Origin of the sequence: Acinetobacter sp. AG1 (assembly GCF_001005525.1) — a bacterium.
Lineage (GTDB): Bacteria > Pseudomonadota > Gammaproteobacteria > Pseudomonadales > Moraxellaceae > Acinetobacter > Acinetobacter modestus.
This window is the reverse complement of record NZ_LBMZ01000111.1, coordinates 1-57671: the sequence shown is the minus strand read 5'-3', so window position 1 is coordinate 57671 and position 57671 is coordinate 1. Positions and strand designations below refer to the sequence as shown.

Genomic DNA, 57671 nt, shown 5'->3' with positions numbered 1-57671 from the left:
ACCCAAGAAATGTATGTACCGCCAAAGCAATTGGAACACAAGAAAAAAAGCCATGCACCAGTGTCTAATGATGAAGCTGTACAGCGCCTTAACGCATTGAAGCAGAAGCTAAATATTACTAATCGTACAGTTCAACAACCGGCAAAACTTGAACCAAAACAAAACTTGGCAAGTCCAGCAGTTAAAGAACCGTGGCCTGATCCATTTGATCAACCCGACGAATATTTAGAAGCATGTGAGCGTGATGGTCTGAATGTCCCTAAAACCGTTATTAAGCATATTGGTGGTACAGCATGAATCAGACAATAGCTCAAGCAAAAGAGCCAACAGCAGCGAAAACAACGCAATTTAAAAAGGGTACAAGAGTACACATAGATTTCATTAGCGATTCACGTACTGAGTTTTCATGTAAACATATCAAAGGTGATGCGATTGTAGATCGCCATGAAGATGGTTATGTCTACGGTCAATTGGAACTAGGCACCCCGTTTATGTGCCCTGAAAACTTTGTTCAACTCACTTCACTGGAACTAATTAAGCAAATTCGTGAAGAATTCGAAACATGGTTAAAACAGCAAAAGCAATATTCAGTTTTGATTAATCAATATGGAGTTGATGTATTTACCTACGATTCAATTGATGGCTATCAAAAATTAGCTGTTGCATTGGCATTTGAGCTTTGGAAAGAACTTCGCTTAAGCCATGCTGAAAATAAAGCTTTACTTCATAAACTCAATACGTTGAACACTGCTTCAAAGGGTGATCATCATGGGTAAAAGTCGTAATTTATGGGAACAGTGGGCGAAAAACGGCAAAACTGAATTCTTTGCAATGCATCCTCTGATTGAAACCAAAACGAATCGCCAAGCACGCGCACGTCGAGCTTTAGATAAAAAAGTTATATTGCCATGTGCTGTGACTAGCGAAACAGTAAACGGTGATCAACTGCATCAATGCAGTACAGGCGGATTAGTGATTACAGGGAAAGGCTTTATCACTGTAAAACTCCCTTATGGCATTAGTGCGAATGATATTTGGCGTGCAACGATTGACGAGAGCACAGGCAAACAACGTAATAGTTTATCTGTTGGTGCTAAGAAATTTAAACGTCGTGTTTTTGAAATCTATGCACCTATTTTTAAAGCGCTTAAATGGAAAGCAACTTCACAACAATGTGAAATTCGATTGCTTGTTCAGCCACCACGAAAAACTCGTAGTTACAGTGCAAGCACATATCCGCGTTTTGATATTGATAACTATCCAAAACTGCTAATCGACTCTTTGAAAGGTACAGAGCTACTTTTTAAAGATGACAACATTTTTGTGAAAGAAAAAATCGAATTTGCAGAACCTACTGAAGATGGTTGTGTATGGCTTTCATGTGTATTTATCAACGAAACAAATTGGCTTGATAAGAAAGTGAACTTCGACTGGCTTGCTGGGAGAGTTGCGTAATGGCTAAAAGAACTGATTTAGAAAAACGAGTCTTGATCGGTCGTAAACTTGCACTTGCAAGAGAACGCCGTGGAATGCTTCAACACGAAGTTGCTATTGAATTGTTTGGTGTTGAGCAAAAGAACCGTATTAGTGAAATGGAGAATGGTAAGACATTACCAGATGCTGAGTTACTGCAAGTCATGTGCAGTATGTATCGGGTATCTGTCGATTGGGTATTAGGTTTTACGATTAATCCTGAACTAAACGAAACTGAATCCGTTGCAGGTGTTCTGTTTAATAGTGTTGGCGATATTTTGGCAGATAACCTAAATGCGATTACAGCACAGATTTCTTTGTTATGTGCAAGACATATCAGCTCGTTTCCCAAGGCGCTACAGGTACAGCTATTAGAGCAATCAAAAATAGTCGCAAAACAATTTTTGCAACTTGACCGCCCTCAACAAGAGAAATTACAACCTGTAATGATGGATTTAATCCAAACAATTCAGGAATGTGAAAAAGAGCGTGCAGTTCAATTCAATCATATTGCCAAAGGTTTGGAAGATATTTCAGATCGTGATGAGGGTGAAATTCAAGAGAAAATACTTCAAGACTTAAAGAGTCAACGTAAAACACGTTTCACTCAAACAACTTTACTTACTGATGAGAAAGATGAAGCTCAGTTCGATTTCTTTTCAGGTGATGCACTGAGTAATTAACTATGGCAGTGCAATCATATTCACAAGAAATATGGGATCGACTCAAATTAGTTTATGAGTCATCCCCTAAGATCACCTGGCAAAAACTAGTTGATCAAGTCGGTGAGGAGTTAGGCTGCGAAATGCCTTCTCCCTCAGTAGTACGCCGTAAAGCAATCGCTGAAAAATGGAAAAAGTGCACGAAAAATCTAGTCAAAAAGACTGCCCGTGAACTCAATAATGAAATTAAAAAATTGACTAGTAAAAAGACTAGTCAAGAAAGCACCCAAGATAATGAAAATGAAGGAGAAAATGCTAGTCAAAAATCTGTCAAAAAGCCGTCAAATATTGCTGAGTTTTGGGGTCAAAAATCAAAGTCAGATAATGGATTTAGTGCAGCTGATCTGAATAGACTGACTTCAGCACAAATCATTCAACAGAATCGGCTACGACTGGCTGATTTGGGCCAATTAGCTGGTGACACAATTACCAGTGTTATTCATATCAGAGATGAAGTTTTACAGCTCGATGTAGGAAATTTAGATCCTGAAGATAAAGAGGCTATAAAAATTATTAATGGCTTAAAGTTCAAAATGGGTTTGATCAGTCAAATCGTAGAGCTGAATGTTAAGCAAAGTATCACATTAGCGAATATCGCAAAGTCCGAAGCTTTATTTTGGGGCTTTGAGATTGAAGAACTCAAAGATCAGTCTGAAATACAGTCGAAACGCTCTGCGGTTGTGGCTGGAGCTGAAGAACGAATGAGACTTGCCAAAGAGAAAATGGCCACTGATAAAAAAGCAGCCTTTGCACGTAAGTTAGCAATGATTGAGGCAGGTGATCCTGATGATGTGGAGCTGGTAAATGACTGATGTAAAAAAACGACTTGAAGATCAGAAAATGAACTTTCTAAATACAAAACATTTGGATTGGTATGCTGATACATACATAAGAAATTATGTGGAGTTTCTTGAGTTTGACTATCAAGAAGCCTTGGCACTTGCTAAAGATAACTTTCAGAATGATTTAAGTTATTTGACTACATATATTGCTGAACTTAATAGTGCTTACGCTAGTGCGAAAGAATATTTAGAGATTTCATACGAGGAACACATCTATGAAAATTAAAACAAATTTAACTCATAGAGAGTTGTGTGAAGTCGGCGCTGCGTTGTTGAGAAAACCTGAATCTGCTAATGGACATGGTTGCCATTTTTCAATCGTTGAGCCGTCGTGCTATGGAGAGAATCCCGATGTATTCGGTGTTCGCCACGGCAATGGATACGATGTGGGCACAATTTTATTAGAAGCTAAAACTAGCCGTTCTGATTTCTTGGCTGATAAGAAAAAACCACATCGTATTGATCCAGCCATAGGCATTGGTAAATGGCGCTATTTCATTTGCCCGACAGACCTAATTCAACCTGAAGAATTACCAGAGAGATGGGGATTGATCTATGTTTCTAATGGTAAACGCTGCAAATACATTAAAGGCGCAATGGCTGTACCTAAAGAGAGGTATGACAATGAATGGAGTCAAAATTCTCAATATTGGCGCAATGGTAAAGCATTAGAACAAAGCTTTATCGATTTTGCTTTTAATGATCGAAACGTACAGAACGAGTTCAATTTATTGACGATGGCTTTAGCTCGATTAAGAGATCCTGAAAAGATTCTATACATGCAAAGAAATTTCACCCGGTTAGAAATGGAATGCCAAAGACAAGCGCATGAAATTCAGAAGCTACAACAAGATGCAAATCTCAATAATTGCTTACAGAACATAGAAAAAATTAAGGTGCAAAGTTTATGAAAACCAACGGAATAAATGAATACAAAGTAGGTGATTTTGTTTTACCTGTTTCACTTAAATATACAAATCAGGTTTGTGAACTAACTGAAGATTTGGGTTATGACTTTAAATATAAAACTAAGTCTGGTGGGTGGGGCTTTATTGTTAAATCCTATTTACCCACTAGATGGAGACATGCTACAGGTGATGAAATTACAAGTGGAATAGCATCTCAAATTCAGATAGTGAAAAGTTTTATTGCTGAATATGGTCTATTAAAGGCTATGGAAGTATTAAAGAATGCACCCGAAGGTTCAACACATCATGATTTAGTTACAGCAGAGAATATAGACTTATATTTTAATTCTAAAGATCACCTAGAGTGGTGCGAGTTAGAGCTTAGATGGTGTTTGCCAAGATTTAATTTTACCAATGAAATGATTATGGGAATGATTGATCTTGCTGAGTTAAAGCGTCTTTTAGAAAATATAGATTTAGTAAATAAAGTAGGTGGACCGAAAGCTGCTAAAGCTCAAGTAAAACAAGCCAAGGAGCATGGATATTCAACATTTTCTATTCCAATTGAATTGAATGGATCAATTGTTATGGGATGTTTAAATATTGATAAGTTAGAACAAGCTCTTTCTGACCACGATCAACTATTCGGAAATATCGAAACGTTGGGAGGTGAGCATGTTTAAGGACGGGGATTTTCTTGTCTATAAAGACCAAAATAAATACAAAAATTGCCTGTTCAAAATTATTGATGATGTGGATGCAGTTGCAATAGCTGTGGAAGATGGGAAGGAGTGCTTTGTTTACTTTGCCGATATGCGATTAGCAACAGAAGATGAAATCGCAGCAGGTCATAGAATAGACCATATCGGTGAGCCTAACGGAATGGATGAGAAATAAAATGTTAGAAAAATTTATTCAATATTGCCATTCAAAACATGAAGGTTTGAGTGATTACTACATCACTCAGATATATAACAACATGCAAGAATTGTTATATGTTCAGTTTTTAGAAGTAGAATTGCAGACTCAATTAAAACTAAATGAAAGCTTGGAGCAAAAGCTGAGTCAAGATAGTCAAATACTTCACAACATTATTGATATGGAAACCAGAAAAACTCAGAAATTGCAGAATCGAATCAATCATGTAATGAGTTTATTTGGTTGCCAGCAGGTAGTTAATCCAAACGATATTATTGAAGCTTTAACAGGTGATATAGACCAATCACTTTGCGATGATGAGGTTTGCCATGAATCAGTTTGAAATAGGAGAAAAAATTTTATATTTAGGTATTTATGGCAATGAGTTCAATTTAGTTGATGAGGTCATCGGTATTGAGGATGATGAATATCTTAATAGAAAGAAATACATGATCAAAAATACTGAGTCTGGTGAAGTTATAAGTCAGTATGGTACCAACTATAGGAAAGCGACTAAAGAAGAAGTCGCAGTAGGGCATAGGTTAGAATCAAACAATGGTCAAGCAATAAGGGTTTGTAATTTAAATAACAATTCTCGAAAGTCTTTCACTATGGATAGACAAATCAAGCAATCAAAAAATGAATCTTTGTTAGAGTATTTAAACAGATGTGAGGAACAAGTAAAGCGTTGGCCAAAGTGGAAAATCGAGAGCATTCGAGATGCTTTTGGTCTCAACACAATTAAAGGAAAACAAGCTGGAACCATATAAAATATTAGAGCTAGGTATGGCGCAAAATCACTCTATGTAAAAATAGGGTGATTTTTTATGTCTACGAATGATCAAAATAAAACCATTCTCCAATACGACGCACAAGGCTTTATCCTAAGCCTAAAAAATGCAAGAGAAGACGTATCCAAAATTGATAAAAACGTGGAAGTAATCCGCGATATTTTAATGGGTTTACACAAAGAAATTGAGAACCAATATTCACGACAAGAGAACCAATCGAAACTAAAATTAAGCGCATTAGAACAAGCACTCATTGATGCCCAGATTAAACCAGCTGAATTTTCTGATCTAATCCGCGAACAGGCAAATCCTTTAGTTCAATCTTCACTAGCTTTAGATCGAGTTGCTAAGTCTATTGAGGACTTAATAGCTGAATCAACTAAAACAGAAGATAGCAAACCACAGCCTAAAGCAAAGCCTAAACGCCGTGCGATTGAAATAAATAGCACTGAGGACGTTATAAGAGAATTTGGCAATACTGGTGAACGTCGACGTGATGCTAATGGGCGTTTCATAGGAGCTAATTCAGAACAATCAACATTGGGTAAAGTTGCTCAAACGATTGGTACAGCGATTAAAGGTGTAATGCCTTCGAATCCCCAAGGTGTTGACCCTACACTTGACGCAATTAATGAAGTTGCGACGGTACTATCACCAGTAAAGCGAGCAGCTGGATTTATGTTACGTCCGCTTACTGGTTGGATGAAGTCACGCAAACGCAATGAGCCCTTGCCTAAAGAACAAAGTGACCATAACCGTAAACAAGTAAAACTACTTCAGCGAATTGCTGATAATTTGCAATCTAGGGGCGGTTTGCTTGGTGGATTAGGAAAGCTACTTGGTGCTGGTGGTGGTCTACTAGGTGGCCTTTTGGGTGGTCTACTTGGCAAGGGTAAAGGTTTAGGTAAAGGTCTAGCTAAAATCCTCAAATTTGGTAAAGGTTTACCTGTAATTGGTGCATTACTCACTGCTATGTCATTTAGTGATTGGGGTACTAAATCAACCAAGGAAAAAGGCGGTACTGTAGGTTCGGCTGTCGGTGGAGTTGCTGGTGGTGCGATAGGAAGTATCTTTGGTCCCGTTGGTACAATTGCAGGGGCTGCAATAGGTTCATGGGTTGGTGAGAAGCTAGGTGGTATCGTTGCGCCGTATGTAAAAGAATGGACGGATTCTTTAATTGAGGCTGATATACCGTCAATGATTTCAAAGCTTGTCAGTGCTGCTTTGAAACTTACACCTGCTGGAATGGCTAAGTCACTGTATGACTGGGGTAAAGAAAAATGGAATGAAAAATTTAACGGGCAACCTAATCCAAGTTACTTGTTGCGAAGCCAATATGGTGGGAAAGGGGAAAATGGAGGGGAACCAGTTAAGTTTGGAGCTGCTTATAACTCGAATAAGCCTTTGGAAGAATCAGGAAAAAGAAATGAGGCTTTAGATTTTTTCATGGCAAAAGGGTGGAGTAAAGCTCAAGCTTCAGGGATCGTAGCTAATTTAGAAGCAGAAAGTGGTCTTGAGCATAACATTTATAATCGTGATGGCAGCGGAATGTATGGCCTAGCTCAGTGGTCTAAGACGAGACAGAAACAATTTAAAAAGAAATATGGTAAAAGTATTCAGCAAGCGACTTTTCAAGAACAGCTTGAGTTTATTAATTATGAAATGACACAAGGAGAAGAAATACCCGCAGGAACAAAATTAAAAAAAGCTAAAACGGCAAGTGAAGCAGGTCGTGTAGTATCAGAGTCTTATGAACGTCATGATGAAGGAGAAAGAGAGCATATAAAAAGGGCAAATTTAGCAAATAATATTTACACCAAATCAGAGGGAAATATTCAAACACATAAAGTTGACAATAAAATAAACAAAGCAGAAACACCTAAAAAATCAGATGATCTTGCAAAGTTTGCTCAAAATGCTGAAATTCCCGTAGCTAGTCCGACTACGCAGCAAGAAGCTGAAAAGATAGTACAAAAAGCAAAACAAAATGTACCTGTATTAAATATGCAAACCACAGTTAAACCTATAGCAGCAAGGTCCAATAATATTTCAGCGAATTATACACCTCCAAAAGTGGAAACAAATGTGTTGCCAGCAAAAGAGTTTTTAAATTCACCTGCACCACAGGAAGTTGTTGTTACTAATCAAAATAGTGGTACTATCAATCAAAATGTGAGCAATCGATTATTAGCTCATGCGATTACTGGTGGGTTGGGAATGGGGGACAAGTTTAATGGGTAAACTGGTATTTAGCCTAATTTTAGGAATTTTGCCAATCGCTGCAAATGCTAATTATTTTCCTCCTCTGGATGTTCAAAAACTGATTGAACATCAACAGGTTCTTAATGAGAAATGTCGCGGTGGTTCTGGTAAAAATCCAAAGACATGGCAAGCTTGTAATAAAAGGGATGAAATAACCAAAAAAATAGAGAAGAAAGGTTATTGTAAGGGATCAGTCAATAAGGATGCCTACGGGTATGAAAAGGAATGGATTCCTTGTAAATTAGATAAGACAAAACAATAGTCGGACTCTTTAAAATATATTAGTAATGGAAGTAGAAACGAAATTTATAAGTTTACAGTTTCATATCTAGTACCAAAAAATGAAAAATGCGAGCCTTTGTTCCGAGAGCTTGGAGTTATTTTAAAGAACAAAGATGCTGATTGGGATAACTTTAAAAATTCAGATCAAGCTAAGAAGTTAATTGAGGATATAACGTAAGCTGCAAAGGAAATGATAGCTGGTAAAAATTCAAATTGAAAAGAAGCTCACCGATGGTGGGCTTTTTATTGGAACGTAGGTCAAGACAATGACAAGATTCAAATCAAAATAGCCTTATAGAAACATAAGGCTATTTTTATGGGCACTTTAAACTTAACGGCAGTTACACCAGATACACCGTATATCAAAAAAATCAAATCAGCTTTAGAAAAGGCAACAGGTCAAAGCATCCCGTTGGTTGAAATTAAAAAGGTTCAGCGTAAAGGTGGTGTAAGCGTTGTACCCATCTTTTTAGTATTTGCTGGCGGACAAGAGCTAACATTATTCGCTCGTGCAAGTGCAGATGTATTCAAATCTGAATTGAACGGAAAAGAGATTGTTTTACCAGGTGATTTCAGTGACGATTACCAACAGACTTTTGATAACGCCGTTTCTGGAATGGCAAAGTTAATTCGTGAATCACAAGCCAAAGTTGAGCAACAAAACCAAAAAGAAAAGGTCAAATTGCCACCACGAAAAAATCGTAGTATCCAGCAGCAAATCAGTGATAAGCGCGAAGAAGAAAGACAACTCGATCAAGAGCTATCAAATCTGACAGCACAACGAGATCAACTACTCGAACAATTGAAACAAGCACAGGCAAATGCAGCTTAAAATCATAAAAAAGGCTACTTCGGTAGTCTTTTTTATTGGAACAAGAATAAAAAATAGTAGCTCTGAAGCAATAACCTAAACATAAAGCTTTGGAGTCAGCCATGTATCTCAACTTTCAATCTGTCATCATTGATATTTTTATAATTGCTTGCTTTGTTGTGCATGTTTGTCTTGCATTTGGCAGCATTAAATCAATGTCAGCAGCTTTATCAGCCTTATTAAACAAAGGTGTAGCTGATGTTATATTCAAGAAAGTAAAACGATTGATCTATGCATTGTCATTTCTCATTTTAAGCATCTCTTGCCTGATTACATGGCGATGTTATGAATTGCTTTCATTCTTGGATGTGAGTGGTTTTGGACTCTATATCTTTCTGAGTGCTTTTTTAATTTATGGCTTTGGAATTTTATCGATTTATTCCTTTTGTAAAATTCTGCTCATGACAGCACATAGGGCAGGCTTATGATCGATTACAACAAAATCTTAGCAATGATCGCGCATTGGTTAGAGTCAGAGATCAATGGATATATTGGTTCAGATTATGGCCCAGATTTTAATAGCTTATTTTTAGCACCACTAAGCGCACCAGTTGCCAATACCTTTATTCAAAAAATGAAAAGCGATATTCCAATCCTAAAACAGTTAAGCGCTGATCAATTTCAGATGTGGGCACAAGACGAAGGTTTTGAGACCAAAATTATCTACTTAAGAATTGGTCAACAGATCGTAATTAATTTAAATGAAGTGCGCGAGAAGCAATTAGCGCGAAATGGAGAAACCTTCGATGTTGACGCAAGCTGATTTTGAAGCACGATTGATTGCCAATATAGATGATTTTGAAATACTGGAACGTTATAACGCACAAGATCCAATCGTCTTAAAGTTCTTACGCTCATTGGGTGCATATCTTGCATTATTCGGTCAAGAATTTGAAATTTCTGAACTTGAACCATTCAAAAAAACACGAGATCGTTCCATCCTAGCCGATGCATCAAACAAGGGTATTCTCCCTATTGGGATGCCAACACAGCATATTTTGGAGGTCATTAACCGATCTGCAAATAGTATTACGCTGAGCCAAGGACGATTAATTGAGGACAATAGTGGTGGGCGATATTGGCGGTTATTGCAATCTGTCACTGTTTCAGCAGGTTCTACAGGTGAAGTTTTAGTAGAACAAAGTGAATATAGAGAAATTCAATATACGATATCCAATTCTGAAAGTTTTCATCGTTATGAGCTAAAACTACAAGATGATTTGGCTTTAGCTGGATTAACAGTTCGAGATAATACTAATCAGAGTTATCAGTTAAAAAAACGCTGGATGAATGTCGCGCCTTTAGATTATGCATTTAATCTTACAACGGACAGCCTACGTCGTATCTTTGTCGAATTTGGTGATGATGATAGAGCAGGGCGAACAGCTGCAGCAAACCAGACTTTTACTTTTGGCATCCTTGAGACTTATGGAGATGTAGACGTTTCAAGATTAAAAGATGCGTCATTAGCTGAGGTTTTAACTACGGATGAAACCAAAGTGTCAGTACGTTTTAAGCAAGGCGGTGTTGTTCGAAAGGGTGCAGATCCTTTAAATATTTCACAGTTAAAAGTGCTTTCAACCTATCCAGCACTTTATGATGAAGATGCCGTATTTTTAGGTAATTTTGATCAAGCTGTAAGAAAAAAGTTTATGGCTCGTTGTCACTATATTGCGGTATGGAATGAGAACGAACAAGATCGGTACTATGGGGCAACATACCAGGATATAAATCATTTACATATTGCCGTAGTTGCAAAGGATATTGCTGAGCAAGCAAGCTTAGAACAAGAAATCATTCAATACATTGGGCAAATCGATAACCTGTACAAAGATCGGGTACGTGTACACGCTGTTGTTGAAAAACCTTTTGTGGTGACTTTTAAAGGGAGCTTAGCAGCGGTACATGCCGTGGATGTTGTAAAAGCACAAATCAAAGAGTTGTTTTTGGAACGATATGGACAGACACAGCTGAGTTCAAGCCGGTGGTTAGTCACAGGGTTTAATTCACAGGAAATCTCAACACAGGTACGCAATAAAATTACAGCCTTTCAGGACAACATTAGTGACTTTTCGTTGATGGTTCCCAATGAGCTGAATAAACCACATGAATGGGTTTATATGTCAGCAAATAGCATCACGATCATTTTAGAACGGTCCGCTGAAATGGGGGTTGCATGGAACCTATAAGTTTTACTCGTCCAATAGATGAGCAACCGAACAACCACATAGGCTTAGAAACGGCAATGGCAAAGGCTTTTAAACAAGTCTTTGCAGATGTATTTCAACAGCGGATTCAAGATATTTTAGATTATGGCGCACCGCACTTAGGTAGCCGAACCGTAGTCGAACGCTTTACAAAACAAGATGGGTTAGTGGTTCTACGCCGTCCGCAGACCTCAGATACCTTGATGCGCGTAATCTATGCAAATTGGTCAAGCATGGCAAATAAACGAGGCTTAGGATTTCTTGAGTTTGTATTGCGTATGCTATGGACTGATCAGTGGCAAATTAAACGGATGTGGCATCCAATCAGCACTTATACAAGTTACCCGTTATATTTGGTTGACGAAGAAAAGCCAAATCATTTTCTAACGAGTCGAATCCGTATTTCGATTGATGAATCCGTAGATTTAGCAGAATTAATTGAGCTATCTCCAATTCTTAGAAAATTAGTACCAGCCAATATCGTGGTAAAAGTACATGCCAAAGCTTTAGATACAGAACTAGGTGATACTGAGCTTGGTGCAGCAGTAATCGCTAAAAATTATCTAATCTTTGATGAAAGTAATGGGATAACCAATAATTTACCTGTGAATCAAAACACGATTCAGGACTTTGATTTTGCAGTCATACGCTATATCTGGGATGGCAATGGTGGTATCGATTTAGATACTCGGACGCGAATCATTAATCCATCCCGAAACATTGACGTGGGTTGGAGTAGAGCAGTTTCAGATGGCGCGTATTTATTTTGGAATGGAGACAATACGGGAAGTGGTGTTGAAAGTGTTTTGCTGAATCTAAAGCAGCTTAAACAAGATTTCTCTAACCAGAATAACTTTGAAATCTCTTTAAGAGCGTACTGGTACTCACAAAAGAATACAGGCAATTTCAGTATTCAGTTTGAATCCTATAAAGGCGGTACCATGCAACCGAATGGCTATGATTTTGTAAATGTTGGGGGGAATTCAGTTCAAAGTATGAGTTTGAATGCGAATGTTCAGCATCAACAGAACTCAAATAATGATGGTGTAGAAGTAGGGCGATTGACTTATCACAGCTCGACGCTCGAAGGTAGTTTGATACTCGTTTGATAATTGGAACTCAAGAAAATGAAGTTCACCTAACAATGGTTTTATGTATCTGTTTGATGAAACAACATAAACCATTGTTAGGATTTATACATGACTCAAGACAATAATGAAGAAATTGCACTAACAACCGATGTGGGTAGTGATGGTGATCTTCTTGTGGAGCAATTCTTAGGTTTCGCAAAAAAAGATATTGGCGACGAAGAATTTGAAAAATTAATGGCTGGTCAAACGGTAGAAGGCGTAACAGCCTATAAACCAGCAACCTATTACAAAATTTCAGCCGATCCGAGCTCTACTGACTATAACGAACCTTTTGATATTCATCTCCATTTCCAAGATGGTCCAACATTTGTTGATGGTGTGAATGGCGCGACCAATGAATCGTTATTAAAGATCCTGATTCATCGTACTCAATACCTAGACAGTAAATTCCCATCAGACCAGAACAAAAAAGCTATTGCTGCTATGCAAACTGCTTTAGCTGAATTTGATGCACGCACAGCGGAACGTCAAGCGCGTGGTGTTGAAGGACAACCAGTCGAATAATCGTTTTAACTCAGCCCTTTGCAAATTTGCTTAGGGCTTTTTTTCTTACTGAGGATGTTGAAATGCGTTTAAGTCGTATTGCTTTGATGAGTGCGTTGGGTGTGATGTTAAGTGGTACTAGTGCAGGGGTTGTGGGTTCTGTACCAAGATCACATAGTAAATACTCAATTCCAGAATTTACACCAACCAAAGTTGATAAAAAGCCGAACAAAGTTAGTCAAAAGAAACGCCGTATGAATGCACGCCGTAAGGGGCATAAATAAAGGGGTATAAGGATGAGTTGGATAGTTTCATTTTTATTAGGTCTTGTGTTTATAGCAACTTGTAGCATTTGGATCGTTGCCATTATTGCTTCATATCAAGTTCAAAATTATTTGGACATTGAAGAAATAGTAATTGATGAGGAAATAACCAAAGAGTTTAAACCTTTACTGGCAGAAGCACTTAAAAATATGGAACCTGTGAAGATTTATCCTTCTAGTGAATTGCCTATCATTCAAGTGAGGTATGAGAGTGGAATTATTAAAACCAAAGCTGACTAAAATATACTGTAGTAAACACCAAACCTATCAATATGTAGATTTAGCGGAAATTAATTCAATCGAAGTTTCAGACTCAGATTTTGGCCGTGGTGGTTATACATATGGGAAAAGTGAATATTCCAGTGTAATGATTGGACTCAAAAGTGGTCATTCTTTAAATATGACAATTAAAACCGCAGATATTGAAAAGCTTTTAGTGTTGGAACACAACAAAATTTAGCCTTAACCAGACTGCAAAAATGGCCCTAATACATAATCTATTGGGGCTTTTTCATGTCTGAAACAGGTCGAAAAACGAAAAGGATTACATACAATCTTCATGAACGTGGTCGCAGTCATTTAGGGAAGGACCGCAGCAATGTTGATATGAATGAAATGATCAGACAGATCAATAGTCCACAAGTACAAGAAATGGTTAAAACAGGGACTTTATACGGCTATAACGGTCATGAAATCCGTAAGCGTTATGGGATGAATCCACCTGATTCAGTCATTATTGATGGCAAGGTGGTTTATTTAGAACGCTCATTTAGAACAATCGAAGCTCATGCTGATAAAGAAGGCAATGTTACCCATGTCACTGAGTTCTTAGATAACGAATCGGGTGAATATGCACGTAAGCAATATCTGGCTCGTGTAGGTGGATTTAGTTCAGCACAGAACTATAAACGTGCTGGATTAGGTCTAATTCCTGTGGGGTTTTATGGCTTTGATTATGTGACACAGCCGAACTACACAACCAATGTGGGTGATGGTCAATTATTTGATGGCTTAGCCATTCCAGTTGAGCAGGATGGATTAATTGCAGCGTTTGATAGCACCACGGACGTTAATTTACTTTCGCCGTCAGAGGCAATGATTGCTCATTTACTAGAACAGCAAATTGTACGTGACTTTGACAATATTCATGCTCAACTACAGCTTTTACAGATGAATGGTCAAGCATTAGACCAAATTAATGAATTAGCTGGTCAAATAGCACGTAAAGAGAAACGACAAGCGATTCAAGATCAACGTAAACAAGATTTATGTTCTGGCTTAGTTGGTGAGGTACGATCATTTGATTCTGTTTGCGCTGAAGCTGAAGAACGTCTTACAGCAAGTGATTTAGCGCGGATGCGAATCAGCGGTGAAACACCCAAAAATAACAAAGCAAAACCACGCATTTTTAAGAGCATGTTTGGATTTGGAGGGTAAACACTTATGTCTTTACCTAAAGATTCGCTTAAATGCATTCAGGATGCTTGGTACAAACTCCTAGTCGATTTTCGGGCATGGTATATGCCTGAAACCATTCAGACAGAAGAATGGAAAAAGCGAGATATTAAAATAGCGATTAAGTCATGTCCTAGCAGAATGATGGATGACTCAGAAGCAATGCTTGCAGAATATCGCAAAAGCCAAAATGCAGAAGTTGCAGGTGGTGCAACGGCATTCATGCCAATCATGTTGACTGCTACAGCGATGTTAGATCAACCGCCTGATACGATGCAGCTTTTACCGATGCCTTATTTTGTGCCTATTGTGATAGGCGATAAGCAAGTAAAAATCCGACTAATCGCTAAAACAGTTAGAGCGCAATTAGCTTTCTACGCAACCAATGCACACGATGCTCGTTCAGTATGCGACCAGTTTTGTACTTATGTCCAAGATGAGGGTAAACGCCGTTTCCAAGTGCCTTTTGATATGGGCATGAATCATATTGAAAAAAGTACATTTACGATTGTTGAGAATCAATTGTTTCCTTCGCCTGTACCAAGTGAAGCAATTAACCTGTCTATCTTTACTATTGATGCTCAATTAGTTGGCTATGCACCACAAATTATTGGACTTGGTGGTCCTAACGATAATACGACTGACAACGGCTACAATCCGGACGGTTCAGTAGTTGATAAGCCAATTCAGGATCTAGTTGTCATTCAGGCTGATCAATTCTCAAGTGATGGCCATACCCGTGTTTTGGCAGATCGTGAGACAGGTGATATTACTGTGGAGCGTATCGATGACTGAAATTATTAAGATTGATGCGCGTGTAACTGGATTTTCTAATGATGAAATACGGTTAATCAGCCTTTGTTTTGCGGATTCTGGTCAAATCCTTGTCCAAAAAACAGAGATTTTCACGGCTTTACCTGTGCGTCCAGATCAGCAAGCCGACACGATTGTAGTGACGGATTCGCCGAATTTAATACAAAATTGGCAATTAAAATTTGATGCACAGCAGCATTTAGAAGAAGTGATCAAGGTCTATCAAGCAAGCTTTAGAGCTGGTTTGGTTGAGTTTGAAAAGTCTTTAGAACGTTACAACCCAATGAACATTTTGCAAGTCCGAAAGATTGATAAAAACGGACCACAGCAAGAGTTTGATAGCAGTTCATTAGATAACGGCCATATCGCAGCATTAATTTCTATTTGGGCAAGTCATAAAATCGCTATTTCTCATGCAGTCACATCAAAAGAGGAAGTCAAAGAAGAATACATCGATAGAACCATGTTGCCGTTTAGTATTTAAAGCGGTGATGTATGGCTCTAAAACCACTTAAAGACATCCCAGAATGGTGGGAACTCTGTGCACGTTATCGTTATGACATTTATGCCTTTGCAGTAGAGGCTTTAGGTGTTACACCGACTTGGCAGCAAGAACTTCTATTTGAATCAATCCAGTTTGATGGTAGCCGTACATCGGTTGCATCAGGCCATGGTTGCTTCGGTAAAGGCACAAAAATACGTTTAGCCAATGGTAAGTCGAAACGTGTCGAAAAAATAACAATAAATGATGCGGTTATGGGCACGGATGGCTTCTCACCACGGGAGGTCATTAAAGTTGTTCAGGGATACCAAGAGCTTTATCAATTTGAATATGAAAATGGTTCAAAGCATGTCTATAACAAATCTCATATTCTTTGTTTAGTCTCACTCGAAACAAAAAACGGTTGGAAAGCAGGCGATACCATTGAAGTCCTGGTATCGAAATACCTTGAATGGCCTGAAGAAACAAAGCGCCAATTTGCTGCATACGAACTAAAACATAGAAAATTCCAGCCTGTAAAAATTAATAATGTCACAGCCTTGGGTGAGGGTGACTATTACGGCTTTGTCCTCGATGGTGATGCAACTTTCCTAACCGCTGATGGCATGGTTCACCATAACACGGGTAAGACTGCATCGGCTGGTATCGTTGCTCTGTGGCATTTATTGTTTTTTGATGAATCCATTACGATGTTTACTGCTCCGCAAATCGGACAGTTAAAGAAACAAGTCTGGAAAGAAATCAGTATTAACCTGTCACGGCTTAAGGCTGGTCCACTTGGTTGGCTTGCAGATTATGTCGGTTATCAGTCTGAATTAGTCTATATCAAAGGCTATAAAGAAAAGTGGTATGTCTTTGCTAAAACTGCACCAAAGCACCAGCCAACAAACTTGGCAGGGAACCATGCAGATAACTACTTACTTTGGGGTGAGGAGGCAAGTGGTATTCCTGATGAGGTTATGGATGTTGTCCTTGGCGCATTGACGCATGAGGATAACAGAGCTGTTTTAACTTCACAGCCGACACGTAACGCAGGTTTATTCTATGAGACTCATCATAAATTAAGCCATAGAGCAGGTGGCATTTGGATAGCTCTAACATTCAATGGTGAAGAATCGCCACTCGTAAGTAAGCAATCATTAGAAGAACAACGTCAAAAATATGGTAGTCGTGATGATCCACAATATCAAATCCGTGTTTTAGGACAATTCCCAGACCGTGCTGATGAATTCCTGATTACAAAACGACAAGCCGAAGAAATGTATGTCGGTGCATCGATTTTCGAAGAACACATTTTTGGTTACGTGATTACGGTCGATGTGGGCGGTGGTGTTGGTCGAGATGATTCTGTTATTGCCGTGTCTAAAGTTTGGGGTGAGTCTCAATGGGGAGATCGAGCGCGCCGTGTTGAAGTTGTAGATATTCCACTTTGTAAGAATAAAGATGACATCACAGAACTTTTTGCCAAAATTAATGAATGTATTCTGAAATATCCGAATGCAACTTTAGTTGTTGATGATAATGGCGCTGGTAAAGGTTTAGGACAACTGCTTAAGAAGCATGGTATTTGGTACATGCCTGTATATTGGGGCGGTGCTTGCTTCAATAATGACAATCGAAAAGAGTATGTGAATAAACGTGCCTTGGCTTACGTCTGTTTAAAACGAGCAATTGAATCTGGCCGTTTCAAAGTTAAAACTAAGAAGTATTTAGTCAAAATTCAAGATCAAATAATCAAGATACCATACACATTTGATGAGCATAGCCGATACAAAATTTTGAGCAAAGATGAGATGAAACGCCAAGGGATTAAGTCCCCCGATTTAGGTGACGTTTTTGCATTCTTATTTTTAGAAAATGTGTTCTATACAGAAGCATATGAGAATGTCGTCATTGCAGATGATAGTCCTGAAGCACAGGAACGTGCAGAGCGTAAATCTAGGTTTGATCAGTTAAAAGAAGCTGCTAAAACACTTGATTAGTCATGATTGGAACATGGAAGCAGAATACACACTATTAGGTCATAACATTCAAATTCTATTTAGCTATAGGCTTGAATTATGTCTTTGTATAATGACCCACAATGGATAAAAGATTTTCAAATTTATCAAAATGATATTTTAAAATTTTCTATTGATGCCTTTAGATTTCAACCAACTTGGCAACAAGCACTATTATTCGAAAACAGTGAAGTTATGGGGAGTCGTATTTCAGTTAAATATGGTTGGGGATGTAATGACAGCATGATAGAAGCTTATGCGGTAATTGCACTTCATAATTTGCTGTTTATAAAAGATTCAGCAACTATCATTATGACACCAAGTGACCATAACTCTCACGCTGTGATTTATAGTGTTATAGAGAAATTTATAAAACGCTTAGATTTAAACAAATTATCCTATTTATCAAAATATATAACGAAAAATCAAAAGATGTTTAGCATCAAAAAGTATGAATATTTTACTTACATTAAAATTATTAAAGATACTTCCAGTGTTGGACCTATAAGTATTGCAGGGATATTGAATCACAATTATTTATTTATTGCTTTTGATGCAGAAAATATCGAATATGAATGGTTGTCTGTAGGTTTGTCTAATATGGCACAACCTGAAAACCGATGTATATTCTCTCAAAAGATGGATACAAATATTTTAAATACTGGTCAATTTCATCAATTTACTAACCATGAAAATTGGAAGCAATTTACGTTTAGCTCAGCTGAAGATCCTAATCATGTTTGGAGTAAACAAGATCAGTTTGCTATGAAAATTGGCTTAAAGTCATGTGTGATAGATGGCGAATATTATAGGAAATCTAGCTTTTATAAATATTCAATAAACTTTGAAAATGCTTTAAGTTCGATAAAGTTAAATCAATCACCAGTTGATAGTGGGCAATTGGTTTTATCTATTCAAGACTTTCCATGTGAAAGAGCAGTCATGGCGCTATCTTTAGTTGATAAAAGAGATTGCGTTGAAGTAATTGATATTCCATTTTATAAGGATTTTTCCCTCAACTCGATGTTTTTAATTATAAAGAATTTATTAGAACAGCACCCTACAATGAATATTCTCCTTAACTGTTCTGGTAAGGGTGAATTATTAAAAAAATTGCTAGAAGAAAATAAAATTGATTTTAAACTTATGCTTTGGGGTGGACCTTGTTTTAAGCAAAGAAATCGTGAAAAGTATTTTAATAAACGAGCATTTGCCTTTAACAAATTTCAGACAGCGATTGAAAAAGGTAAATTTAGGTTTAGCACAAATAAGAAGCAATCACGATATTTAAAAGAAGCCGTGAATATTCCACACCGCATAAATGATTCAGGGCAATATAAAATTCCAAGTCGAGACGAAATGAGACTAGAAAATTTGCAGCCATTAAATTTAAGTAGTGTTTTTGCATCCTATTTCATGAATGAGTGATTTGGAACTAACCGCTTAAGCAACTATTTAATAATCCCAAAATAGCCATAGTGATAAATAGGTGATCTATGGCTATTCAGTTTTATTTAACCAGTGCAGGACGAAACGCAGCGCTCAATGCTGCTAGTTTGGGCTTAAATGTTTCATTGACGCATATCGCCGTTGGTTCAGGAAAGTATGATCCGTCAAATGCGATGACATTAACCAATTCGGCACTTGTATCTGAATTTGAGCGTTATCCCTTGAATGGTGGAAGTGTTGAACCTATATCACATACTTTAAGATTCGTTGCTAATATTGAACCTACTCAAACCGCAGACGGTTACGAACTAGGACTAATCACAGATCAGGGTGTTTTATTTGCTATCGCAGCTACAACTTCCAATACACCGTTAATTCGATTGGTTGCGAATATTGTATCAATTGTCACCTTTGGAATGATTTTATCCAATCTCAATTTAAGCAACATAGTTATTAGTGTTGATCCAAATACACCTATTGCCGTTGCACTAATGAATCAACATCTTGATGGTGTTAATCCACATCCTCAATATGCTACTAAAACATTGGTGAATAGTTTAATTGACATCAATGTTGAGAATGCTGTCGATTATTTAGTCTCTTTACTTGCAGCACATCAAAATGCTTCAAATCCTCATCCTCAATATCTCCTAGCATCAACTTTTGGTGTAGAACTAAAAATGACAGCCAGTGTGAATACTGAGATCAAAGATGAAAATCGAGTATTCGGATGGAATGGCGAAACAGGGGATACTTTAGCTTTTCATAAAACACCACAATGGTGGGTTAAGCATGATGAAACTGTAACTTTCAAACCATTTAGATCATATGGATATTTCCTCTTGAATCTTCAATTTCAGCCAGAGGGATATGCTAAATTAGATATAGCAATCTTTAATAAAAATAATCAAAAACTCACTGAAAATAATATCGTTACTGTTAATTCAAAAACTTATAACGAAGTAATTAAGCATGTGTTTTACTTAAACCCAGGTGAATATGCAAAAGTAAGAATTTATGGTGAAGTATGGGATGATAATTGGGGATTTTTTAGTGGTTCTATATATGTTGATGATCGTCCAAAAGTATTTAGTCCAGTCGGATACCAATCAAGTGTCAATTTAACGAATATTGTTGAAAATGGAAGTATTTCAAATGATATTCCGCTTGATTATACAAATTTCTCAAGTTCTGAATGGTCAAGATTTGATGCAGATCAAAATCTACATATAGGATTAAGTTCAACCACATCTTTTACTGACCCATCAAATGTAAATCCTCATTATCACCGAAGATTATTTGGAAGTAATATTGCCTTGTGGATTATTATTCAAGTTGGTAAACAGACAACACAAACACCAAGTGATTTAGAAGCAGTTGATTGTAAAGTTATTCGTGGTTCCACAGATAATCAAGGAAATATTGTTATCACAATTCCGCTTTCAATGCGTTCAGTTTCAACTCCAAATAATGAAACGTTGGTTTATCAGGTTGCTTACTATTCTTCAAGTGTAAATAAAACAATAAATGATTCAGCATTTCCAGCTGGAAACCTTGATGGCATACATGAATTCTATGTGAGGCATTGAATTTATGATCAATGAATATCGAAATGCGATCAGAGATCTAATCAATAAGAACATTCAGCAGGGAAAGCTGAATAGTCTTATTGTCTGGGATATTAAATCAGATGAAGCACAAGATCCTACATTATTGAGCTTTAGAATTTATGGTTCACGTAATCACACGGATGTGATTCAGATCGCTTGTGGTGTGTCTGGAATTTGGGAAAAGTTACCTGAAAAACGAATTGCAGTACCTTTAATCTCTGACGTAATGCGCTTACGCCGTGAATACCAGATGTAGGTGTCAGCATGTCGAATAATGAAGCATTTCAAGATGCATATAATCAAATGCAAGAAGCACTTAAAAACGGCAAATTGCGTAGAGATTTGCAAGGTCGTAGAAGTGCTGACAATCAACAACGGGCATTCGCAGAACGAGAAATTGAATATGATGATCGTGGACGTAAAATCCCACGTCCTATGTTTTTACGTCCAGAAGACATCGCCAAAGGTGTCGATTATGATGTTGAAAAAGTTTTATATACAACTCTAGGACAGCAAAAGGGCGAACCACCAAGACGAATAACTCGTGATGACATTTTAGCGTTTCAAGACAATATCCTGTTGCTGAAGGATCAATATAAAAAGGGTATTACGGTTCAAAACATTATTAATTTAAGTCTGCAAGATGATATTGATCGCGCTAATCAGCAAATTTATATGTCTGTACCTATCAGTCGGAAAAGCGGACTAGTTCATTTTTTAACGAATGCAGGTCCTGATAGCGAAGACCAAAACCATCATGTCGAAGTTGAGTTTGCTAACTTTGGTTCAGTTGTTTTTGATATTAAAAAAGAAGCTGTTAATACGGTAAAAAACCGACTTGCCAATGGGAAAATTAAATTTGAGTGTGATTGCAAACGTCATACTTATTGGTTTCGCTACATGGCAACCATCGGAGGTTATGGATTAGGTCGTGATGAAGGCGGTTTTCCAAAACATCGTAATCCACATTTATCTGGTGTTGCCTGTAAGCATGTTTTGCGCGTGGTGCACTGGATTATTTCTCCAGCTGGAATTGAATATCTTAAAAAGCAAGTTGAAATTGATCGTAAAAAACAAGTCGGTGCACGCTATAAACAGACGGATGCACAGATCAATGAACAACTTAATAAGCAATTAGCCGATTTAGAAACGGGAACCACAAAACCAATTGTTAGTAATATTCAAAAAGCTGAACAGGAAATGATGCGACGTGCCGAAAAAGTCGCTAAAAAGCACTTTGCTAAGCAAATGAAAGAAATAAAAGCTTTAGAAAATAAGATGCATAAATTAGCAGTTCAAGCTCAATTAGAAGCTGTGCTGCAAACACTGAGTAAAGATAAACAGACTCAAGCCAAACGTATGGCTGATCTTTGGGTAAGAAATGAAATTACTCAAGCTGATTTTGATATTTATATGCGAGGTCTAAATGCTAAATAATGCAGTCAATCGAGTAGCAAATGGCCGTCATTTAGCTGCAAGACGTGTTGTTATGAATACGCTAGGAAGTATTCCAAGCCAAGTATGGCGTAAGCGAATTGTATATAGCAATCCAGCAGATGCTGGTCTACCTGTAGATCCGCTTTCATTCGAAGCGAATGCCTTATCAATCCAAGATGAACCCAATTATGAATATGATCATTTAGGTTTTGCCTATGTTCTTGCAGACAAGTTTAACGGGGGTATGATTCATAAAAATAACAGTATGAATAACCCTAGTGATTTGACCTTAATCGTTCAAATTGCTGCTTACAACGCTGATTTAGACACTTTGACAGAGCAGATTAATGAGATACCAGATACCCAATTTCAAGAGGGTGATTTGCTGGCTTTGATGATCTATGAAGGATTCATTGTATGGTTTGAAATCGTTGGAATCACTGGGCAAACTTTGATGTCAGATTTTGGTAAAAAGTATGTTTTAAACCGCCGTGATGAGTTAGGTATTGATCCGATTCAGAGCGAAGTAGAGTTAAGGGTGGCCATTAAAGTGTTAAGAGATTTAATAGAGTTCAGACGAGGCGAAGTTTTTAACACAGGAATTAGCTTTACTGACAAAGAAAATAATCAAAGTCTTGAACTTACTAATGATATGCAGATCACAGCTCAAGTGAAATCAAATGCTGGTCAACTCATTTCTACTTTGGATGTTCAAAAAGATAGTGATCAAGTTGGGCGTGTTTGGGTGGAATCAATAACAGATAGTAGCCAGTGGCCGTTAGATTATGCCCAGTTAGAAGTCACAATTAAGCAAAATGATGTCGTCATAGGCGAACATATATTGCCTTTCAAAGTGGTGTAACCATGAAAACAGCAGCTCATATTAATTTATCTGGTGATCGTCCGAATCGTTGGGGGTCAGTGAAAGGCAATTTATCTGATCAGACAGATTTGAATGAAGCCTTACAAGGCAAAACAGGTCGAGAAGAAACAACAGGATTAGCTGAAAACTTAAATCAAGTACAAGCTTTGGCTCAAACGAACGAGCTAAAAATTGGTACCAAAGCAGACCAAATTGATTTAGAAACGACACAAGTTCAAATTGAAAATAATCGTTTAGCTATTCTCACGAAAGCTGATATTCAAGCTTTAGCGTTATTGACTCAATTAGTTGATACAAAAGCAGATCAAGCATATGTTAATCAGCAGATTGCTGATCTAGTTGGGTCAGCTCCAGAAGCTTTAAACACAGTTTACGAGCTTGCAGCTGCTATACAAAATAATCAAAGCATAATTGATACGCTCAATCTATCAGTAGCGAATCGCATTCGATTTGATGTTGCGACTCAAGCGCTAACAGAGCTTCAAAAGCAAAATGCGCGTACAAATATTGGTGCAGAAAAGCTTGGGACAGCTCAGGAACTGGTGAGTCAAATCACAGCACAAAGCTTAGGCGCAGCTACAGCTGCCCAAGGTTCAAAAGCTGATAGTGCTTTACAGAGTGCAGATGTCGCACCAGTCGCATTAACAGGTCTATTTTCAAGCTTAGCAAATCAAAACAAAATCTTTGATGTGATATTCAATACTTATGCCCTAGGTTCGAATGCTGAAATTTCTGCTTCAGATTCGCTTGGGCAAATGCTTGGAAAAATCCAAGCACAAATTAAGAATATGGGAACTGGTGGAAGCGGTTTTAACTGGATTGATGCTGCTACGATGAATGGTTTTTCATTACAGGGGGTAACACAACATAAATCCCTTAGATTTGCAAAGAAAGATGGAATGTTGTGGGTCTATGGCGCATTGGCAATTCCTAGCTATATGGGTGCAGGATTAAAGATATTTAATATTTCAAATTCTGAATACTTGGTCGAACAGCTCGTCACAAATATCTACGGTGTAGAATCTCAAGTCGCAGTATTTCCCATAAATTTTCATACAAATAATTATTTTCAAGCGCCGAGCAATTCAAATATGTTGGCAATGTTTTATGTATTGAATGGAAATCTATATTTGAAATTACAGTATCAAATCCCAAGTGACGGGGGATTTATTGCATTCAAACCTACAGCAATCGGGCGCTTAGTTAATCCTTAATAGCGTTTCGGAACTGATAAGAAAAAAATTAGATTTTTCTTTGAAAATATCCATATCAAATCGTTTGAAGTAATAAAGACAATGACCTATTTAGTTTTCAATGAAACAGGGAAAAGTACAGGTGATAAGGAAATGGTTGGACAATGTACGTCAGCCATTTTTAATTACCAGGTGCTTGGTGCTGGTGCAGTGGTTGATTTTTTCGGTAGTAATCATCCTAGTCCAAGTATTGATAATGAGGAACACTGGTCCCCAATAGTAACAATTACCGCAGGTGTTCCAGATACGGAACCTTTTCGGCAACATGCGTGGGATAAATTGCGATTTGTCGTCATGGCTGGTACCGATGTAGAAATTTATGTTTCTAGTGGTGTGTCTGGATAATCAACAAATTACTACTTATATGAGTCCATCAATCATGATGGACTTTTTTTATTTTTATCATTTCTTAATTTGCTATTGGAACTCCATAATTTCGACATTTTTCAACATGCGAAATTAGGTTATCAATTTTCAAAAACCTATTTCAAAGGTGAAAAAAATGTCAGTTTTATCTGATCCTCAAAGTGCACTTTATCAAGCGCAATTAGCAGCTACTACACAATGCCAAAACTATTTTTATAAAAATGGTGAAGCTGGTTTTGACAGTGTCAATCATATGGCTGAGACTCGACCAACTGCATTAAATGAAATTTTAAATATTGTTGGCTTTGATAGTGCAGCAGATGTTGATAATGCGATTAAAGTTGGACTGTCACAATATCAATATTGCCATGGTGGTGATTTACCACATGCATCTGTGTTGGCCACTGCTTTAGATGCTGGTTTATGCATGGCAAAAAAAGTAAGCGGTTTTACTGGTACACATAAACAAAATCTTGAACAATTAGAATCAGGATTCGATGATGTAAGTAATACACATCATGAGTCTGTCAGTATTGTTCCAGCTATGACGGTTGCAACGATTGCAACGTTAATTGCCTTTGCTTCTCCAATTATTGCCTATATTCCCAATAGCAATGGTTCAAATGAAGTGCCAATTGTTGCAGCGCGATTTACCACTGATCGTGCATTTGGTGCGATGGCAAAAGGTGAGTATTTAGATGGTGTAAATGCATCTAAACCATATTCAGAAGGTCGTTTCCGATTTGTATTGGATAATGGTGGTGCAGGTACAACCTATTCAACAACCGCACGCACAAAATATGCGAATTACGCAGATAAAACACCAGACGTAAATGCACCATTATTGCCTTTTATCGGTGGCAATATCTCGATTCGCATCAACGGTAAAGAAGTTGCGCACACACGAAACCGCAGTAAGTCGAAATTGGCTGGTCAAATCTCTGCAATTACTGAGAAATCAGCAAAAATCGCAGGTGCTGAATATAGCGTGACTGCAAGCACAATTAACTTGGATGACAGCACAATCTCAGTAACATTCAACCAAGCATTACCGAATGGTGTAAAAGCGGAAGTATTCTTGGTCGCTGATTATGAAGCGAAAGACGTAAATAATAAGTTTAAGCTTGATCCTGTTGGTATCAGTATTTCGCCTGAATATGAAACGATGGTGAGTTCACCAATTGTCACTCAAATCCGTGCATCAAAATTATTAGTGAATCAGATCACTAATGAGTTGAATATTGGCTTTGTTGGAACCGCATTATCATTAATGCAAGGCAAAATTTATCTTGAGCAAACTGTGCGACTACTTGGCGAAGGCAAAGAACGTGCACAATATAATGATCGTGAATTTACGTTCGATGCAAGCCGTGGTGTTGCTGGTAATTTAGCTGCTGCATATAACACGTCGGGTGACTTGTTCGGCGAGCTAATGAAGTATATTGAAGCTGCAAAAATCGGAATCGTGCAAGATTCTGGTGGTGCAACCGTAGGCTTTGATTTGTACGTCGGTGATAGTGCAAAAGTGTTCTTTGCTCAATTATCGGCTGACAAAATGCCAGTCAAAACAGGTGCCACGGCTGGTCATGGTCAAATCGTGCGAATTGGTACTTTAGCTGATGGTACCAATGTTTATCATTTGCCAACCTCTGCTGGTGTTCTGGTTGAATCTGATCAAACTTTTGAGATGGAGTTAGTTGGTCGTGGCAGTGAACCTGTACGCAATCCGCTTGTCGGCTTCATTGAAATGCCATTAACCGTGAGTGAGGCAACGCCTGATCCGCGTGAAAGCTTACTTGCTTTGATCGGTTCTCAAGCTGCTGAATTAAATCCACTCGACCGTTATGCAGATCAGTTTGCATTACTCAAAGCAATCAATATGCCACGATTAAAAAGTTAATCGTATATGACAAAGGCGCTTAAGTGCGCCTTTGTCATTTCTATCTAATTTATAACAAAATGGTGAAATACGATGGCTGATGTAAATGAAGTAAAACCAAAACAACGTAGTCAAAAACCAAAAGCAGTTGAACCAGTTCAACAGGTTGCCAATCAAGACGCTGATATTGAAGTGAAAGACAATGCAGCTAAAACGGACGACGCAAATTCTAATAGTGAAGCTGCAAAAGCAGAAACATCATCTTCACAGGCTGAAATTCAGCAAGTAGAGCAAAAAAAAGAAGCTGGTGAAAGTTCAGAGGCAAATGCTTCTGAATTAAATCAAGATACGAATAAAGATGCTACACAAGGCACTCAACCTAAAGAAAATGAGCCAACGCCGTCTACTGAATCTGATCCAAAACCTAACAACGAAAATATCGTTGTAGAAAAAGTAGCCAGACCAGAATCAACTAAACCCAAAGGTTTGGTTATCGAAGTTAAAAACAGTGGTGTCAAATCGGTTTATGAACCGCTTACAAAGACATCAATTAATGCAGGTCAGACGGTTCAAATTGCCTGTGCAAATTTAATGGTAAAGCAGGGTGTGCTTAATAACATTAAGCAATTTAAAGACCTTGGCAAAAACTTAGAGGTTTTAAGCAATGACTGAGTTCAATGGAACAAATCCGCTTCTGGATGCACTAGGTGATCAGCCTACAATTCGAGATGTCACAATCAATAACAATACCAGTTTCAAAATCGTTGAACCGTTGACAGGTTTACAGATTCAAACTGAGACTATTGTTCGGGTGCATGGTGAAGTTGCATTTCAGCAAATTCAAAACAATATTGTCCAGCTCAATGAACTTAAACAACAAGAAGTAGTTACGAGCACAGACGTTATTGTGAATGAGGAAACTGCTGAATGGACATTGACCAACTGTGCGATTTCAAATGGTGTGCTGAGCTATACGGGAGGCTTAGCACTTGAAGAAGGGAATTCGTCTGCTGAACCGTTACCTTCTCTATTTGCAACAAAGCCTTTTAATACTGGTGAGGAATTACAATTTACTGTAAATCCAAATACGACAAAGAAATTACTGATTGCATTTGATTTTGGTACGAAAATCGGTGAGTTTAGTGATGAGTCTGCTGTTGTAAAAGAGCGTCCTGATATTCAGAGAATTCAATTATTTAACGGTCGAACTGCGCCACAAGGCAATATTGATACAACATCTTTAACAAGTGCTTATATTGTTGGAATGAATTTGCTCACTGATAAGCGAGCATTGCTCACAATCAAAGATGCCAGTACAGAACAAGAATTGGCTAGTTTAATTGTCGAAGCACCAAATTTCTGGAACGGACAATTTTCCCGAATTTGGATTTATGCAGAACTTGAAAATGTTGAATCTGTATTTAGTTTACCTTTTGCAGTTCCGAATACGAATTCTGGAAAATAACATTCTGGAAAATCTAAAAACTCTGCATAAGCAGAGTTTTTTTTATTGGAACATTCAAAAATCTTAATTTTGGCAAAGCGCAAAATAACTAAAACGTTTAGCCAAAGGCAAACAAAGTGAACACAACAAAGATATTAGGTGAGGCTGTTGGCATACAAAGCCAAGGCACAGTAGACAAGACCGAAACACAAACTAAAGAAGGGCTAACTTCAGCCTTAATTGTTGGTCGATTTAAGCGTGGTCGAGTGGATAAGCCAATGACCATTCACCAAGGTAACATTCGCGGTCAATTGGGCTATGAGCCAACAAATATTGATTATCAAGCTGTACAGGATTGCTTAGACACGGGTGTGCCTAGTGTTCAAGTTTTACGTGTCGGGCCAACTTTAGATATGCCAGGTTAATGGAGCCATTATGACAAATTTAAAATTAACCAGTAATGGAGCTTTGATACTGGGTGGCAATGGCGCTGCGGTATTGAGCTTGATTTTTGATACCTATAGTTATCTAAAAGATACAGATATTGAAGTCGCATTTTTCAGTAAAGTCACTACGCCGACTTCACTATTAGACATCACCATGCGTTTGCGAATCATAGATTCAACCACTGGTGATGAAGTGATCAAAATTCAGGGTGTCGTTGATGGAGATCCTGAAAATCCAGCAACGATTATTGCGGTTGCAGACGCTACTGAAGAATTTGAACAATTTGAATTGCATATCAATGATGCTTTAAGTGCAATTTTATTGAGTAGTGCATTCAATCCAGTGAATAGTTTAGGACGTAAGACTGAGATTCTATCGTTACCAGATGAAGAACCAGACACTTTTAACGCTGATCAAACTTATACACTGATTACCAATTTAGTGGATAAGCCAGCTTATTTAGCATTGCCAACTGTCATTGAAATAGATGTATACGTGGCCTTATTACGTGTGGCTGAAAAATTAAATATTCCACTCGATGTTGAGGTTGACTCAACTATGACAGTGGAACAAGTCGCTCTATTTGCTGAAAGTTTAGATGCTCAAACACATCAAGTTCAATTGATTTGGTCGCCGAATATATGCCGTCCACGAGATGCCATCTCATTACGGGGGCGTAAAATTCCAGCTCGGTACATTGGTCAATACATTGGTGACAAGCTACTGCGTAATGCTCGAACGAATGCTCAAGGTTTTGCACCTATTCATTATGCCGTCGCTTGGAAGGACTATCCGTTTAAGAAAAAGGCTTTAGAGCTTCGTCCAGATGTTGTACTCGATGAACCAACATTAGAAATGCTTGCTCAAGCAAAAGTGAATGTCGTTCGTCCAATTAAGTTTGAGCGTGTCTTGTATGTCTTAAGTGATGTGCTTACTCAGCGTCAAAGTAAAAATAGTGCATTGCGCTTGGTGAATGCTGCTGAAATTGCTATGCGCACCAAAAATGATGTTGTCGACATTCTAAAGAATCATATGTTGAAACCAACTGAAGATTATTTAGATAAAGCGAGTAAGGAAATAGACAAATATTTGTCTGACGCTGCGACTTCGGGCTGGTTAAAACCTGCTGAAGATTTGGATGGAAAACCTTTCGCATTCAGCTTAATTCCTGACAAAGATTATCCATTTGAACGTGTTCGATTGTATTTGGCACGCCGTCCAGAAGGCGCGACCCGTGCTGTGATCTTTGATGAAGATGTATTAGTTAAATAAATAGGTGATAACAATGTTTGGCTCAAAAAATCCGTTTAATTTAAAACCACAAGAAAATGTATTACGCGACTTTGATTCTGCTGCAGCTGGAATTACAAGTAGCGTGAATACGTTGACTAGTTCAATTCGTGAAGAACTTTCATTTATTGAACACGTTCGAGAAATGGCTTTGAATATCGTATCTGATCTAGTTGATACGGTTATTGACAACACTTTAGAAGACAATGAATTGCCGACTGACCGTCTTGATTTTCTTATTCTGGATGCCTTAGATGGTGCAGATGATGAAAATGGTACGTTGGAAAATGCATTAGTTGCTTCCATTGATGATGCACTTTCAAGTTTTGGTGTTGATGACTCAGTGATTGCTGAAATCTTTAGCGATAATATTGAAGCTGCTGATGCTGCAATTGAAGCTGCTGCAAGCACAGTAATTGCAAATATGCCTGATGAGGGTGATCCATTAGATGAGCTTGTTCGTGAGTTTATTTATGGTGAACCTGATGAAGAAGAAGGTTTTGACTCGGTTGGTGGCAAGAAAAAGCTTTCTCGTGGTCAGATGACGACGAAAAGTGTAGGTGGTCGTAAAGTGCGTTATAAAGCGATTGCAGCAATCCGTAATGGTGTTAAAAAGATCGTGAATAAGCGTTTACCAGGTCAACGTATCCGTCTTTCAAGTGACCAAAAAGCTGCACTAAAGAAAGCGAGTTTAAAAGCACGTTCAGCTAATTCATTGCATAAGCGTATGAAGTCGTTGCTCAAAGGTAAAAAGATTGGTCTATATAAATAATCAATAGGATATAGATTAAAAAAAGGCTGCGATTATGCAGCCTTTTTTTTATTTGGAACAATGAGGAATTAGTCTTGGTTCAAGTGATCAGAATACTTATATCCAATAAGATTTGAGAATAACGATGCGTCAAGTCAATCCAATGCTTTTAAATCAAATGAAGGCAGATTCGATAGCAATTCAGCAATTAGGTTCGCCGATTTTGTCATGCCAAGGCATGTTGGTACCACAAGGTTTAGAAGATTACCGGTTTTTAATTAAAAGCTGTCCACGTCCAATTATTAGTAATGAAGATCCAGCGGAAGTCCAATATCCGGGTGGCTATACGGGGATTGTGGCTGGACCTCCTAAAACACATTACACAGGTAATTTACAATTACTGGTTACTGAAGCAGGGCACGATCAACTTTTTGCTGAATACATTGTGGCAAATAAAGGCATGATCAATTGTGATTATTATGATGGTCATGTCGCAAATTTTACCCGTGCATACTATCTGGAAAACTGTGCAATTCGATTTGAAATGGCCGAATTCGATACGGATAGTCGATCTCAAGTAATGACCGTTTCATGTCCGATTGATTTCAATTTCTTTGGTGGCTTCGCAAAAATTGGGAGTAATGGCACAGTATTACCAGGACAGCGTGGAGTTGCTGGTATCGAAGGGCTAATTAACCGTGTTCAGAACGTCGTAAACGCTGCACAGTCTGCAACAAACTTAGCTCGTTCAGCAACTGGTGTAGCACGTCAAATTGGTTCTTTATTTGGGTAACTGCTATGCAATTGTTACCTGATGATGGCTCTCTATATCCAAAAGTGATTGCTGGTTCTATCGAAGCACTAGCAATGACTTTTCATCTAAAATTACAGATGAAAGGTTATTCACTTCTTGTTGAAGATGTGACGAATGCTTTGATTGAAGAAACAAAGCGTTATGCAGGTTGGGCAAAGCTGACCTGTCAACGTGGTTCAACCAGTATTATCACGGTTGATAAAAACATTGTTCTTGAAGGTTTTGAGTGGGTCATTATTGAACCTTGTTTAAGTGCAAACTGTGACTTGATTCAAGCGCAACTTGTCGAAGCTTCAAGAAGTATGGGCGGTGATGGTTTTGGCATGTCAGTGAGTGAAGCTGAACAAGCATATAATCAAGCAAAAGAGTTAATGCCTAAAAATGCTTTTGTGGAGCCTCCTTTTAGTTTTAAAACTTTAGGGGGCAATTGATGCGAATCGCGATATTGGCAACCAATAAAATCATTTCTGCGTCTGAGTTGATGATCGCAACACTAAGAACTGATCTTGTTCCTGTACCTGTCAGTATCGAGTTTGCAGTCAAGTATACAAAGGAACTCAATGATCAATTGGTAGATGGGGCTGAAATCATCGTGAATGATATTCCATATCCATTTGAGATCGTTTACTCACATCCTGTTAAATCGCAAACGATTAAAGACAATTCCCGAATCGGGGCTATTTCATGCATCGCCGTATTCAAAGGTTGTAAAAAGATACTGGAGCAAGCAAAAAAGGCTGTGATTTTGGAGCAGACTTCTTTTAATGCTGCATATCGTGCGTGTGGTGCCTCTAATATCCGCTTGGGTGATGATATACCTTTACCTGAATTTATTTGTCTCAACGGTACCTTGATTTCAGAGCGTATAGCACTTTATTTACAACAAGAAGCTGCGGTGATTTGTTTTAAAGAAACAAAGATTTGTATTTTAAAACTCGATGCACTTTTTAAACAAGAAGCCGTTCTAAAATTAGATCCTAGTGAAATCCAATGGTTTAACAGCGATCAAATTGAGAAGTTTCAAAAGTCCTCTTATGTCTCCGTTGATCAAGATGGTTCGACGGTTATTGGGGACGATACGACGACGAAAGGGCAGTCTGTTATTCAGAAAGCAGGTCTTGATGCACGACAGTTAAAGAATCTGGAAAAGGTACTCATTCCGCGTGGCGTGGTTCATCGTTCGTTAAGTCTTGAAGTAAACGCTGGCGATATAGTCGAAGTAGAACATAAGAAATATGTGATTTTGACAGCAGCTCATGAAGTAGAAACAGGTGCTATTGGTGGCAATGTCGGTTCAACCTCAAAGCTTTGGTTAGCAAGTTTATAGGTGCTGTGATGAATGGTTTTAAAAAAGCAAAAATCCTCAGTTACGATGCGCAAAACAGAACTGCAAAGATTCACATACCCGGTCTTACGGATGGCGCAAGCACGGGCTTAACAGCAACTTTTGCTTATCCCGTTGGTGATAGTGATAAAGATACTGAGCGCGAAATTTTAGAGGGAGAGGATGTCTATATCTTCTTCGAAAATAATGAGCAATCGCGTCCTGTCATCGCATTCTATAGCAGTCATAGCAAAGGTGCAGTGGTCGATACACGCCGTATACGACAAGAGAATATCGAGCTTTTAGCACGTAGCAAGGCAACGATTGAAGCGCCTTCTATTGAGTTAAAAGGTGAAACAAAGATTACAGGCAACGAGCAAGTCACTGGAAACGTCATCGTTGGTTCTGGTGCGACTGGCGTATTTTCAAATGTATTTGGGAAAACACTAACCATAGCAGATGGCATTGTGATTCAAATTTCATAAATTTTTAAAGGTGATGTATGAGTGAATTAAATGTTCAATATCTTCAATCATTAGAAGATCATATCAATGCTGTGCAGACTTGCGAAGATCTTCAAAAGGCGGTGGATACCGTGATGTATGCTTTAGGTGATCAATTGCAAGCCTTGACCGATGAATTAGAAATTGTTGGGGTAATTCAGGATTTACTGACCATCCCGAATAATCCAGCACAACTTCTTACATGGGTTCAAAAGTACATTAACTTAGTGCTCAAGCCGATGTATCAGCCTTATTTAAAATGTAGTCAACAACTCATTGAGCTGATTGCCAAGATCCAACAATTACAGTCTGTAATTCAAGACAAAATGAATTCATTGACCAATTGTTCAGTGAATATGCCAGCAATTAATTTTCCTGAAGTTAGTCTGCCAGAAGTGCCGACTGCACCTTAATTTTGTTATTGGAACGACCAAACATTCAAGCCAATTAACTTAGCCAAAATTACGTTAATTCTTAAATTTTGGCTTAATTATGGCTGCTTCAGACATCCTTTCTTTGTTGTTGGGAACAAATGCGAATAGCATCCCTCAGCAAGTGGTTGATGCTAACCAAGAAGTCATGGCGCAAATGTATGATTCCGTTGCGCCTTTTTCGCTTGGGACACATACAACACAGGAAAACAAGAAAAGAACACGTAAAGAAATTCTGACCAAGTGGGAGCAAATGCTAAAGTTCGCTCCCGTAGCAGAGGGCATTGGTATTCATGTCATGGCTGCACTTGGCGGTGATACACATACGGGCCAACAAATCTTTATTACGCCTACAGAGCGATTGCGTGGCGAATTAGGCAAAACTGAAAAAGCGCAATTAGAAAAACTACAAAAGCGTATCAAGCCAATAGAAACTGTCATAAATAAATACATCACGAAGCTATGTTCGGAAGGTATTTCCTTTGGTGATGCCTATGCCCGTGTATATGGAAAAAAGGGAGTAGGCGTTACTGACTTACTTAGTAATGAATATACCTATGCGCCACAAATACAGGCATTTGAGCAAGGTAGTAAGACAGTCGCTTACTTTGCACTGAATCCAAAAAACTGGTCCAAAGTCATGACTAAGTTGAATCACACACAGATGGTTCGGATGAAGTTGCCACGGATTCAAAATGTACCGCAATTTGATCCAGTTGAAGCTAGTTTAATTTCTCAAATGCTTGAAGGTGATAATCCAGAAGAATTGCCGATCTTACCAGCACAGGTCGGTGGCTCATTTCTCTATTCAATTGAGAAAACCTATGATGATGTCATCCTTGCCTTAACCACGATGAACAGTCAGCAAGTTGCTGATGCAGTCAATCAAATGTTTTTGACGCTGAACATGGCTGGTATGCCTCCAGCACAACGTGATGCTTATATCCGTGGTCTTGAAGGAATGCTAAAAGATCATGAGAAGTTCGTAAAAAATGCAATGGAAGGTGGTGAGGGCATTTGGAATACCAAATATCACGTTTTACCGACATGGGATGAAAAGCAGATTCTTAATCCTGTGGGAGATATTAAAGGCCAACGTAATTCACCTGTAAATATCGAAACCTTTATGATTAATGTACGTTTATTAATGGGAGGAATTGGTCTCGATCCTTCAATGGTGGGGTGGGCTGATATGCTTTCTGGTGGTATTGGAGATGGGGCAGCATTTCATACCTCAAGTCAAATTATGCGCCGTTCCATGTATATTCGCCAATCAGCTGTTCAATTCGCCAATGATATTATGCATATCGATTGGGGTTATTGTTATAACGAGCAATTTGAAGCAGGTGAATTAGATTATCCATGGCAAATTGAGTTTTCTAGCACCCAGTCAGCAGCTGTGACAGAAGAAAATACTAATAAACAAACTCAGATGAATACATCCTTACTTAAAATTCAAGTCATTAACTCACTCAAAGAATCTGATTTAAGTGAGGAAACGATGCAATATATTTTAGAAAAAGATGCTGGTTTTAACTATGACGATTCATGTCGTATAGCAGCTGATATTGCGAAATCTCGTCTCAATGGACAGGGTGAACAATGATGTTGAGATTAAATACACCAGGTAATAATGGTCCTTGGTCTGGTATGCCAATTAATGAGGCAAGACAATTTTATGACAAAATATATTCGCTTGGAGTTTTATCCACACTCCATTTTGGTGTGTGGTTAGAACCTTTCGATCCTAAAAGTGCGCTTGCTAAAAGTTCAATTGAACTAATTGATGCTTATGACTTAACACATCCTGAAGCAGGTCAATTCAATGCATTCGAAAATGGAGAAAGTGGATTTTTAGCAAGTACTACAATTGAGAATATCCCATTGTTGGATAGAGAAAAGTTACCTTGGCTATGTCAAAGTATTGATTTATCTGTAATGGATGCACAAACCGATAGTATTCAGGTTGGTGCATTTCAACTCAATCACATCACTGGAAATAGTTCGGGTGAAATATCTATACCATTTATTGAGACACGCAATGCATCCATTCTAAATAGTGCTTTGGCAATAAAAGCGATCATGTTTCCTGATGGTGAGGATGGGGGTACACAAGCATTACCGAATGATTATCTAATGCGTATGACAATATATATTTATGATAAACAAAGCTACTCAACTAAGGTTTTTGAAATTAAACATTTGGTCGCTTTACAAACAGGAAGTATTCCATTGGATGCCACAAATCGAAATGGAGTCGGTATAGTTACTTTGAATTTTATAAAGATGTTCCCAATGTTGAAATGATTGGAACAGCTCAAGAAGAATCATTTATTTAAGTGCAAAAATGGCCTCAATCAGAAAAATATTGAGGCATTTTTTCAATGCGAAATCTCGACATATTTACTTTATTACATGAACCACATACTAGTCGTTTAGTACATGGATTTGATTCTGTGAATAGCGGTGCTTGTTCAATTGGAGTGATCAAAGGTCAATATCGTCAGCTGAATGCAATCGTTACAGAATCAGCTACGGATGATGACCAATGGCGTATTGTGAATCTAAAAGGTTCAATCAATAGCATTGCTGCATTTGACTCAATTGCCGTTTTAGGTGCAGTTGATAATGATCATGCAAGTGCATTAGCACAAATGCAGTTTGGGCGTATGTTTGATGCTATTGAAGATGATGTAATTGAAACCAATACCAATGGTCTATTACGACATTTAGCAACACCACAATTTCATAAGCATAAGCAACTTATTCATCGAGATCATTTAGTCGCATTACAAGATATTCCATGTGCTGTATTACCAGGTTGGGACGGTATCGAACTAACAACACATGAAGGAAAAACAGCGAATCTGCTGTTAGACATGCAACTTCATGATGACAGTACAGAGCTATTATCGAGTTTTGATGGTTTAGCTAATTTGCTTGAATCAATTGGAGCAGAACACCCAGATTTTGATTCAATCATTGTTGAGTATCAATATCTCGATAAGTTAATGGATATGCTGCATACAGCCATGCAGACAGCGTCTAAAGGCGGTGTAAAAGTTCTGAATGTAGATCGTAGTGAAAAGCCATTTCGACACAAAAAAGTGCTGAATGTCGCCGTTTCATATGATTTCGAAGATGGACAAACGATTACGATTTTATTTCATAATCCTGATCGTGACGCAAAGCGGATATCGCCACAAGACACGTTATTGTCTTGGAAGATTCTTATGAATAAGCGTGATGTAACAGGCGTGATTCAGCCCAACCAAGGTGAAGGTATTGCATTACCTGTACTTGCTGGACGTGTTGTTAAATTGATTAATCAGAACAGTGCACGGTTTAAACGGACTCAAGCTAAAAAAGCTGAAAGTGCGCAAACTTTAGCTGACACTGAACAACGTATTGCAGACAAGCAAAATCAAAAGACCGCTTTATCTTCAGAAATTCAGGGGCTACTTGATCAAATTGATGGCTTAAATAAGCAAAATAATGGTCAAGCACCAAATGCTGATACTGGTACAGGGAATAATGCTGGACAAGCTGCAAATACAAAAGCTGTGACCAAAGCAGAAGCTCGTCAAATTTATGATGCTTTAGATATTCGTCATCGTTGGTTGACTGGTGGTACCACGGAAGAATTCTATAACCAGAATTATCCAGCTGGAATTAGCGAAGCGCTTACAGATGCAAAAAGTCTACTTGAACGTCCATTTGGAAAAGTTGCACTCGCAAATGGATTAAAAGCTTCAATTGAACGAATGATTGCTACAGTAGAAAAAACAATTGAACGCTGGAACAAAGGCTTAAGTGAGGACTCATCAAAAGCCAAGACCTATCCACCAATTGAGGATTTAGGCAATGGTTATTACAAAGCGTTCAAAAACGATAAAAAGCTTGATGATTGGACAGCCCATATCAATACAAATGGTGAGTGGGAAGTTTCAGCAAATAATGCTTCATCTCGTGCTTGGAACAATGGCTTTGGTGCACCGCGATTCTTCAAAACAATTGAAGAAATGATTGCAAAATATCCAGCATTTGCTGCTTTACCTGCAATGTTACCCACAGAGGATAATGCAAACTCAAATGCTAATAATGATGATGCAGACTATCTGAATAAAGTCATTAAGGGTGAAGTTGATTTTTCAAAAGCTAGTGAAGTTGAAGGCCAACTAGAATCTATTGGCAGTCGCTTAACACCTGAAACCAATGATCTATTCGAACAGGCTGTTTCTGCTTATTCAATGTATCAAGTCAATCAAGCTGCTTCAGTCAATTAAGGAATAGCAATACATGAATGCCTTAGAAAAATTAAAGCTCACGAAAGAACTACGTGCTTTACTTGAACAGATCCCGAATCTTAAGGGGATGGAAAAACTTCAAAGTACAAAACGATTGCGAGAATTGATTGAGTTACTTGGCGGACAGGCGAATCAATCAGTCAATAAATTATTTCAGTCTATTATTGATGGTGACGTTAAAGTATCCATTGAATTACTTAAGCAAGTTCGTAGTGAAGCTGAAAAGAATTTGAATGATCCGTTATTGATTGAAGCCGTTAATGTTCTAATAACTCAAGTTAATGAGTTGGTTGGAACATAGCAAGCCTAACTAGTCTTAAACCTCTCAAAATAGTCCTAAATGGGCTATTTTTTTGTGCGTGAAATGAGCAAAATTAATCAAATATTTAAGAAAGATGATGTTAGAGAAACATTAGATTCAATTCTAAGTGTACTAAGAAGTAATACCTTTATTCCGTTTCCACTGGAAATGGTTAATCAGGCATTTTATCATTCATCTCGTTATTCCGAAGCAATCGCTCAGGACTATAAGAAAAATTATACCCTTACCATTAAAAGAGCAATTGAAAAAGCTTTACCAGAAGTTGAAACACCTGAACAACAACAAGCTTTTGATGATGCGCTAACCCTCCTACAAAATACTTATATTGATAAAATTAAGACACTGGCAAACAGCCGAAGTGGTGTTTATTCATCTTTTATGGCCGGACGTTCTAACTTTAATTCTAAACAAGCTAACAGACGTGGCAATGCTTATGATCAAGTTGCTGAAAAAATAGAAAGTTGGATTAGAGATTTCGCACCAAACTTTATTTATAACAAAGTTATCGCTGCACGTAATATGGACCAAATTAATGCGCTTGCGAATGAAAAAGCAGAAAGTGAAAAAAACAAATTAGAAAAAAGAGCTGCTGATTTATGGATAATTTTACAACCAAAAGAATTTCCATTTCAGTTTGGTAAGACATCCATTTCAAAGATTAATTTTAGTCGTGATAAAAAACCAAAATCATTTTTAATAAATGATAGTGCCGTCTATGACAATAAAATTGAATTTTCTGAATTGTTTGGGAAATCTGATTATCCAAAACTTTTAGAAATCTTGGAGAAACAAGGTAAAAAAATACCTGAATCTTGGGCTGAAACTAATTTAAAGAAGAAAAACTCTAGTAGCATTTCAAGCTTCGATTCAATCGAATTAGATAATCACGATCCGCTTGGCACAATTGATAAGTTGATCGAAGCGTTTGAAAACAATCGTTTTGAAATTTATAAATTCTTAACTAATCAGCCAGTCAGCTCAATTCAGTCTGGACAAATTAAACCAGACAGCAACGGAAAATTGATTAATGGAGCTGTGGACTGGTTTAGGACATGGCTTTCAAACAATGGTCATGATGGTGTATTTCATAATGAACAATTGGGGGATATTGTTCTTTCGCCTCGTGGTATAAAAAATGCTATGAACCACAAACCACATCCGATAGATATTCAAGCGATTCCAGCCTTACCTGAAATCATGGAAAAAGTAAAAGTTTTGGATGTTTCGCGTGATGATGAGGGTAAGCCAATTAAAAATATTGTTGCTGCTGCACCAATTTTAATAGATGGGGAAAAATATTATTTAGTCTTACGATTACGCCAAGACTTAACTATAAGAAATGAACCGCCAAGATTTTATACAGTTGCTGTTGAAGTTATAGAAAGCGCAAACAAAAAGGCCACAACCCTTATGACCAGTCCGATCTTTGATAAATCAAAGGGTAGGATTGAAACTGGAGGTCGTGACCGTTTATTAAATATACTTTATAGGGCTTTGACTGTCAATCATGTGTTCCATGGTCGATCTAACAACGTTAAAACAGCTAAAGGAACCAAAGTATCAACTGTATTTGCTGTATTAGAAGCTGATCAAGTGATTGCTTCACATACGGCTACAGGGACGGAAAATCCTAATTATCCTCAAGAACTTCAACCACGAGATCGTAGTCGAGAATCTTCCCAAGCGTGGGTGCAAAAAACTTCAAATACTTTAGATCCTGAAAGCTTAGGACGATCAGGTCGTGCGGATACGGGAGCGCCTATCATTGGTGATGATCTGGTGGTTGAGTCTGGCAATGGCCGTACTATGGCAATCCAGCTTGCATATGAGCGCGGAAATGCTGATGAGTACAAAGAATGGTTGATTGATGAAGCAGAATATTTTGGCTTTAGTGCGGATCAAATCAACCAATTTAAACAGCCTATCCTTGTGCGTATTCGCACCTCTGAAATTGATCGTATTCAATTCACAGTAGAAGCCAATCAAGATGATAAGTTGTCATTTAGCGCGACTGAACGAGCAAAAACTGATGCAAGTCGATTAGATGAGAACCTATTGTCATTGTTTACACCTGGTGAAGATGGCGACCTAATCACTGCAAGTAATCAGAAGTTTATCCAAGGATTTTTAAAGTCTTTAGGTGAAACGGAAGCAGCTCAATATATCGGGACAGATGGAAAGCCAACACAAGCATTAGTCACACGTATGAAAGCTGCAATATTCAGCAAAGCTTATAATGATGACCGACTTCTTGAAATGATGGCAGACCAAACGAAGCCAGATTTGCAAAATATGCTAAATGCATTAGGTGCAGCAGCTCCAAAATTTATTGAAGCGCAAGCCGTCAGCCGTGGTGATGTGCAGGATGTTTCAAGTTCTATCGTTGATGGTATTGAGCAAGCACTTGATAAGCGTGTGACAAATGCAATTATTGATGCAGCGAATACGATCTTAGCTGCAAAGCAAAATGATCAAGATATTGTTGAATTTGTAAAACAACAGGGTTTATTTGGTGATCTAGGCGAAGGCGTGCCAGAGCTTGCAGTATTCTTATCTAAGAATAGTCGCAGCGCCAAAAAGATGAGTTTGCTATTCAAAGCAATGGCAGAGTTTGCAGAAAAAGAAGCGATTGATGGGCAAAACATGGGGCTTTTTGGTGAACCTGAACCTGTCAGCATCAAAGACGCAATCAATTACGCCGTGAAAGTGATTGAGGATAATTATGGTGATAATGCCAATCTGAGCATGTTTGATTCTATTGATTCACTTACATCAATAGATGAAAAAGCACATGCTGCAGCTACATCACCTCATAATGATTTAGACTTTCCAACAGCAGAACAAAAGCAATCTGGTGAATATCAAAAAGGGCATTTATCGATTGGTGATTTAAAAATTGCTATTGAGAATCCAGCAGGTTCAATCCGTTCAGGAACTGACCCTAACGGGAATGAATGGCAAATCACGATGAAGCATCACTATGGTTTTATTGAAAATACTACTGGTGCAGATGGTGATGAAATTGATGTTTTTGTGAAAAATCATTTGGCCGTTGAACCTAAATGCGCCTATATCATCAAACAGTTAGATAATAACGGGCATTTCGATGAGCAAAAAGTCATTATTGGTGCTGAATCAAAAGAAGAAGCGAAGGAAATTTATTTATCAAATTATGAAAAAGGTTGGCAGGGCTTAGGAGGCATTAAGAAAATATCTATGGCTGATTTGTTGAAGAAGATTCAACATACTTGGTCAGAATTCGATTCTTGGGCTAGAGATGGAAGCTATGATCACATCCCTATAGATCAAGTAATCATTGAAAATGCACCTAAGATAGTTGAAAGTAAAATTGACAAAGAGGACCCGATTGTAGTGCTTGAAACACACGGGAAATATCATCTTGTCATTGGTTTAGATCGAATCAAGTTGGCCAATCAAAGACATGAAAGATTTATTCCAGCAATCATTTTTGATGGTAAGGATGTATCAAAATCAATAATTCAAAATGCTATTATGCAAGCTGGTTCGAAAGTTGATCCCGTTGCTTTAGCTGCACTTATTTTGGATGAATTAGAGAAAAGTTTAGTGAATAGTTTCGATAATATATCGAATCCATTTTTTGATATTCTTTATGTAACATAAGTTGATATATTTATTTCTTTAATAGACTGAAGCCTAAATTTTTAAAAATTAATTTAGGCTTATTAGAAACAATATTGATTATTCGATAGGTTTTATTTATTTTTAAATAACTTAAAGAATTGAGTTAAACATGGACAGTGAAGTAGATTTTTCAATATGTATCAATTGTGTACATGATGAAATTTTAGAAGAGATAATTAAAGAAAAAAATGAAACACATAATTGTTCAGAGTGTGAGAAAAGAAATATAGCTATTGGTTGTGAAGACTTAGCTGAATTATTAAAAAAAGTAATAGAGGAAAATTTCAGAATTGGTAATCATGTACCATATTTTAATAAGGATTATAAAGCTTTTGAATTAGTTCAAAGAGGGTTGAGCCTTCAAGAAGTTGTAGATGAGATTATGGGATTTGAAATTTCATTTGCAGAAAAATTGGTAGATTTGATAATTGATTCTGAATATTGGCATCCAGATGATTGTGATGAACCATTTTTCTCTGAAGATAAAAATTATGTGGAAAATAGATATGATTTTTTAAATCTTCAAGGGCAATGGTACTGGCTTGTTGAAGAACTCAAAACTCAACGAAGATTTTTTAGTGATAATGCTAGAAAATTATTTGAGTTCCTTTTTAAAGATTTAAATAAATTATGGTGTTTTATACAAGTTGAAAATAAAAATGGTGGGTTTAGTCATGAAAAAATAAATGTAATAGAATTACTCCCAATTAACACGAAGATTTATAGAGCACGTAGAGCAAATTCACTTAGTGAAAGTGAACGTTATATTTTAAACCCGATTCAAGAACTAGCTCCACCACCGATTGAATATGCTCAGCAAGGACGAATGAATGCTAAAGGTATATCAAATTTCTATGGAGCATTTGATGCAGACACTTGTATAGCTGAAATGCGTCCATCAATCGGAAGTTATATTGTAGTAGGCGAGTTTGAAACTACAAGAGAACTGAAAATTCTAAATTTTGAATATTTAGAAAATTCATATGGGCTTATAAGTTATTTTGCCTCAGATTACCAAGATCAATCTGCACATCGAAGGTTTTTGAAGAAATTACATAAATTAATTAGTTCTCCAATAGTAAATGGTCACGAGGACGAATATCTAATAACACAAGTCTTAGCGGAATATTTAGCATATATGCATCCTGAAAACTTCGATGGTATTTCATTTAAATCAACACAATCTGAAATAGGTACTAACATTGTACTTTTTCCTAAAAAACCGATCGAAGTTGAAATATATTCATTTGATTCAAATATAGATATTTTCGAAAATGATGCTATTCCAATTGAATCTGAACCTCCTAAGTCCAAGGACGAATTAAATAAGTTTAATGTTACCTATATGAAAGAAAGTGTCAGCCTGCATCAAACTCAAAAAGTCGTATATACATCAATAGAAAAAGTTTTTGATTTTGTTCAACGCTCTGGAAAATCAGGTATAGCCTTATTAGAAGAATTGTTAGATGAAGAATATTAATTATTTAAATTTAAATGGAACGTTATAAAAATCATACACTTTACTGCCTTTAACATGAGGATGTTAAAAAATCCCATGTTGAGGGTTGTATGTCCATATTTGAAAATAACTTTGCCTTAAAACCATCAAATGTTCTTAGTTCGCTTGATCAATTAATTCAAACGTTACAAAGCATAGATGAAATAACTATTTACTTTAAAAGAATCATTTCTGGTGAAATTGAAATTGATTTGGGCGAAGCAAAAAAAATCTTATCATTCGCAGAAACAGACAAAGATAATCAATATCTTGGTCAAGTTGCTGACTATGTTTTAAATGATTCAGTCCAAAAACTAGACTCTAATTTACAAGCTTATATCGTTAAACAAACGGCCAATGAACCAATTGCTAAACTAAATCAAGCAATTGCTTATTATGCTTGTGAGCAAGAGCTTGTCGAATACATCACCAAAAAAGGGAAGTCGCTACTTGTAATTTCTTTAGCTGGCGTACCTGTCAAAACAGCAAAAGAATACGATCCATATGCCTTTATTTATAACCAACACACACTAATCCGTGCAAAGCATATTCTCGAATTACCAGATTCATTACTTACAGATGATCAGCAATTAATTAAAGAGGTTTTCTCTAATGTTACAGATACCGATTCAGATTTGGCACAACTTAGCGAACTTCGTCGCGGATCAGGAAGATCAGCAATTCCTCAATCTGAATCAAATGGAGATGGAGCAACGCCTTCAACAACAGGAACAGCTTCTATTGAGCAAGGGCTATACCGAAACAGTGGTATTGGCATATCAGAAAATCATGATGCAGGTTTACTTGGCGCAGGAAATAGAGGAAATGAACCTTCAAATGGGGGAAGTCCAACCAGTCTTGCAGGGGATGACAGCAGCGGAAGCCGTGCGATTTTTAACTCAGGATCACCTACTAGAGACAAGCGAAATAAATCAATTATTCAATCTGCTAAGTCAGTTAGAGTTGAGTTAGAAGGTAAAGCTAAATTACAAGCTGAGGCAGAGGGAACGCCTACAGAATGGGGAGATCCTGAAAATATCAGTGAAGCATTACCTTATCTGTTACCCGAACAATGTGATGATATTGTCAAAGCTGAAAAACGTTTAATCATTGATAATGGCAACGGCATGTTATTTACCAATGGTACAGGTACTGGGAAAACCTTCACTGGTTTGGGAACCGTCAAACGATTCTTAAATTCTGGTGCTCAAAATATTCTAATTATTACTTTAAGCGACAAAATTGCTCGTGACTTTGTGAAGTCAGGTAAGCCTTTAAATATTGATATACATCAATTATCAAGCATTCAAGACAATGGTAGTAATTCAAATGTTGTTGTCACAACATATGCAAACTTTGGTCAAAATAAATCTTTAGGTAAGAAAGATTGGGACCTTATCATTGTTGATGAAGCACATACATTAATGCAAAGCGCGGACGGTGAAGTAACCACTGCATTAGATAACTTAAGGGCTTTATCTGGGCATCATGCAGGTTTCTACACTTGGGCAAAAATGCGGTTTTCTGAGCGAGATCCTTATGCATTACCTGAGGAAGAACGTACCGATGAGATGATCAATGATTGGAATGCTTTTATCCATGATTATAAGGTTGAATGGGAAAAGAATTGGACAGAACAATCTGGGAAACGTGCAAAAGTCGTTTTCCTATCTGCAACACCATTTTCCTATATCAAAACAGTGGATTGGGCTGAGGGTTATCTCTTTAATTTTACATCACCAGAATCGCAATTTAGTAATAATTCTTCTGGTGGATACAATTCAGGCGGTGCGCGTGAGCGATTCTATATGTCTAATTTCGGCTATAGAATGAGATATAACAAATTGACCCGTCCAGATGGGGGAGTTGACCAAGGTGTTTTTGAAAGACAATTTGCTGAAAGCCTGAAATCTAATGGGGCATTGGCTGGACGTGAACTAGAATTAAAATTTGATTATGACCGTAAATTTGTATTGATCAAATCTAACATTGGTCAAAAAATTGATGAAGGTTTGGACTACCTTTGGGATGCTAAAGATGCCAATGGAAATAGTCGATTCTCTGATTTGAGTAGCCTCGTGAATAAGCGATTTGACTATCTTTCGCGCCGACGGTTGCTTGAGGCAATTAAAGCAGAAGAAGGCATTCCATTTTTCAAAAAGAATTTAGCTTTAGGGCGAAAAGTAATTATTTTCCACGATTATAACGATGGTGGAGGTTTTAGACCGTTTGCGTTTACAGATGATCAATTTAAATCGATTGATGGTAAATATAACGAAGATGCAGCTGCACAATATCAAGAGTTTGCTCAAGAACGATCTGATTTAGTCCGCTTAAATTGTAATTATAATTCTCCACTAGTAACACTACGCCGTGCTTTCCCAAATGCATTGTTATTTAATGGCCGTGTTTCTAAGAAAGATCGTCAAAAAAACGTTGATCTATTTAACCAGGATAATAGTGGTTTTGATATTTTGATCGTTCAATCAGATGCAGGTTCTACTGGTATCTCACTGCATGATACAACTGGGACACATCAACGGGTGAATATCAACATTGGCCAACCTATTAAGCCAGCCAAGCTTCGTCAAACTGAAGGGCGTATTTATCGAGTTGGGCAAGCTTCGAATGCGATTCAGCGTTATTTTACTACAGGCACAAACTGGGAACGGACTGCATTTGCTGAAACTATCGCAGGGCGAGCTGAGACAGTAGATAACTTAGCCAAGGGCGAAGATGCTTTAGTGAGTATTAAGCAAGCGCTTATCGAAGCATATGAAGAAGCCGAATATCATGAGCCTTCACTTATGGATGGCGTAGGTGGGAAAGCTTACGATGAAGAAAATGCACGTATTGCGCGTTTATCTCCTTTCGACAAAGCGATGACTTATTACTATGCAAAAGGTAAGCGTACCGAAAGCCGAAATAATCGTGAGGGTAAAGAGTGGTATGCAACGCCTGAACCGCTAGGTTTAAAAATGCTCGAATGGGCAGGTGTACATAAGGGCGATGATGTACTTGAACCAAGCGCAGGCGATGGGGCAATAGGGCGATTTGCGCCTAATGATGTCAACCTGACCATGATTGAACCAACTGAATCATTGGCAAGTCGTGCAAAAATGGCAAATACAGGTGCGAATGTAATTGTTAGTGGTTTTGAGGTCCACGGTACTAATAACAAGTATCATGCAATTGTGATGAATCCGCCGTTTGGAAATGCTGGTTCCTTGGCAATTAAGCATGTTCAGAAAGCGTTCCAACACTTATATGATGGTGGTCGAATCGTGGCACTCATTCCTCGTGGTGCAATGGATGAAAAGCTTTCTAGTTGGATTGCAAACGAAAAAGAAGCTTATCAAGTTGGTGAAATCACATTACCTTTAAGTACATTTAGAAATGCTGGAACCGGTGTTAATACTCGTATTGTGATTATTGAAAGGCACACAAGTCCAGAAGATGCACCAACTTATCCTAAAAATATGAATTTCTCACATGCAGAAAGTCCTGAACAACTTTTTGAACTTATTCGTGATGCACAGGTCAAACCACGAAAATTAAGAATCGATGAGCAGCTTGAGCATTATGGTTTATATATGCGAACTGAACGTAGCAACTATGTTTTTAATGGCGATGGATTAAACGTTGATTACATTAAAAAGATTTTAACAAGCTATTGGTTTGCTGAAGTAAATCAATTTGGAGAAGTCGTAATGGCTTATAACAAGTCAGCTGAGATCATTAAGAAAATTAAAGAGTTCGAAGCCACTTTACAAGCTGCATGATTGGAACTTGTTTATTTTTACTTATTCAAATAGATCAAAAATAGCCTTATTAAGATAGGGCTTTTTTATGGCAAATGACATCAATGGTGTTCAGGCAGCAAATGCTGATAAGACAACTTTACCCGTGGATTATAGTGCTGATCCATTCTGGGGTTATGTGTCTAAACATAAATTTGCTGAGTTTAATCTATGCACGATGGAACGTGATGCAGAAACTAAAGAACCAATTTTCTCGTACGACTTGTCACAGCCTACAATTCGAGCATTCTTGACTGATGGGGATATTAGTTTTGAAAGCCAATGGCAAACGCCGTTTGAGAACTCTAATCCTGAATTAAAAATGCCTATGATGATGGCTGCCCTACAAACTGGGCAAGCTTTGGCTTCAGGTGGCGCTGCTGGTACAGCGATTCGAAACAATTTGGGTGATGCTGCAGCTGATCTGATTAGTAAGGGATTTCAACCATTAGCTGATTTTGCAAAAAGTGTTGAAGGCAAAACCAATCTTAATAAAGTCAATACAACTCAAGTCTTTCTTTCTACAGCTTCAGTTCATCTTAACTTAAGTGTTTTCTTTATTGCTTTAAAAGATGCTCGAGCAGAAGTCGAGAACAAATTGATGTATCTCCAGTCTTGGTCATTACCGACTCATTTATCACAAGGTACCGTTCTGACAGATTTAATTTCAGAGGGCGGAGAAGGTCTGTTTTCCGGGTTAATTCCTCCCTACATCACTGTCACCACACACGGCAAAACTTATATGCCTTTTATTCTCCAAAGTGTATCAGCGCCGATTGTTGCACCCATTGACAAAGAAGGTAATAGACTAAGCCTTACTGTGAATTTAAGCCTGATTAGTCGAGCAGCTTGGGATGCTAAAGATGTTCGTAAACTATATAAAGTCGAATAAAGGATAGTAAATGTTAAATTTTGATCCGATACATATTGGTGGGCAAACCTATCAGTTAAATGAAATTACTTTTAATGAAGCGTTAAAAGTAGCTGCAATTGATCCAAAATTGAATGAGAAACGGATAACGTCATTTTTGTCCCAAGCTTTGCAGAATCCACAATTACCTTTGTTGATGACAGCTCAAGAACGATATTTCTTGATGATCAAATATGTTCAAAATCAGACGAATACCTTATTTTCAACAAATACTGATTTTTCGAATTGCTTTAAAGAAAATTCTGATTGGATTCATGAAGTATCAGAAGTCGGGGTAACTGTACGCCATGTCAGTGGCAGTGAAGCAGAGTATTTAGAAGCACACTGCATGAATGCAGCAGAATGGATTGCCTGTTTATTAGCATTCCAGATTAAGTATGAAAATCATGAGCACTTAGGGCAATTCCCAGACCGTAGTGCTATCGATCAAGTTTATAAGCAGCAATTTTCTCAACGTCTTGGCTATTTAAAAACGCTTCCTCAGAGTGAATTTAATCTGATCTATCTTGATTACTTAAAGCTAAATAGCAAGCTTTTTACTCATTTAGAGTTGAGTGTGAACAACGAAGGTTTCGTAGTACAAAGAGGTGCAGATGACGCGCCTATCCGATTTCGTGCCTCTACCTGTTTTATCGGAATCATCAAAGAGCTGGACAAGTCATTTACTTAGTACAGCTCAGAATCTATCAAACCATTGCAAGATGTCATTATTCGATGCGTTAAGTTTGCCTGTAAGTTTTGAAGCAGATTATTACGCTTCAGATGCTTGGGACGAGAGAAAAAAAGAAATAGAAATTGAAGCACAACGACACAATGCATTATTCAAACTTGGCAATGAAGTCATTAAATGTTTCAACAATATGAGCGCTAGAAGATGAACACAACAAAGATATTAGGTGAGGCTGTTGGCATACAAAGCCAAGGCACAGTAGACAAGACCGGAACACAAACTAAAGAAGGGCTAACTTCAGCCTTAATTGTTGGTCGATTTAAGCGTGGTCGAGTGGATAAGCCAATGACCATTCACCAAGGTAACATTCGCGGTCAATTGGGCCATGAGCCTACAAATATTGATTATCAAGCTGTACAAGATTGTTTAGACACGGGTGTGCCTAGTGTTCAAGTTTTACGTGTCGGGCAAGTGGTTGTGGATCCTGAAATCCCTCAAATCATTAGTTGTGAAGGAGCTACAGAAAATATAGGCTTTTTCATAACTGGTAATTGGCAGATTTATATCGATGATGAAACAGAGCCATATGTCGGTGAAATTTCAAATGCATTAAGTCAGCTTCTAACTTCTTATTCAGGAAAAATAACAGGGGATTGGGATGGATCAATGTTTATGCAAAATATTGATAATGTTCCTCATAGATTTAGATTTGTACCCGTATCTAATACCAGCTTTATCCACAACCAAGGAGATAATCAGACTTTTGTAGAAGATGAAAATGGCGGATTCTATTTCTGCTTAGCAGCTATAAGCCATATTTAGCAAATCTTGAAAAAACCATCTATTTTTAGATGGTTTTTTTATTGGAACATCATCTCAATCATAGAATTTCAATCCTTCAAAATAAATCTAAATAAAACTTAGGTGAATTACAAAATGGCTGAGCCAGTAAGTAGTGGAGTGGGGGCAGCAGCAATTGTGAAGTTCTATGGTCTGATCACAATTTTGTCTATTGCAGCGTCTTTAGCATATTTGATTGTTGTCATGACTCGTGAACCACGATCAAGAAAAGAATGGGTCATTTCCCTTGTAACGACACTCGTTGGAAGTATTGCAGGTGGTTCACTTGTCGTTCAACGATTTGGCTTACATGACTGGTCGTCAAACTGGTTCGGTATGTGTGCCTTAGGTGGAATCATTTTTTGTTGCGGATTGCCTTTTTGGGCCATTGTTCGTTGGACCTTTAACTATATCAATTCTCGTGAGAACGCGACGATTTTTGAAGTAGCAAAAGAAGTCAAAAAAGAGATTAAAGGGGTGAATGAAGAATGAGCAATTATCCTGAATTGCCTTGGATTGCTGAAGCGCGAAAGCATATCGGTTTGAAAGAAGATACAAGCAAATTTAAACATTCACCAACCATTTTAAGCTGGTTAAAAGCACTTGGCGCATGGTGGATGGATGACGAAACGCCTTGGTGTGGAACTTTCGTTGCTCACTGTTTACAAACCGCAGGCATTAAATTCCCTAAAGATTGGTTTCGAGCTTTAGCGTATTTAAGTGGTGGAACTAAACTTACAAAACCAGCTTACGGTTGCGTAGCAGTTAAAACCCGTATTGGTGGTGGTCATGTTTGCTTTGTTATCGGTAAAGATAAATCAAGCGGTAAGCTAGTATGCCTTGGCGGTAATCAGTCAAATATGGTTTGTTATGCATTATATAGCGAATCTGATTTTGAAGCTTTTATGTGGTATGGCGTAGCTAACAAACCTGCCGATCATCGTTATGACTTGCCGATTCTAAGTAATGTAAAGGCAACTGGTGTCACTGAAGCCTAATTTAGAAACGCTCATCATCTTCATTGATAGTGAGCGTTTTTATAACTGCATTTTTTAAATAAAATGTGCAAAAATCTGCGCTAAAACTGAGAGATAATGTGTTTTCTGAGCAAATATTTTCACAATTATAAGTTTATTCAGTCACTGCAACAAAACCTTTCAGTTTTCGTCGATATAAAGTCAAATATCGTTCAGCATCATCTTTTGTGTGAAACTCTTTAGCACCTTCTTTCTTTTCTGAAAAAATGTACTTCTGATTGTACATAGCACTGATGTCAGAATAGTCTTGATAATCTTCAAATAAGTCAGTCTCTATGTGCATATATTTATTGCCATTTTTAAGATAATAGGGTCTCATACAAATCACCTTTTCTTTTTCTGTTGGTTCACTATTTCAGGTGCTTCAAGCTGTGCAATATCGTCATAAATTTGATCTTGGCTAAAATCATTGTCTAATTCTTGAGTTACGTCATCAAATGATTCTTGGATAGATTCATCAAAAGAATCTTGTGCGAAGTTGTCTTGGGGGAAGTCTTGGTTTTCGATAGGGATAGATTTAGAGGCCATAATAGTTACTCTTGATTAAGTTACAGAATCAAGTTTGATCTTATAGCCATCATTTAATAAATTCAAATTCAAAGGATTGTGGGTAAAGTAAAAAGCGACATTTCGTGTCGCTTTTTAAAGGTTATGTAAAACATTATTTACTAGATTTTAAGTAATCCTCTTTATCGTTCTCTATTATTTCAGAGAATTCATGTGATAACTTGTAATCTAAAATAGCTTTTGCTAATGATTGAATTGCTTCAGCATATGTGTCAGCTTGCAGGTTTATTTTTAACAAAGCACAACCAACTTCCCATTTTTGCTTATCTTCTTTCCATAAAATAAGGAATGAGTGTTGAAGTGTATCGTTTATGAATTGCCCTGTTGATTTCATCTTTTAATCAGCCTGTTAATGAAGATTACAATGCATAATTTTTGACAATATTATCATTATGCTCCATCCATTTTTCTTGAATATTTCTTATTGATTTGTCTTGTTCAAAGTAAATTCTATTTTTGATTAAAGCTTTGGAAATATCAGACAGCACAACATTTTCAATCATATTCATAGCTTTACGAAGATCATCAAAAGTTACCTGAACATATCCATCAGTCACATCATTGTCATCATCTTCAGTAGTGTGATTAATTAGTTTTTTAATTGTATAACTGCCGATTGCTAAGCTGTTTGCGATCGTTCCAAAGGTTCTACGCAAGTCGTGAAATGTAAATTGAATGCCTGTTGTTTCAATTATCGTATACCGTGCTTCACGCTTATCAACGATGTGTGAATCAAGCGTATCACCAGCGAAAACATACTTATTATTGCCAGCAAGTTTTTTCCGTTCAGACATTATATACCAAAGCATTTCCCCCATTGGTAGAAGGAGATCTTCATGGTTTTTGGGGTCTTGAATTTTTATAGTTCCGTACTTTAAGTCAACATTTGACCACTCAAGAGTTTCACCTTCTTCTCTACGAAATCCAGTCAAGATCAATAGGAATAAGAAGTCCTGGTTAGTGTATCCTCGATGATTTGCGTTTTGATTGCCAGCCCACCAGGTTGTGCATACTGCTAGTGACCAGTCATGTATCTGGTCAGATCGAATGTAACCTTTACGACGTTTGATCTTGTTCCATTTTTTCTCTTTATAAATAACCCCTACAGGGCTTTTCTCAGTAATAATTTTTTCATCATTATCGTTATAAAGAATTGATGCATTGAAGTTATAGACTGCAGATAAAAACTTCATTGCTAAATTTGCCTGCGCTAAACTTCGTTGAGACAAATCCATGTGTTTATTTAAAGTCATTCTTTGAGAAATATCGGTTATTTTGATATTTTTCCATTCTTTAAAATAGTCATTTGCGCATCGATCATATGCATCAATAGTATTTTTACTAAGCTTCTTTTTGCTCTTATATACTTCATAAGCTTTTTCAAGTGTTGGAATTGATTCATTAGATTCTTTTTCAGATTTAAAATCTGATTTTAATTGTCTTTTCTGAGCAACTGGATCAATACCTTGGTGCATCATCAATAATATTTTTTTCGCTTCGGTTCGCGCTTGTTCAAGAGTGTAGACACCATGTTTACCAATAGATTTCCTTTTATTTCTTCCATCGGGCATTCTCGTCTCAACAAAATAGGTTTTCGTCTTTGTCGCGATTAAGCCAAAGCCGATCGTTACTGAGTCACGATAGAATTTGCTTCCAGTTTCTTCGAGAGGGATGCTGTCTATAAATGTCTTTGTAAGTTTATATCTTTGGCTCATGGGTATTTAAAAAGTACGAAACGATACACGGCAATATAACACAATATTTTTGAAGCCTACTATAAGCCTATTTTTGATTAAATCCGTTGTAAATAATAGGTTTTTAAACTGCTCTTGTTGTTATAAGTTGTTGTTTTTATAATTAAAAAATTGCTCCAGAGATGCCGCTGCATGGTCGTTACCCTGAACCCGATGAGTTCAAGGTGGAGGTGACGCATACTTACTGGGTTTCCTACTCGGGGTAGGCATACACTCAAAATATACAGGACACATCCATAAATTTAAGTATCGGCAGGGGACTAGACGTACTGGCGAACACCCTAGAGACAGTTTTAGTATAACTGATCTTTACACGATGACAATCGCTACTTGTAAAGATAATTATTAATTGATGAGGCTTTGTGCAATTTTACTCAACAGTTTGTTCTATATCTTCCAAAATCGTTTGGAGTAAATGCTCACAATGTGCATATTCCTGTAATGATTTGTTTAAGCTAAACACTTCTTGAGCCATTTGCAGTGCAACCATAATAACAAGTTTATTATGTTCAACACGTGGTGCGTTACGGCGCATATCATGAAACTTTTGATTTAAAAATTCAGCGGCACGCTCAAGTTCTTCTCGCTTATCTTCGGTCGTATTTAGACGGAAGGTCTGTTCAATTAAGCGAAGCTCAACAACAATGGGTTCACTCATGATCAGGTTTCCTCTTGAGTTTCAGCATTTGGATGCGCGAGTTGCTGAATTTCTTGTGCATGTTGATCCTGTGCAGTACCTAAAATTGAAAGACGTTGAATAATCGCCTCAACTTTAGATTTTGCTAACTCATTTTTCTGTAACAAACGATCACGATCTTGTTGTAAATCTTGAATTTCTTGCTGACTATGACGTTGCTGTGCTTGTAACTTCTCTTTATTTACACGTAAGTCATTACGCTCAGCCAAAATCTCTTGGAAGCGGTTTTTTAAATCAGTGGTACTTTTCTCTAAACGGCTATAACGTTCCGCTAAAGTTGTTGCATCTTGATTCAGTTGTTTAAATTGATCTTGTAACTGAGACAATTGTTCAGTTAAGTTATCAACTTCTTCCTGCTTTTGCGTGATGATGCTATTTTTCTGCACAACTTGTGCATGGTGGTCAGTTTCAGCTAATTGTTTAGCCTCAGTAAGCGAAGTATTCTCTCGCTCTAAATGATGTAAGCGTGTTTTTAAAACACCAATATGCGCTTGTAGACGCTGTAATTGTTCTAACATAACGAAGGTCGCACAGAGTTGCAATCAAAGGTAATATATACAGCAGTATAGAGATTGGATAAACGAATGCAAGACGATATTTCAGGTTGGACGGAATGGAATGCTCATTTTAATGGGATTGAAGAAATTTCAAGTCCAAGTGAGTTACATGGTTTACTCACAGGTATAGTTTGTGTCACACAAGCGCCAACCACCGATGAATGGTCACAAATTTTAAACACCCTCAACGTGCCAGCTTTACAGCCAGAAGCACTAGAAAGTTTAACGGATGAAGCAGAAGATGTTTCTCATGCTTTGTCAGATGATGAATTAGATTATTTGCCTATGCTTCCAGATGATAGCCATTTGCTTGTAGATCGTGTGCAAGCTTTAGCCGATTGGTGCGCAGGCGTAGTCCTAGGTTTTGGTTTGGCTTCGGGTCATATTCGTGGTGAAGAACAAGAGCTGATTGAACATTTACAAGATGTTGCAGCAGTTGAGTTTGAAGACTCTGATAATGATGAAGAGGGTGAAGAAAGCTATCAGGAATTGTATGAGTTTGTACGTTTGATTCCTGTGAGTTTATCAATTGGTCGTACTAAGATTCCTGTCGCTGAAAGTTCATTATTGAAAAACTTTCATGCCAAAAGCAGAAATCAAGATAATCAGGCGACTGATCCGCAAACGGTTGTCGAAATGTTCACCCCACATCGTCCGAGTTAACTCGGGCGGTGCCTTAAGCTCGTATAAATAAAGATACTTACAATCATTCATCTTCATCAGAAGGACAATATGAAATTAAGTCAAGCCGATTTCAAACAACGTCGTGATCTTCTTGCTAAACAAATAGGCAGCAATAGCATTGCAATTATTGCGACTCGAGCAGAAATGTATCGTAATCGCGATGCGGATTATAAATATCGTGCAGACAGTAGTTTTTATTATCTGACTGGATTCGCCGAGCCAGAAGCGGTTGCAATCATTGAAACTTTTGAAGCAGGTGAGGAATATAGCTATAGCTTGTTCTGCCGTGAACGTAATCGTGAAATGGAAATCTGGAATGGCTATCGTGCTGGGATTGATGGTGCGATTGAAATCTATGATGCAGATGAAGCGTATGCAATTGATCTGCTAGATGAAGAAATTATCGACAAGTTGTTAAATAAACAGCGTCTTTACTATCGTATTGGCCAAAATGCGGAATTTGATGCACGTGTCAGTCAATGGATCCAAAAAGCAGATGCACAACAGCGTCGTGGTGGTGCCGCACCCGCTGAAGTGGTTCAGTTGGACCGTATTGTTGATGAAATGCGTTTGAAAAAATCAATACAAGAAATTGAGTTAATGCAGATCGCAGCCAATATCAGTGCAGAGGCGCATACGCTTGCTATGCAAAATGTAAAGCCAGATATGATGGAATATGCGCTTGAAGCCGAGCTGAATTATATCTTTGGTAAAAATGGTTGTGTACCTGCTTATAACAGCATTGTCGGTGGTGGTGAAAATGCTTGTATCTTGCATTATGTTGAAAATAACAAGCCTTTAAAAGACGGTGATTTAGTTTTGATTGATGCTGCATGTGAATATGAGTTTTATGCATCGGATATTACCCGTACTTTCCCTGTCAATGGCAAGTTTAGTCCTGAGCAGAAAGCACTTTATAATATTGTTTTAGGTGCTCAATTGGCTGCCATTGATGCAACTCGTATTGGCAATCACTATAAATATCCACATGAAGTGGCTGTAAAGATTTTAACCCAAGGTTTGGTTGATCTTGGCTTAATGAGTGGCAATGTGGATGAGTTGGTTGAGAGTGAAGCATTCCGTCAATTCTTTATGCATGGTACAGGTCATTGGCTCGGTATGGATGTACATGATGTGGGTGCTTATAAAACGGGCGAAGACTGGCGTGCTTATGAAGCAGGAATGGTAGTCACCGTTGAGCCAGGTTTATATGTAGCGCCTGATGATGAAACGGTTGATGCGAAATGGCGTGGTATCGGGATTCGTATCGAAGACGATATTGTTGTCACTGAAAATGGACCATTGGTTTTGACGAAAAATGTAATCAAAACCGTTGAAGAAATTGAAAGTTTAATGGCTTTAATTTAAGCAAAATAGTTGCTTAAATCATTTTTGTTCCATCATGTAAATGGTGGAACAAAATAAAATAGACAATATTTATTCAAATAAAATAGCTTAGATAGGTTTAGTCGAACTGTTGGCTAATCCTGTCTAATAAAATAGACCTTACTTATTGTGGGAAGTGTTTTTTAATTCTTCACTGTTTTTACAAGGGCGTGCAGTGAAATCTGGCAGACCTTTGTTTTGGAAAATTTCATTTTCTGTAAAGGGGTATATGTGAACATTAAATTTAATATCTTCGGGTCCTTTACTTATTTTTCCATGAGGGCATAAAATATATATTTTTCCTGCATCTGCTTTGAAAGGAGGAACTGGAGTATAGACATTCCAAGCTTCAAACCCTCTGTATGTATCTAAAAAACTACCTATAATTAGTGAATGTACCGTTAAATTTATTTCTTCAGGGTTTACACTGATTAACTGATTACTTCCAAAAAAAGATTGATTTTTAGACACTTTTTGATCATTAACTTCGTATATTGTTGCACTACCAGCCTTAAAATAATGGCCAGCTCCTATCCAGTCGATATAAATCATAGCTATTTCATTTTTTGGCTTAATTTCACCACTATACATTTTTGTAGGTTTTAAATGAGTTGAGCTACAGCCTACAATTGAAATTGATATGATTAAAAAAAATAAAAATCGCATGTTATTCCCCTTTATGAAAGTAAATTATATTCTTTTTTTGTTTGATTTTTAAAAATCTATCTATAGTCATTAGAAAAATAGGAAACACACATAGATTAGCTATAACGATAGTAATAATCGCTAAATGCTTAACATAAGTGGGTATTGAAGGGTTTTTCATTGAAGTTATTATATGTTATTAATTTATATAATAAAATTTATTTTGATGTAAAAAACAGAAAGTTTTGATTTATGAGAAAAATCACCAAATGTTATGGGTGGTTGAATATTTTTCCAAGAACTTTTAAAAACATAGACCAAACAAAGTACGAATTCCAATCCTGATTTGAGTTAGAGTAAGATAGTCCCGAAACATCAAGTCATGAAAAACTGATAAGGAATAATATTATGCAGCAACAAGTCATCATT

Annotated in this window: 60 protein-coding genes, 1 other RNA gene and 5 pseudogenes (1 of these 66 running past the window's edge); 58 read left to right on the top strand and 8 right to left on the bottom strand. The window is 37.5% G+C overall.

Annotation, left to right across the window (positions count from 1 at the left end; all coding sequences use genetic code 11):
• The 56 genes and pseudogenes from AAV96_RS09585 to AAV96_RS09305 form a co-directional block, all read left to right on the top strand.
• A protein-coding gene (locus AAV96_RS09585) for a hypothetical protein (RefSeq protein ID WP_046739136.1) crosses the window boundary here: on the top strand, positions 1 to 297 show its final stretch. The gene continues 453 nt to the left of window position 1, outside the view; only the last 297 of its 750 coding nucleotides appear in the window; its start codon lies off the left edge, out of view; the stop codon is at positions 295 to 297.
• The gene (locus AAV96_RS09580; RefSeq protein WP_046739135.1) at positions 294 to 776 is read left to right on the top strand and encodes a hypothetical protein; all 483 of its coding nucleotides are present in this window, start codon (positions 294 to 296) and stop codon (positions 774 to 776) included. Before AAV96_RS09585 ends, AAV96_RS09580 begins: the two co-directional genes overlap by 4 nt.
• Complete coding sequence (locus AAV96_RS09575; protein ID WP_046739134.1) at positions 769 to 1455, top strand: RusA family crossover junction endodeoxyribonuclease; 687 nt, start codon at positions 769 to 771, stop codon at positions 1453 to 1455. Before AAV96_RS09580 ends, AAV96_RS09575 begins: the two co-directional genes overlap by 8 nt.
• Positions 1455 to 2156, top strand: coding sequence for a helix-turn-helix domain-containing protein (locus AAV96_RS09570; protein ID WP_046739133.1), 702 nt, complete (start codon positions 1455 to 1457; stop codon positions 2154 to 2156). Before AAV96_RS09575 ends, AAV96_RS09570 begins: the two co-directional genes overlap by 1 nt.
• 2 nt (positions 2157 to 2158) lie before the next feature.
• Positions 2159 to 3007, top strand: a complete 849-nt coding sequence (locus AAV96_RS09565; protein ID WP_046739132.1) for a hypothetical protein — start codon at positions 2159 to 2161, stop codon at positions 3005 to 3007.
• Positions 3000 to 3263, top strand: a complete 264-nt coding sequence (locus tag AAV96_RS09560; RefSeq protein WP_046739131.1) for a hypothetical protein — start codon at positions 3000 to 3002, stop codon at positions 3261 to 3263. Before AAV96_RS09565 ends, AAV96_RS09560 begins: the two co-directional genes overlap by 8 nt.
• Positions 3253 to 3948, top strand: a complete 696-nt coding sequence (locus AAV96_RS09555) for a hypothetical protein (protein ID WP_046739130.1) — start codon at positions 3253 to 3255, stop codon at positions 3946 to 3948. The genes AAV96_RS09560 and AAV96_RS09555 overlap by 11 nt, the downstream gene beginning before the upstream one ends.
• A complete protein-coding gene (locus AAV96_RS17790) occupies positions 3945 to 4628 on the top strand; it encodes a hypothetical protein (RefSeq protein ID WP_052750598.1) in 684 nt (227 codons plus the stop codon). The genes AAV96_RS09555 and AAV96_RS17790 overlap by 4 nt, the downstream gene beginning before the upstream one ends.
• The gene (locus AAV96_RS09545) at positions 4621 to 4842 is read left to right on the top strand and encodes a hypothetical protein (RefSeq protein WP_046739129.1); all 222 of its coding nucleotides are present in this window, start codon (positions 4621 to 4623) and stop codon (positions 4840 to 4842) included. Before AAV96_RS17790 ends, AAV96_RS09545 begins: the two co-directional genes overlap by 8 nt.
• 1 nt (position 4843) lies before the next feature.
• Complete coding sequence (locus tag AAV96_RS09540) at positions 4844 to 5206, top strand: hypothetical protein (protein ID WP_004661689.1); 363 nt, start codon at positions 4844 to 4846, stop codon at positions 5204 to 5206.
• Positions 5193 to 5633 carry a hypothetical protein gene (locus tag AAV96_RS09535; RefSeq protein WP_046739128.1) on the top strand — a complete coding sequence of 147 codons (441 nt, stop codon included), beginning with the start codon at positions 5193 to 5195 and terminating at the stop codon, positions 5631 to 5633. Before AAV96_RS09540 ends, AAV96_RS09535 begins: the two co-directional genes overlap by 14 nt.
• Positions 5634 to 5690: 57 nt before the next feature.
• Positions 5691 to 7895, top strand: coding sequence for a phage tail tip lysozyme (locus AAV96_RS09530; RefSeq protein WP_046739127.1), 2205 nt, complete (start codon positions 5691 to 5693; stop codon positions 7893 to 7895).
• Positions 7888 to 8178 (top strand): hypothetical protein, encoded by a 291-nt coding sequence (locus AAV96_RS09525; protein WP_046739126.1) that lies wholly within the window; start codon positions 7888 to 7890, stop codon positions 8176 to 8178. Before AAV96_RS09530 ends, AAV96_RS09525 begins: the two co-directional genes overlap by 8 nt.
• 336 nt (positions 8179 to 8514) lie before the next feature.
• Positions 8515 to 9030, top strand: coding sequence for a hypothetical protein (locus tag AAV96_RS09520; protein ID WP_046739125.1), 516 nt, complete (start codon positions 8515 to 8517; stop codon positions 9028 to 9030).
• A gap of 463 nt (positions 9031 to 9493) precedes the next feature.
• Positions 9494 to 9832, top strand: coding sequence for a hypothetical protein (locus tag AAV96_RS09510; RefSeq protein WP_046739123.1), 339 nt, complete (start codon positions 9494 to 9496; stop codon positions 9830 to 9832).
• On the top strand, positions 9816 to 11258 hold the full coding sequence (locus AAV96_RS09505; protein ID WP_046739122.1) for a hypothetical protein: 1443 nt from the start codon (positions 9816 to 9818) through the stop codon (positions 11256 to 11258). The genes AAV96_RS09510 and AAV96_RS09505 overlap by 17 nt, the downstream gene beginning before the upstream one ends.
• Positions 11246 to 11851 (top strand): annotated as a pseudogene (locus tag AAV96_RS09500) (hypothetical protein); the annotation flags it as partial. The gene AAV96_RS09505 and the pseudogene AAV96_RS09500, both read left to right, overlap by 13 nt.
• 624 nt (positions 11852 to 12475) lie before the next feature.
• Complete coding sequence (locus AAV96_RS09495) at positions 12476 to 12931, top strand: hypothetical protein (protein ID WP_046739121.1); 456 nt, start codon at positions 12476 to 12478, stop codon at positions 12929 to 12931.
• Positions 12932 to 12993: 62 nt separating this feature from the next.
• Positions 12994 to 13194, top strand: a complete 201-nt coding sequence (locus AAV96_RS09490) for a hypothetical protein (protein ID WP_046739120.1) — start codon at positions 12994 to 12996, stop codon at positions 13192 to 13194.
• A gap of 12 nt (positions 13195 to 13206) precedes the next feature.
• Positions 13207 to 13473 (top strand): hypothetical protein, encoded by a 267-nt coding sequence (locus AAV96_RS09485; protein WP_046739119.1) that lies wholly within the window; start codon positions 13207 to 13209, stop codon positions 13471 to 13473.
• Entirely contained in the window at positions 13445 to 13693 is a 249-nt protein-coding gene (locus tag AAV96_RS09480) for a hypothetical protein (RefSeq protein ID WP_046739118.1), read from the top strand. The genes AAV96_RS09485 and AAV96_RS09480 overlap by 29 nt, the downstream gene beginning before the upstream one ends.
• A gap of 53 nt (positions 13694 to 13746) precedes the next feature.
• Positions 13747 to 14670 (top strand): hypothetical protein, encoded by a 924-nt coding sequence (locus AAV96_RS09475; RefSeq protein ID WP_046739117.1) that lies wholly within the window; start codon positions 13747 to 13749, stop codon positions 14668 to 14670.
• 6 nt (positions 14671 to 14676) lie between these two features.
• Entirely contained in the window at positions 14677 to 15483 is an 807-nt protein-coding gene (locus AAV96_RS09470; protein WP_046739116.1) for a hypothetical protein, read from the top strand.
• Complete coding sequence (locus tag AAV96_RS09465; RefSeq protein ID WP_046739115.1) at positions 15476 to 15985, top strand: hypothetical protein; 510 nt, start codon at positions 15476 to 15478, stop codon at positions 15983 to 15985. The genes AAV96_RS09470 and AAV96_RS09465 overlap by 8 nt, the downstream gene beginning before the upstream one ends.
• Before the next feature lie 11 nt (positions 15986 to 15996).
• A complete protein-coding gene (locus AAV96_RS09460) occupies positions 15997 to 17985 on the top strand; it encodes a Hint domain-containing protein (protein WP_046739114.1) in 1989 nt (662 codons plus the stop codon).
• Between the two features lie 78 nt (positions 17986 to 18063).
• A complete protein-coding gene (locus AAV96_RS09455) occupies positions 18064 to 19431 on the top strand; it encodes a hypothetical protein (protein WP_046739113.1) in 1368 nt (455 codons plus the stop codon).
• Positions 19432 to 19499: 68 nt separating this feature from the next.
• On the top strand, positions 19500 to 21041 hold the full coding sequence (locus AAV96_RS17785; RefSeq protein ID WP_052750597.1) for a phage tail protein: 1542 nt from the start codon (positions 19500 to 19502) through the stop codon (positions 21039 to 21041).
• A gap of 4 nt (positions 21042 to 21045) precedes the next feature.
• Positions 21046 to 21318 carry a hypothetical protein gene (locus AAV96_RS09440; RefSeq protein WP_046739112.1) on the top strand — a complete coding sequence of 91 codons (273 nt, stop codon included), beginning with the start codon at positions 21046 to 21048 and terminating at the stop codon, positions 21316 to 21318.
• 8 nt (positions 21319 to 21326) lie between these two features.
• A complete protein-coding gene (locus AAV96_RS09435) occupies positions 21327 to 22499 on the top strand; it encodes a hypothetical protein (RefSeq protein WP_046739111.1) in 1173 nt (390 codons plus the stop codon).
• Positions 22489 to 23016 (top strand): annotated as a pseudogene (locus AAV96_RS09430) (hypothetical protein); the annotation flags it as partial. The gene AAV96_RS09435 and the pseudogene AAV96_RS09430, both read left to right, overlap by 11 nt.
• 347 nt (positions 23017 to 23363) lie before the next feature.
• On the top strand, positions 23364 to 24596 hold the full coding sequence (locus tag AAV96_RS17780; protein ID WP_052750596.1) for a hypothetical protein: 1233 nt from the start codon (positions 23364 to 23366) through the stop codon (positions 24594 to 24596).
• 81 nt (positions 24597 to 24677) lie between these two features.
• Positions 24678 to 24980, top strand: coding sequence for a hypothetical protein (locus AAV96_RS09420; RefSeq protein ID WP_004661733.1), 303 nt, complete (start codon positions 24678 to 24680; stop codon positions 24978 to 24980).
• Positions 24981 to 25137: 157 nt separating this feature from the next.
• Positions 25138 to 26901 (top strand): hypothetical protein, encoded by a 1764-nt coding sequence (locus AAV96_RS09415; RefSeq protein WP_046739110.1) that lies wholly within the window; start codon positions 25138 to 25140, stop codon positions 26899 to 26901.
• A 72-nt stretch (positions 26902 to 26973) separates the two neighbouring features.
• A complete protein-coding gene (locus tag AAV96_RS17775; protein ID WP_052750595.1) occupies positions 26974 to 27552 on the top strand; it encodes a hypothetical protein in 579 nt (192 codons plus the stop codon).
• Positions 27545 to 28345: a hypothetical protein gene (locus AAV96_RS18460; protein WP_227505841.1), complete on the top strand. Its 801-nt coding sequence runs from the start codon at positions 27545 to 27547 to the stop codon at positions 28343 to 28345. Before AAV96_RS17775 ends, AAV96_RS18460 begins: the two co-directional genes overlap by 8 nt.
• Positions 28346 to 28461: 116 nt before the next feature.
• Positions 28462 to 28749: a hypothetical protein gene (locus tag AAV96_RS09400; protein WP_046739109.1), complete on the top strand. Its 288-nt coding sequence runs from the start codon at positions 28462 to 28464 to the stop codon at positions 28747 to 28749.
• 10 nt (positions 28750 to 28759) lie between these two features.
• A complete protein-coding gene (locus AAV96_RS09395; RefSeq protein ID WP_046739108.1) occupies positions 28760 to 30043 on the top strand; it encodes a hypothetical protein in 1284 nt (427 codons plus the stop codon).
• Between the two features lie 13 nt (positions 30044 to 30056).
• Positions 30057 to 30833 (top strand): hypothetical protein, encoded by a 777-nt coding sequence (locus tag AAV96_RS09390; protein WP_046739107.1) that lies wholly within the window; start codon positions 30057 to 30059, stop codon positions 30831 to 30833.
• A gap of 124 nt (positions 30834 to 30957) precedes the next feature.
• Positions 30958 to 31605, top strand: a complete 648-nt coding sequence (locus AAV96_RS09385; RefSeq protein WP_004661746.1) for a hypothetical protein — start codon at positions 30958 to 30960, stop codon at positions 31603 to 31605.
• Between the two features lie 5 nt (positions 31606 to 31610).
• Positions 31611 to 32057: a hypothetical protein gene (locus AAV96_RS09380; protein ID WP_046739106.1), complete on the top strand. Its 447-nt coding sequence runs from the start codon at positions 31611 to 31613 to the stop codon at positions 32055 to 32057.
• Entirely contained in the window at positions 32057 to 32953 is an 897-nt protein-coding gene (locus AAV96_RS09375; RefSeq protein ID WP_046739105.1) for a hypothetical protein, read from the top strand. The genes AAV96_RS09380 and AAV96_RS09375 overlap by 1 nt, the downstream gene beginning before the upstream one ends.
• A gap of 8 nt (positions 32954 to 32961) precedes the next feature.
• Positions 32962 to 33253: pseudogene (locus tag AAV96_RS18570) on the top strand (hypothetical protein); the annotation flags it as partial.
• A 199-nt stretch (positions 33254 to 33452) separates the two neighbouring features.
• Entirely contained in the window at positions 33453 to 33866 is a 414-nt protein-coding gene (locus AAV96_RS09365; protein ID WP_046739103.1) for a hypothetical protein, read from the top strand.
• Between the two features lie 79 nt (positions 33867 to 33945).
• A complete protein-coding gene (locus tag AAV96_RS09360; RefSeq protein WP_046739102.1) occupies positions 33946 to 35490 on the top strand; it encodes a hypothetical protein in 1545 nt (514 codons plus the stop codon).
• A complete protein-coding gene (locus tag AAV96_RS09355) occupies positions 35490 to 36191 on the top strand; it encodes a hypothetical protein (protein WP_227505840.1) in 702 nt (233 codons plus the stop codon). Before AAV96_RS09360 ends, AAV96_RS09355 begins: the two co-directional genes overlap by 1 nt.
• A 77-nt stretch (positions 36192 to 36268) precedes the next feature.
• The gene (locus AAV96_RS09350) at positions 36269 to 38170 is read left to right on the top strand and encodes a hypothetical protein (RefSeq protein ID WP_046739100.1); all 1902 of its coding nucleotides are present in this window, start codon (positions 36269 to 36271) and stop codon (positions 38168 to 38170) included.
• A gap of 13 nt (positions 38171 to 38183) precedes the next feature.
• Positions 38184 to 38492, top strand: coding sequence for a hypothetical protein (locus tag AAV96_RS09345; RefSeq protein ID WP_004661756.1), 309 nt, complete (start codon positions 38184 to 38186; stop codon positions 38490 to 38492).
• Positions 38493 to 38555: 63 nt separating this feature from the next.
• Positions 38556 to 42155 (top strand): hypothetical protein, encoded by a 3600-nt coding sequence (locus tag AAV96_RS18285; protein WP_171249141.1) that lies wholly within the window; start codon positions 38556 to 38558, stop codon positions 42153 to 42155.
• Between the two features lie 130 nt (positions 42156 to 42285).
• Positions 42286 to 43656, top strand: coding sequence for an RES family NAD+ phosphorylase (locus tag AAV96_RS17770; RefSeq protein WP_052750594.1), 1371 nt, complete (start codon positions 42286 to 42288; stop codon positions 43654 to 43656).
• Positions 43657 to 43745: 89 nt separating this feature from the next.
• Positions 43746 to 47456, top strand: a complete 3711-nt coding sequence (locus AAV96_RS09330) for a DEAD/DEAH box helicase family protein (protein WP_046739099.1) — start codon at positions 43746 to 43748, stop codon at positions 47454 to 47456.
• Positions 47457 to 47523: 67 nt separating this feature from the next.
• Positions 47524 to 48366 (top strand): hypothetical protein, encoded by an 843-nt coding sequence (locus AAV96_RS09325; protein WP_004661763.1) that lies wholly within the window; start codon positions 47524 to 47526, stop codon positions 48364 to 48366.
• A 10-nt stretch (positions 48367 to 48376) separates the two neighbouring features.
• Complete coding sequence (locus tag AAV96_RS09320) at positions 48377 to 49075, top strand: hypothetical protein (RefSeq protein WP_046739098.1); 699 nt, start codon at positions 48377 to 48379, stop codon at positions 49073 to 49075.
• A 31-nt stretch (positions 49076 to 49106) separates the two neighbouring features.
• A complete protein-coding gene (locus AAV96_RS18280) occupies positions 49107 to 49283 on the top strand; it encodes a hypothetical protein (RefSeq protein WP_004661767.1) in 177 nt (58 codons plus the stop codon).
• Positions 49280 to 49540 (top strand): annotated as a pseudogene (locus tag AAV96_RS18535) (hypothetical protein); the annotation flags it as partial. The gene AAV96_RS18280 and the pseudogene AAV96_RS18535, both read left to right, overlap by 4 nt.
• A gap of 471 nt (positions 49541 to 50011) precedes the next feature.
• Positions 50012 to 50407: a hypothetical protein gene (locus AAV96_RS09310; protein WP_046737836.1), complete on the top strand. Its 396-nt coding sequence runs from the start codon at positions 50012 to 50014 to the stop codon at positions 50405 to 50407.
• 11 nt (positions 50408 to 50418) lie between these two features.
• Positions 50419 to 50913 (top strand): annotated as a pseudogene (locus AAV96_RS09305) (TIGR02594 family protein); the annotation flags it as partial.
• 133 nt (positions 50914 to 51046) lie between these two features.
• Here the strand turns inward: AAV96_RS09305 and AAV96_RS09300 are convergent.
• From AAV96_RS09300 to AAV96_RS09275, 7 genes are all read right to left on the bottom strand, one after another.
• Positions 51047 to 51271: a hypothetical protein gene (locus AAV96_RS09300; RefSeq protein WP_004661774.1), complete on the bottom strand. Its 225-nt coding sequence runs from the start codon at positions 51269 to 51271 to the stop codon at positions 51047 to 51049.
• Positions 51272 to 51276: 5 nt separating this feature from the next.
• On the bottom strand, positions 51277 to 51480 hold the full coding sequence (locus AAV96_RS09295; RefSeq protein ID WP_046739096.1) for a hypothetical protein: 204 nt from the start codon (positions 51478 to 51480) through the stop codon (positions 51277 to 51279).
• A 133-nt stretch (positions 51481 to 51613) separates the two neighbouring features.
• On the bottom strand, positions 51614 to 51853 hold the full coding sequence (locus AAV96_RS09290; protein ID WP_046739095.1) for a hypothetical protein: 240 nt from the start codon (positions 51851 to 51853) through the stop codon (positions 51614 to 51616).
• A 25-nt stretch (positions 51854 to 51878) separates the two neighbouring features.
• On the bottom strand, positions 51879 to 53234 hold the full coding sequence (locus tag AAV96_RS09285) for a tyrosine-type recombinase/integrase (protein ID WP_046739094.1): 1356 nt from the start codon (positions 53232 to 53234) through the stop codon (positions 51879 to 51881).
• Between the two features lie 148 nt (positions 53235 to 53382).
• A non-coding RNA gene (gene ssrS, locus AAV96_RS17980) (6S RNA) lies at positions 53383 to 53564 on the bottom strand.
• A gap of 79 nt (positions 53565 to 53643) precedes the next feature.
• Entirely contained in the window at positions 53644 to 53931 is a 288-nt protein-coding gene (locus AAV96_RS09280; RefSeq protein ID WP_004663177.1) for a cell division protein ZapA, read from the bottom strand.
• A 2-nt stretch (positions 53932 to 53933) separates the two neighbouring features.
• Positions 53934 to 54488 carry a hypothetical protein gene (locus tag AAV96_RS09275; RefSeq protein ID WP_005217581.1) on the bottom strand — a complete coding sequence of 185 codons (555 nt, stop codon included), beginning with the start codon at positions 54486 to 54488 and terminating at the stop codon, positions 53934 to 53936.
• Positions 54489 to 54554: 66 nt separating this feature from the next.
• Here AAV96_RS09275 and AAV96_RS09270 point away from each other — a divergent pair, with 66 nt between their 5' ends.
• Both AAV96_RS09270 and AAV96_RS09265 read left to right on the top strand, forming a co-directional pair.
• The gene (locus AAV96_RS09270) at positions 54555 to 55190 is read left to right on the top strand and encodes a UPF0149 family protein (protein ID WP_046739093.1); all 636 of its coding nucleotides are present in this window, start codon (positions 54555 to 54557) and stop codon (positions 55188 to 55190) included.
• A 69-nt stretch (positions 55191 to 55259) separates the two neighbouring features.
• Entirely contained in the window at positions 55260 to 56579 is a 1320-nt protein-coding gene (locus AAV96_RS09265) for an aminopeptidase P N-terminal domain-containing protein (RefSeq protein WP_046739092.1), read from the top strand.
• A gap of 138 nt (positions 56580 to 56717) precedes the next feature.
• Here the strand turns inward: AAV96_RS09265 and AAV96_RS09260 are convergent, their stop codons facing one another.
• Positions 56718 to 57263: a hypothetical protein gene (locus tag AAV96_RS09260; RefSeq protein ID WP_004880836.1), complete on the bottom strand. Its 546-nt coding sequence runs from the start codon at positions 57261 to 57263 to the stop codon at positions 56718 to 56720.
• Positions 57264 to 57671: the final 408 nt, after the last annotated feature.

Coding starts and splice junctions, on each gene's coding strand:
- AAV96_RS09545 (WP_046739129.1), top strand. CDS start 4,621: ATGTTTAAGGACGGGGATTTTCTTGTCTATAAAGACCAAAATAAATAC.
- AAV96_RS09375 (WP_046739105.1), top strand. CDS start 32,057: ATGCGAATCGCGATATTGGCAACCAATAAAATCATTTCTGCGTCTGAG.
- AAV96_RS09580 (WP_046739135.1), top strand. CDS start 294: ATGAATCAGACAATAGCTCAAGCAAAAGAGCCAACAGCAGCGAAAACA.
- AAV96_RS09565 (WP_046739132.1), top strand. CDS start 2,159: ATGGCAGTGCAATCATATTCACAAGAAATATGGGATCGACTCAAATTA.
- AAV96_RS09505 (WP_046739122.1), top strand. CDS start 9,816: ATGTTGACGCAAGCTGATTTTGAAGCACGATTGATTGCCAATATAGAT.
- AAV96_RS09325 (WP_004661763.1), top strand. CDS start 47,524: ATGGCAAATGACATCAATGGTGTTCAGGCAGCAAATGCTGATAAGACA.
- AAV96_RS09575 (WP_046739134.1), top strand. CDS start 769: ATGGGTAAAAGTCGTAATTTATGGGAACAGTGGGCGAAAAACGGCAAA.
- AAV96_RS09300 (WP_004661774.1), bottom strand. CDS start 51,271: ATGAGACCCTATTATCTTAAAAATGGCAATAAATATATGCACATAGAG.
- AAV96_RS09280 (WP_004663177.1), bottom strand. CDS start 53,931: ATGAGTGAACCCATTGTTGTTGAGCTTCGCTTAATTGAACAGACCTTC.
- AAV96_RS17780 (WP_052750596.1), top strand. CDS start 23,364: ATGAAAACAGCAGCTCATATTAATTTATCTGGTGATCGTCCGAATCGT.
- AAV96_RS09475 (WP_046739117.1), top strand. CDS start 13,747: ATGTCTGAAACAGGTCGAAAAACGAAAAGGATTACATACAATCTTCAT.
- AAV96_RS17775 (WP_052750595.1), top strand. CDS start 26,974: ATGGCTGATGTAAATGAAGTAAAACCAAAACAACGTAGTCAAAAACCA.
- AAV96_RS17770 (WP_052750594.1), top strand. CDS start 42,286: ATGGACAGTGAAGTAGATTTTTCAATATGTATCAATTGTGTACATGAT.
- AAV96_RS09520 (WP_046739125.1), top strand. CDS start 8,515: ATGGGCACTTTAAACTTAACGGCAGTTACACCAGATACACCGTATATC.
- AAV96_RS09390 (WP_046739107.1), top strand. CDS start 30,057: ATGTTTGGCTCAAAAAATCCGTTTAATTTAAAACCACAAGAAAATGTA.
- AAV96_RS09355 (WP_227505840.1), top strand. CDS start 35,490: ATGTTGAGATTAAATACACCAGGTAATAATGGTCCTTGGTCTGGTATG.
- AAV96_RS09385 (WP_004661746.1), top strand. CDS start 30,958: ATGCGTCAAGTCAATCCAATGCTTTTAAATCAAATGAAGGCAGATTCG.
- AAV96_RS18280 (WP_004661767.1), top strand. CDS start 49,107: ATGTCATTATTCGATGCGTTAAGTTTGCCTGTAAGTTTTGAAGCAGAT.
- AAV96_RS09365 (WP_046739103.1), top strand. CDS start 33,453: ATGAGTGAATTAAATGTTCAATATCTTCAATCATTAGAAGATCATATC.
- AAV96_RS17790 (WP_052750598.1), top strand. CDS start 3,945: ATGAAAACCAACGGAATAAATGAATACAAAGTAGGTGATTTTGTTTTA.
- AAV96_RS18285 (WP_171249141.1), top strand. CDS start 38,556: ATGAGCAAAATTAATCAAATATTTAAGAAAGATGATGTTAGAGAAACA.
- AAV96_RS09265 (WP_046739092.1), top strand. CDS start 55,260: ATGAAATTAAGTCAAGCCGATTTCAAACAACGTCGTGATCTTCTTGCT.
- AAV96_RS09530 (WP_046739127.1), top strand. CDS start 5,691: ATGTCTACGAATGATCAAAATAAAACCATTCTCCAATACGACGCACAA.
- AAV96_RS17785 (WP_052750597.1), top strand. CDS start 19,500: ATGGCTATTCAGTTTTATTTAACCAGTGCAGGACGAAACGCAGCGCTC.
- AAV96_RS09295 (WP_046739096.1), bottom strand. CDS start 51,480: ATGGCCTCTAAATCTATCCCTATCGAAAACCAAGACTTCCCCCAAGAC.
- AAV96_RS09485 (WP_046739119.1), top strand. CDS start 13,207: ATGAGTTGGATAGTTTCATTTTTATTAGGTCTTGTGTTTATAGCAACT.
- AAV96_RS09460 (WP_046739114.1), top strand. CDS start 15,997: ATGGCTCTAAAACCACTTAAAGACATCCCAGAATGGTGGGAACTCTGT.
- AAV96_RS09395 (WP_046739108.1), top strand. CDS start 28,760: ATGACAAATTTAAAATTAACCAGTAATGGAGCTTTGATACTGGGTGGC.
- AAV96_RS09260 (WP_004880836.1), bottom strand. CDS start 57,263: ATGCGATTTTTATTTTTTTTAATCATATCAATTTCAATTGTAGGCTGT.
- AAV96_RS09330 (WP_046739099.1), top strand. CDS start 43,746: ATGTCCATATTTGAAAATAACTTTGCCTTAAAACCATCAAATGTTCTT.
- AAV96_RS09535 (WP_046739128.1), top strand. CDS start 5,193: ATGAATCAGTTTGAAATAGGAGAAAAAATTTTATATTTAGGTATTTAT.
- AAV96_RS09555 (WP_046739130.1), top strand. CDS start 3,253: ATGAAAATTAAAACAAATTTAACTCATAGAGAGTTGTGTGAAGTCGGC.
- AAV96_RS09270 (WP_046739093.1), top strand. CDS start 54,555: ATGCAAGACGATATTTCAGGTTGGACGGAATGGAATGCTCATTTTAAT.
- AAV96_RS09490 (WP_046739120.1), top strand. CDS start 12,994: ATGCGTTTAAGTCGTATTGCTTTGATGAGTGCGTTGGGTGTGATGTTA.
- AAV96_RS09470 (WP_046739116.1), top strand. CDS start 14,677: ATGTCTTTACCTAAAGATTCGCTTAAATGCATTCAGGATGCTTGGTAC.
- AAV96_RS09320 (WP_046739098.1), top strand. CDS start 48,377: ATGTTAAATTTTGATCCGATACATATTGGTGGGCAAACCTATCAGTTA.
- AAV96_RS09540 (WP_004661689.1), top strand. CDS start 4,844: ATGTTAGAAAAATTTATTCAATATTGCCATTCAAAACATGAAGGTTTG.
- AAV96_RS09465 (WP_046739115.1), top strand. CDS start 15,476: ATGACTGAAATTATTAAGATTGATGCGCGTGTAACTGGATTTTCTAAT.
- AAV96_RS09525 (WP_046739126.1), top strand. CDS start 7,888: ATGGGTAAACTGGTATTTAGCCTAATTTTAGGAATTTTGCCAATCGCT.
- AAV96_RS09275 (WP_005217581.1), bottom strand. CDS start 54,488: ATGTTAGAACAATTACAGCGTCTACAAGCGCATATTGGTGTTTTAAAA.
- AAV96_RS09285 (WP_046739094.1), bottom strand. CDS start 53,234: ATGAGCCAAAGATATAAACTTACAAAGACATTTATAGACAGCATCCCT.
- AAV96_RS09380 (WP_046739106.1), top strand. CDS start 31,611: ATGCAATTGTTACCTGATGATGGCTCTCTATATCCAAAAGTGATTGCT.
- AAV96_RS09440 (WP_046739112.1), top strand. CDS start 21,046: ATGATCAATGAATATCGAAATGCGATCAGAGATCTAATCAATAAGAAC.
- AAV96_RS09290 (WP_046739095.1), bottom strand. CDS start 51,853: ATGAAATCAACAGGGCAATTCATAAACGATACACTTCAACACTCATTC.
- AAV96_RS09415 (WP_046739110.1), top strand. CDS start 25,138: ATGTCAGTTTTATCTGATCCTCAAAGTGCACTTTATCAAGCGCAATTA.
- AAV96_RS09455 (WP_046739113.1), top strand. CDS start 18,064: ATGTCTTTGTATAATGACCCACAATGGATAAAAGATTTTCAAATTTAT.
- AAV96_RS09345 (WP_004661756.1), top strand. CDS start 38,184: ATGAATGCCTTAGAAAAATTAAAGCTCACGAAAGAACTACGTGCTTTA.
- AAV96_RS09495 (WP_046739121.1), top strand. CDS start 12,476: ATGACTCAAGACAATAATGAAGAAATTGCACTAACAACCGATGTGGGT.
- AAV96_RS09510 (WP_046739123.1), top strand. CDS start 9,494: ATGATCGATTACAACAAAATCTTAGCAATGATCGCGCATTGGTTAGAG.
- AAV96_RS09360 (WP_046739102.1), top strand. CDS start 33,946: ATGGCTGCTTCAGACATCCTTTCTTTGTTGTTGGGAACAAATGCGAAT.
- AAV96_RS09560 (WP_046739131.1), top strand. CDS start 3,000: ATGACTGATGTAAAAAAACGACTTGAAGATCAGAAAATGAACTTTCTA.
- AAV96_RS09435 (WP_046739111.1), top strand. CDS start 21,327: ATGTCGAATAATGAAGCATTTCAAGATGCATATAATCAAATGCAAGAA.
- AAV96_RS09310 (WP_046737836.1), top strand. CDS start 50,012: ATGGCTGAGCCAGTAAGTAGTGGAGTGGGGGCAGCAGCAATTGTGAAG.
- AAV96_RS18460 (WP_227505841.1), top strand. CDS start 27,545: ATGACTGAGTTCAATGGAACAAATCCGCTTCTGGATGCACTAGGTGAT.
- AAV96_RS09420 (WP_004661733.1), top strand. CDS start 24,678: ATGACCTATTTAGTTTTCAATGAAACAGGGAAAAGTACAGGTGATAAG.
- AAV96_RS09350 (WP_046739100.1), top strand. CDS start 36,269: ATGCGAAATCTCGACATATTTACTTTATTACATGAACCACATACTAGT.
- AAV96_RS09570 (WP_046739133.1), top strand. CDS start 1,455: ATGGCTAAAAGAACTGATTTAGAAAAACGAGTCTTGATCGGTCGTAAA.